This window comes from Chryseobacterium sp. CCNWLW53 (assembly GCF_037083525.1).
GTDB lineage: Bacteria > Bacteroidota > Bacteroidia > Flavobacteriales > Weeksellaceae > Chryseobacterium > Chryseobacterium lathyri.
The window spans coordinates 779,824-837,494 of record NZ_JBAOJR010000003.1 but is presented as its reverse complement, the minus strand read 5'-3'; the positions used below and the strand labels follow the sequence as shown (position 1 = coordinate 837,494).

At 36.3% G+C, this 57,671-nt stretch carries 57 protein-coding genes and 2 tRNA genes (2 of these 59 only partly in view); 27 read left to right on the top strand and 32 right to left on the bottom strand.

The annotated features are described in order from the left end of the window. The 4 genes from V6R96_RS12975 to V6R96_RS12960 all read left to right on the top strand — a co-directional run. On the top strand, window positions 1–1,368 hold the 3' portion of the coding sequence (locus V6R96_RS12975) for a PspC domain-containing protein (protein ID WP_336378715.1). The gene continues 351 nt to the left of window position 1, outside the view; the window shows 1,368 of its 1,719 coding nt (coding positions 352–1,719); its start codon lies off the left edge, out of view; the stop codon is at window positions 1,366–1,368. 310 nt (window positions 1,369–1,678) lie between these two features. Beyond that, the gene (locus tag V6R96_RS12970; protein WP_111960744.1) at window positions 1,679–2,281 is read left to right on the top strand and encodes a 1-acyl-sn-glycerol-3-phosphate acyltransferase; all 603 of its coding nucleotides are present in this window, start codon (window positions 1,679–1,681) and stop codon (window positions 2,279–2,281) included. A 101-nt stretch (window positions 2,282–2,382) separates the two neighbouring features. Further along, window positions 2,383–2,814, top strand: a complete 432-nt coding sequence (locus V6R96_RS12965; protein WP_111960742.1) for a PaaI family thioesterase — start codon at window positions 2,383–2,385, stop codon at window positions 2,812–2,814. Window positions 2,815–3,011: 197 nt separating this feature from the next. After that, window positions 3,012–3,977 (top strand): chorismate-binding protein, encoded by a 966-nt coding sequence (locus V6R96_RS12960; protein ID WP_336378716.1) that lies wholly within the window; start codon window positions 3,012–3,014, stop codon window positions 3,975–3,977. Between the two features lie 187 nt (window positions 3,978–4,164). Here V6R96_RS12960 and V6R96_RS12955 read toward each other — a convergent pair whose 3' ends face one another. The 11 genes from V6R96_RS12955 to V6R96_RS12905 all read right to left on the bottom strand — a co-directional run bounded on the left by V6R96_RS12955 (window position 4,165) and on the right by V6R96_RS12905 (window position 14,474). Next, a complete protein-coding gene (locus V6R96_RS12955; protein ID WP_111960738.1) occupies window positions 4,165–4,359 on the bottom strand; it encodes a hypothetical protein in 195 nt (64 codons plus the stop codon). A gap of 5 nt (window positions 4,360–4,364) precedes the next feature. Next, window positions 4,365–4,967, bottom strand: a complete 603-nt coding sequence (locus V6R96_RS12950; protein ID WP_111960736.1) for a MarC family protein — start codon at window positions 4,965–4,967, stop codon at window positions 4,365–4,367. Between the two features lie 44 nt (window positions 4,968–5,011). Further along, entirely contained in the window at window positions 5,012–6,751 is a 1,740-nt protein-coding gene (locus V6R96_RS12945) for a BatD family protein (RefSeq protein ID WP_336378717.1), read from the bottom strand. After that, window positions 6,751–7,500: a tetratricopeptide repeat protein gene (locus V6R96_RS12940; protein ID WP_111960732.1), complete on the bottom strand. Its 750-nt coding sequence runs from the start codon at window positions 7,498–7,500 to the stop codon at window positions 6,751–6,753. The genes V6R96_RS12945 and V6R96_RS12940 overlap by 1 nt, the downstream gene beginning before the upstream one ends. A 101-nt stretch (window positions 7,501–7,601) precedes the next feature. Continuing rightward, complete coding sequence (locus V6R96_RS12935) at window positions 7,602–8,609, bottom strand: VWA domain-containing protein (RefSeq protein ID WP_336378718.1); 1,008 nt, start codon at window positions 8,607–8,609, stop codon at window positions 7,602–7,604. Beyond that, window positions 8,609–9,601: a VWA domain-containing protein gene (locus tag V6R96_RS12930; RefSeq protein ID WP_111960728.1), complete on the bottom strand. Its 993-nt coding sequence runs from the start codon at window positions 9,599–9,601 to the stop codon at window positions 8,609–8,611. The genes V6R96_RS12935 and V6R96_RS12930 overlap by 1 nt, the downstream gene beginning before the upstream one ends. Further along, entirely contained in the window at window positions 9,594–10,490 is an 897-nt protein-coding gene (locus V6R96_RS12925) for a BatD family protein (protein ID WP_407934757.1), read from the bottom strand. Before V6R96_RS12925 ends, V6R96_RS12930 begins: the two co-directional genes overlap by 8 nt. Window positions 10,491–10,534: 44 nt before the next feature. Beyond that, window positions 10,535–11,398 carry a DUF58 domain-containing protein gene (locus V6R96_RS12920; RefSeq protein WP_336378720.1) on the bottom strand — a complete coding sequence of 288 codons (864 nt, stop codon included), beginning with the start codon at window positions 11,396–11,398 and terminating at the stop codon, window positions 10,535–10,537. 83 nt (window positions 11,399–11,481) lie between these two features. Continuing rightward, complete coding sequence (locus V6R96_RS12915; RefSeq protein WP_111960722.1) at window positions 11,482–11,940, bottom strand: GNAT family N-acetyltransferase; 459 nt, start codon at window positions 11,938–11,940, stop codon at window positions 11,482–11,484. Beyond that, on the bottom strand, window positions 11,940–12,944 hold the full coding sequence (locus V6R96_RS12910) for a MoxR family ATPase (protein WP_111960720.1): 1,005 nt from the start codon (window positions 12,942–12,944) through the stop codon (window positions 11,940–11,942). The genes V6R96_RS12915 and V6R96_RS12910 overlap by 1 nt, the downstream gene beginning before the upstream one ends. Before the next feature lie 234 nt (window positions 12,945–13,178). Then, window positions 13,179–14,474, bottom strand: coding sequence for a hypothetical protein (locus V6R96_RS12905; protein ID WP_336378721.1), 1,296 nt, complete (start codon window positions 14,472–14,474; stop codon window positions 13,179–13,181). Between the two features lie 204 nt (window positions 14,475–14,678). Here V6R96_RS12905 and V6R96_RS12900 point away from each other — a divergent pair, with 204 nt between their 5' ends. The 7 genes from V6R96_RS12900 (at window position 14,679) to V6R96_RS12870 (ending at window position 23,061) form a co-directional block, all read left to right on the top strand. Then, window positions 14,679–15,947, top strand: a complete 1,269-nt coding sequence (locus V6R96_RS12900; protein ID WP_336378722.1) for a peptide-N-glycosidase F-related protein — start codon at window positions 14,679–14,681, stop codon at window positions 15,945–15,947. Between the two features lie 251 nt (window positions 15,948–16,198). After that, the gene (locus tag V6R96_RS12895) at window positions 16,199–16,672 is read left to right on the top strand and encodes a DinB family protein (RefSeq protein WP_111960714.1); all 474 of its coding nucleotides are present in this window, start codon (window positions 16,199–16,201) and stop codon (window positions 16,670–16,672) included. A gap of 118 nt (window positions 16,673–16,790) precedes the next feature. Beyond that, window positions 16,791–17,540: a 23S rRNA (guanosine(2251)-2'-O)-methyltransferase RlmB gene (rlmB, locus tag V6R96_RS12890; protein WP_336378723.1), complete on the top strand. Its 750-nt coding sequence runs from the start codon at window positions 16,791–16,793 to the stop codon at window positions 17,538–17,540. A 97-nt stretch (window positions 17,541–17,637) separates the two neighbouring features. Further along, entirely contained in the window at window positions 17,638–18,687 is a 1,050-nt protein-coding gene (locus V6R96_RS12885; protein ID WP_111960708.1) for a DUF6263 family protein, read from the top strand. Between the two features lie 161 nt (window positions 18,688–18,848). Then, window positions 18,849–19,076 (top strand): hypothetical protein, encoded by a 228-nt coding sequence (locus tag V6R96_RS12880; protein ID WP_111960786.1) that lies wholly within the window; start codon window positions 18,849–18,851, stop codon window positions 19,074–19,076. A 30-nt stretch (window positions 19,077–19,106) separates the two neighbouring features. Next, a complete protein-coding gene (locus V6R96_RS12875) occupies window positions 19,107–21,647 on the top strand; it encodes a YfhO family protein (protein ID WP_336378724.1) in 2,541 nt (846 codons plus the stop codon). Window positions 21,648–21,765: 118 nt separating this feature from the next. After that, on the top strand, window positions 21,766–23,061 hold the full coding sequence (locus V6R96_RS12870) for a glycosyl transferase family 1 (protein WP_336378725.1): 1,296 nt from the start codon (window positions 21,766–21,768) through the stop codon (window positions 23,059–23,061). Between the two features lie 217 nt (window positions 23,062–23,278). On the opposite strand, the gene V6R96_RS12865 is transcribed toward V6R96_RS12870, so the two are convergent. Further along, window positions 23,279–23,923 carry a hypothetical protein gene (locus V6R96_RS12865; protein ID WP_336378726.1) on the bottom strand — a complete coding sequence of 215 codons (645 nt, stop codon included), beginning with the start codon at window positions 23,921–23,923 and terminating at the stop codon, window positions 23,279–23,281. 118 nt (window positions 23,924–24,041) lie between these two features. On the opposite strand from V6R96_RS12865, the gene V6R96_RS12860 reads away from it, so the two are divergent. Continuing rightward, the gene (locus tag V6R96_RS12860; RefSeq protein WP_336378727.1) at window positions 24,042–25,004 is read left to right on the top strand and encodes a YpdA family putative bacillithiol disulfide reductase; all 963 of its coding nucleotides are present in this window, start codon (window positions 24,042–24,044) and stop codon (window positions 25,002–25,004) included. Window positions 25,005–25,068: 64 nt separating this feature from the next. Here the strand turns inward: V6R96_RS12860 and V6R96_RS12855 are convergent, their stop codons facing one another. From V6R96_RS12855 to V6R96_RS12845, 3 genes are all read right to left on the bottom strand, one after another. Continuing rightward, a complete protein-coding gene (locus V6R96_RS12855; RefSeq protein WP_336378728.1) occupies window positions 25,069–27,099 on the bottom strand; it encodes a TonB-dependent receptor domain-containing protein in 2,031 nt (676 codons plus the stop codon). Window positions 27,100–27,160: 61 nt separating this feature from the next. After that, window positions 27,161–28,330 (bottom strand): MFS transporter, encoded by a 1,170-nt coding sequence (locus V6R96_RS12850; protein WP_262901818.1) that lies wholly within the window; start codon window positions 28,328–28,330, stop codon window positions 27,161–27,163. Window positions 28,331–28,876: 546 nt separating this feature from the next. Further along, complete coding sequence (locus tag V6R96_RS12845; RefSeq protein ID WP_223559895.1) at window positions 28,877–29,254, bottom strand: helix-turn-helix domain-containing protein; 378 nt, start codon at window positions 29,252–29,254, stop codon at window positions 28,877–28,879. A 135-nt stretch (window positions 29,255–29,389) separates the two neighbouring features. Here V6R96_RS12845 and V6R96_RS12840 point away from each other — a divergent pair, with 135 nt between their 5' ends. Genes V6R96_RS12840 through V6R96_RS12825 form a run of 4 tightly spaced genes read left to right on the top strand, consistent with a single transcriptional unit; the run spans window position 29,390 to window position 32,458 of the window. Then, entirely contained in the window at window positions 29,390–30,682 is a 1,293-nt protein-coding gene (locus tag V6R96_RS12840) for a hypothetical protein (RefSeq protein ID WP_336378729.1), read from the top strand. 23 nt (window positions 30,683–30,705) lie between these two features. Further along, window positions 30,706–31,263 carry a DUF6705 family protein gene (locus V6R96_RS12835; RefSeq protein ID WP_223559897.1) on the top strand — a complete coding sequence of 186 codons (558 nt, stop codon included), beginning with the start codon at window positions 30,706–30,708 and terminating at the stop codon, window positions 31,261–31,263. Window positions 31,264–31,306: 43 nt separating this feature from the next. After that, window positions 31,307–31,936 carry a hypothetical protein gene (locus V6R96_RS12830; RefSeq protein ID WP_336378730.1) on the top strand — a complete coding sequence of 210 codons (630 nt, stop codon included), beginning with the start codon at window positions 31,307–31,309 and terminating at the stop codon, window positions 31,934–31,936. A gap of 36 nt (window positions 31,937–31,972) precedes the next feature. Next, a complete protein-coding gene (locus V6R96_RS12825; protein WP_336378731.1) occupies window positions 31,973–32,458 on the top strand; it encodes a hypothetical protein in 486 nt (161 codons plus the stop codon). A 73-nt stretch (window positions 32,459–32,531) separates the two neighbouring features. On the opposite strand, the gene V6R96_RS12820 is transcribed toward V6R96_RS12825, so the two are convergent. Then, the gene (locus V6R96_RS12820; RefSeq protein WP_111960694.1) at window positions 32,532–34,205 is read right to left on the bottom strand and encodes a glutamine--tRNA ligase/YqeY domain fusion protein; all 1,674 of its coding nucleotides are present in this window, start codon (window positions 34,203–34,205) and stop codon (window positions 32,532–32,534) included. A 155-nt stretch (window positions 34,206–34,360) separates the two neighbouring features. On the opposite strand from V6R96_RS12820, the gene V6R96_RS12815 reads away from it, so the two are divergent. Further along, entirely contained in the window at window positions 34,361–35,488 is a 1,128-nt protein-coding gene (locus V6R96_RS12815; protein ID WP_336378732.1) for an alpha/beta hydrolase, read from the top strand. A 339-nt stretch (window positions 35,489–35,827) separates the two neighbouring features. Here V6R96_RS12815 and V6R96_RS12810 read toward each other — a convergent pair whose 3' ends face one another. Next, window positions 35,828–36,841: an o-succinylbenzoate synthase gene (locus tag V6R96_RS12810; RefSeq protein WP_336378733.1), complete on the bottom strand. Its 1,014-nt coding sequence runs from the start codon at window positions 36,839–36,841 to the stop codon at window positions 35,828–35,830. Then, a complete protein-coding gene (gene fbp / locus V6R96_RS12805) occupies window positions 36,841–37,857 on the bottom strand; it encodes a class 1 fructose-bisphosphatase (protein ID WP_040998657.1) in 1,017 nt (338 codons plus the stop codon). The genes V6R96_RS12810 and fbp overlap by 1 nt, the downstream gene beginning before the upstream one ends. A gap of 325 nt (window positions 37,858–38,182) precedes the next feature. On the opposite strand from fbp, the gene V6R96_RS12800 reads away from it, so the two are divergent. The 4 genes from V6R96_RS12800 to V6R96_RS20785 all read left to right on the top strand — a co-directional run bounded on the left by V6R96_RS12800 (window position 38,183) and on the right by V6R96_RS20785 (window position 41,851). After that, entirely contained in the window at window positions 38,183–39,421 is a 1,239-nt protein-coding gene (locus V6R96_RS12800; RefSeq protein WP_223559902.1) for an aspartate kinase, read from the top strand. 22 nt (window positions 39,422–39,443) lie between these two features. Beyond that, entirely contained in the window at window positions 39,444–41,285 is a 1,842-nt protein-coding gene (locus tag V6R96_RS12795) for a lysophospholipid acyltransferase family protein (RefSeq protein WP_111960686.1), read from the top strand. A gap of 107 nt (window positions 41,286–41,392) precedes the next feature. Further along, window positions 41,393–41,465: transfer RNA gene (locus V6R96_RS12790), tRNA-Phe, on the top strand. A gap of 272 nt (window positions 41,466–41,737) precedes the next feature. After that, entirely contained in the window at window positions 41,738–41,851 is a 114-nt protein-coding gene (locus V6R96_RS20785) for an Arm DNA-binding domain-containing protein (RefSeq protein ID WP_407934756.1), read from the top strand. Here the strand turns inward: V6R96_RS20785 and V6R96_RS12785 are convergent. The 10 genes from V6R96_RS12785 to V6R96_RS12740 all read right to left on the bottom strand — a co-directional run bounded on the left by V6R96_RS12785 (window position 41,825) and on the right by V6R96_RS12740 (window position 49,084). Next, the gene (locus V6R96_RS12785) at window positions 41,825–42,169 is read right to left on the bottom strand and encodes a hypothetical protein (RefSeq protein ID WP_336378734.1); all 345 of its coding nucleotides are present in this window, start codon (window positions 42,167–42,169) and stop codon (window positions 41,825–41,827) included. The genes V6R96_RS20785 and V6R96_RS12785 overlap by 27 nt on opposite strands. 316 nt (window positions 42,170–42,485) lie before the next feature. Continuing rightward, window positions 42,486–42,638: a hypothetical protein gene (locus V6R96_RS12780; protein ID WP_336378735.1), complete on the bottom strand. Its 153-nt coding sequence runs from the start codon at window positions 42,636–42,638 to the stop codon at window positions 42,486–42,488. 3 nt (window positions 42,639–42,641) lie between these two features. Next, on the bottom strand, window positions 42,642–43,193 hold the full coding sequence (locus V6R96_RS12775; protein ID WP_336378736.1) for a hypothetical protein: 552 nt from the start codon (window positions 43,191–43,193) through the stop codon (window positions 42,642–42,644). Window positions 43,194–43,207: 14 nt separating this feature from the next. Further along, window positions 43,208–43,762, bottom strand: coding sequence for a hypothetical protein (locus tag V6R96_RS12770; RefSeq protein WP_336378737.1), 555 nt, complete (start codon window positions 43,760–43,762; stop codon window positions 43,208–43,210). 292 nt (window positions 43,763–44,054) lie between these two features. Then, window positions 44,055–44,585, bottom strand: coding sequence for a hypothetical protein (locus tag V6R96_RS12765; protein WP_336378738.1), 531 nt, complete (start codon window positions 44,583–44,585; stop codon window positions 44,055–44,057). A gap of 6 nt (window positions 44,586–44,591) precedes the next feature. After that, entirely contained in the window at window positions 44,592–47,015 is a 2,424-nt protein-coding gene (locus tag V6R96_RS12760) for an RHS repeat-associated core domain-containing protein (RefSeq protein ID WP_336389753.1), read from the bottom strand. A 188-nt stretch (window positions 47,016–47,203) separates the two neighbouring features. After that, window positions 47,204–47,276, bottom strand: a tRNA-Phe gene (locus V6R96_RS12755). A 137-nt stretch (window positions 47,277–47,413) separates the two neighbouring features. Continuing rightward, the gene (locus tag V6R96_RS12750; RefSeq protein WP_111960897.1) at window positions 47,414–47,776 is read right to left on the bottom strand and encodes a helix-turn-helix domain-containing protein; all 363 of its coding nucleotides are present in this window, start codon (window positions 47,774–47,776) and stop codon (window positions 47,414–47,416) included. A gap of 197 nt (window positions 47,777–47,973) precedes the next feature. Then, window positions 47,974–48,588 (bottom strand): hypothetical protein, encoded by a 615-nt coding sequence (locus V6R96_RS12745; RefSeq protein ID WP_336378740.1) that lies wholly within the window; start codon window positions 48,586–48,588, stop codon window positions 47,974–47,976. Window positions 48,589–48,811: 223 nt separating this feature from the next. Beyond that, window positions 48,812–49,084 carry a hypothetical protein gene (locus V6R96_RS12740; RefSeq protein ID WP_111956880.1) on the bottom strand — a complete coding sequence of 91 codons (273 nt, stop codon included), beginning with the start codon at window positions 49,082–49,084 and terminating at the stop codon, window positions 48,812–48,814. 436 nt (window positions 49,085–49,520) lie between these two features. Between V6R96_RS12740 and V6R96_RS12735 the strand changes: the two genes are divergently transcribed. Genes V6R96_RS12735 through V6R96_RS12725 form a run of 3 tightly spaced genes read left to right on the top strand, consistent with a single transcriptional unit; the run spans window position 49,521 to window position 51,531 of the window. After that, window positions 49,521–50,696 carry a thioredoxin fold domain-containing protein gene (locus V6R96_RS12735; protein ID WP_111956878.1) on the top strand — a complete coding sequence of 392 codons (1,176 nt, stop codon included), beginning with the start codon at window positions 49,521–49,523 and terminating at the stop codon, window positions 50,694–50,696. After that, window positions 50,697–51,320: a DUF3575 domain-containing protein gene (locus V6R96_RS12730; RefSeq protein WP_336378741.1), complete on the top strand. Its 624-nt coding sequence runs from the start codon at window positions 50,697–50,699 to the stop codon at window positions 51,318–51,320. Between the two features lie 4 nt (window positions 51,321–51,324). Then, on the top strand, window positions 51,325–51,531 hold the full coding sequence (locus tag V6R96_RS12725) for a hypothetical protein (RefSeq protein WP_072921985.1): 207 nt from the start codon (window positions 51,325–51,327) through the stop codon (window positions 51,529–51,531). Window positions 51,532–51,637: 106 nt separating this feature from the next. On the opposite strand, the gene V6R96_RS12720 is transcribed toward V6R96_RS12725, so the two are convergent. After that, complete coding sequence (locus V6R96_RS12720) at window positions 51,638–52,834, bottom strand: DUF1343 domain-containing protein (protein ID WP_336378742.1); 1,197 nt, start codon at window positions 52,832–52,834, stop codon at window positions 51,638–51,640. A 4-nt stretch (window positions 52,835–52,838) separates the two neighbouring features. Between V6R96_RS12720 and V6R96_RS12715 the strand changes: the two genes are divergently transcribed. Continuing rightward, on the top strand, window positions 52,839–54,068 hold the full coding sequence (locus V6R96_RS12715; RefSeq protein ID WP_111956874.1) for an FtsX-like permease family protein: 1,230 nt from the start codon (window positions 52,839–52,841) through the stop codon (window positions 54,066–54,068). A gap of 221 nt (window positions 54,069–54,289) precedes the next feature. Further along, the gene (locus V6R96_RS12710) at window positions 54,290–55,273 is read left to right on the top strand and encodes a PLP-dependent cysteine synthase family protein (RefSeq protein WP_223559914.1); all 984 of its coding nucleotides are present in this window, start codon (window positions 54,290–54,292) and stop codon (window positions 55,271–55,273) included. 67 nt (window positions 55,274–55,340) lie between these two features. Here the strand turns inward: V6R96_RS12710 and V6R96_RS12705 are convergent, their stop codons facing one another. From V6R96_RS12705 to V6R96_RS12695, 3 genes are read right to left on the bottom strand one after another with little or no spacing between them, the layout of a single operon-like run. Further along, on the bottom strand, window positions 55,341–55,868 hold the full coding sequence (locus V6R96_RS12705; protein ID WP_223559915.1) for a hypothetical protein: 528 nt from the start codon (window positions 55,866–55,868) through the stop codon (window positions 55,341–55,343). 44 nt (window positions 55,869–55,912) lie between these two features. Next, window positions 55,913–56,215 (bottom strand): chaperone modulator CbpM, encoded by a 303-nt coding sequence (locus V6R96_RS12700; protein WP_111956868.1) that lies wholly within the window; start codon window positions 56,213–56,215, stop codon window positions 55,913–55,915. A 3-nt stretch (window positions 56,216–56,218) separates the two neighbouring features. Beyond that, window positions 56,219–57,133 (bottom strand): J domain-containing protein, encoded by a 915-nt coding sequence (locus tag V6R96_RS12695; RefSeq protein ID WP_336378743.1) that lies wholly within the window; start codon window positions 57,131–57,133, stop codon window positions 56,219–56,221. Window positions 57,134–57,226: 93 nt separating this feature from the next. Between V6R96_RS12695 and V6R96_RS12690 the strand changes: the two genes are divergently transcribed. Further along, window positions 57,227–57,671, top strand: the start of a protein-coding gene (locus V6R96_RS12690; protein ID WP_111956864.1) for a dicarboxylate/amino acid:cation symporter. Its footprint extends 755 nt past the window's final position; the window shows 445 of its 1,200 coding nt (coding positions 1–445); its start codon is at window positions 57,227–57,229; its stop codon lies beyond the right edge, outside the window.

Below are 57,671 nucleotides of genomic sequence, written 5' to 3'. Positions count from 1 at the left end.
AGACAAAAGATCGCTGGGGTATGTGCTGGACTTGCTCACTATGTAGGAATGGACATTACAGCAATGAGAGCTATCTGGCTGGGGATTTTTGTACTGGGGATCTTCACAGCAGCTATCTCCTCTTCGCTGATTGGACTTCTGTATGTAATTCTCTGGATCGTACTTCCAAAAGCAGAAACAGCAGCAGATTTCCTGAAAATGAAGGGAAAGCCTATGAACTTCGACAATCTTAAGAATGAGTCTAATAAATTGGTTCAGTTTGCCAATGAATCTACTCAGAGAGTCGGGGAAATGTACAACGAATCCAAACCTTACATTGACAATGCAGGCAGCGGTATCTGGAATATTCTGAAATACTTTGTAGGAGCAATCTTTGTATTGATGGCTATTGGAAGCATCATCGGTATATTTGTGATCTTTGGATTATTTGGTATGGATGCAGATTTCCCAGGAGCTAATGAGATGAGATTCTATATGGATGACAACGGTCTGGATAAAGTATTGGTCGCTATCATGATCATCGGATGTTTAATTCCTACTATCCTTTTCAGTTTGTTAAGCATCAAAATATTCTCACCGAAGACTAAACTTAGAAATATCGGATGGGTAATCGGAGGACTGTTTCTTTTACTGATAGGTCTTGGAACTTATTTCGGAGTAAGCATGGCTAAGAAAAACCTGATCTATAAAGGAAGTAAGGAAGATACCGAGAATATTGCCATCAATACTACATCGGATACCCTTTATGTAGATTTGAAACAGGTGAATATTCCTCAGAACTTCACAGCCTATGACGATGATATTTATTCTGATAAAAAAACAGTTTACAAAGAAGATTATGTATATGTAGAAGTAACAAGAAAGCCTGAGGTAAAAACACCTTACCTGATCATCAAAAAAGAAGGAAATGGCTATAATGTTCCGGTTCAGATTAATGTTCCTGTAGAAATAGTGGGTAACAAGGTAATGCTTCCTAACTACATCAAATATCCGTATGAGCACAGATTCAGACATTACAGAGTAGATTATGAGCTGGTAGTTCCTCAAAATGCAGTAGTAATTCCATTGAAAAAAGATAAAATGGATTTTGACGGAGATCTGAACGGAGACGGCCTCAATGATGACGACCAGGATCAGGACGAAAACGGTAATATCAGAATTGAAAAGAATAAGATTTCTGTAAATGGTTCTACCATAGAATATAACTCTAATGATAAAGACAGCATTATCATCAACGGGAAAAAAGTTCCGAATAACCAGGCAGACCAGGTAATTGATTCTATGAAGTCCAGCATCAAAAAGATGAACAAAAACGTGGACATCAAAATCAAAGACGGAAAAGACGAAATTTCCATACAAACTAAATAATTAACTTCAGAGAGTGCAGAAGGTGTGAATGGAAGGCAACCGTTTGAAATTCACACTCTTCTTCTCTCAGAAATCAGAAAAAATATTATTATTTAGTTCGCTATGTTAAAAAAATGTTATACATTCGTATAGTTAAAAATAATTAACCAAATCATTAAAAAACACCTTAACCATGGTACAAGTTGCACTAGAAATTGTTATGAAAATCGTAGATTTAATCAGCGGTTTGTTTTAAGAGCGATAATATTTCAATATATTTGTAAAGTATAACCAATTTGGTTATACTTTTTTGTTTTTAATCTAAAGATATATGAAAAAACTGATAGGTAAACTGATGTTAAAGATGCTGGGCTGGAAAGTCGTTCTGCAGGGCGATGTAAATAGTCTGAACCGATGTATCCTTGTGGTAGCACCCCATACCCACAACATGGAATATCTGTTAGGAAATCTTGCCTACTGGTCTTTAGAAAAACCTTTAAAAATCATTATCAAAGATGCCCACACCAAAGCATGGTACGGAAGTCTTGTAAAAGGACTTGGCGGTATTGGTATCGACAGAAGCCAGAAAAATGACCTGGTGAATTTTGTTGCCAGACAGTTCGAAAAAGAAGATTTCAGCCTTGTGATTACTCCTGAAGGAACCAGAAGCTGGGTTCCGAAGTGGAGAAAAGGTTTTTATCATATGGCATTGGCCGCAAAAGTACCGATTGTTCTGGCGGCGGGTGATTTCAAAAGAAATATCGTGTATTTAGGCTATACCATACCTTATGAAAGGATCGCTTCAGTTCCTTTTTCCGAGATCATGGAAGAAATTCAGGATTACTATGTAAAATATGATATTGTTCCTAAAATCCCTGCGAACTGGAACCCGAATATTATGGGAGCTGGCAACGAAGAAGAAGTTAGAAGTTAGAAGTTAGAAGTTAGAAGTTAGAAGTTAGAAGTTAACGAAATTACTCTTTACTCTCTTAATCATTATTTATTATTTATCAATCATCATTCATCACTTATACAATGAAAGGTCAGACTAAAGAAGAGCTCCTTACGTTCTTAAACAACTGGGGAGAAAATATAACATTAGCAAAAACACTTGAAATACAGTTCATCGATATTGACGTTGAAAATGAAACTTTAACTGCCACAATGCCGGTACAGCCAAAGGTACATCAACCTTTCGGAATCCTGCACGGAGGGGCAAGCTGCGTACTTGCTGAAACCTTAGGTTCAAGCCTGTCCAATATGTTTATCGACGGCAGCAAATATTACGGGGTGGGAACCAATATCAATTCCAATCACCTAAAAAGTAAAAAAGATGGAGTCGTAACAGCTACAGCACGTTTCATCAGAAAGGGAAAAACCATGCATGTTTCTGAAATTGAGATCAGAGATGAAAAAGGTGTACTGATCAATCATACTACGATGACGAACAATATTCTTCTGAGATAATTCAAAACATCAACAAAAAATAAAAGACTCAAAAAATTTGGGTCTTTTTTAATGCGTTTATGACAAATATTTCATAAAAACAGCTCTTTTAATTTTGACAGTTTTAAGACTAATAATACCTTTGCTGAAAGGAAAATCAACTTGGGAATTTCCTACTGTATTTCCGGGTGGTGATTTTCAAAACCTATTCATAACCCATGATTTATTTCAAACTTCCTTTCAACGAAACATTATATTCAACTGATCAGAAACAAAACGGTGAATCTGTGAGTTTTCATTCCTTTGACCTGTTGAGGCAGATCAGTTTTGAAGGCAATATTACTCATGCTTCCGAACAGTTTGATCAGTCCAACATCACCAATGAAACCCTGTTGAAAGACGAAAGCTTTTTCAATGCAGAAACCAAGGAGGAGTATATTAGCAAACTTCATCAGGTCATTAGCGTTATTAAAGATCATCAACTTCCAAAACTGGTGTATTCAAGAAGGAAGATCTTCAAAGACTTTAACGGGATAGATTTCAAAGAAAGTTTTAAAAAACTATGCACATCCTACCCAAACGCATTCAGATATATCTTCAATAATGGGCAGCATGCCTGGATGGGGGCTTTTTCAGAGACTCTGGGGAAATTTAACAAAACAACCCATGAGTTTGAAACCATGAGCCTGGCGGGAACTCTTCCTGTATCCGAAGAATGGACAGAAAAAGAAATTGAAGAGCAAAAACCTGTAACTTCCTATATTCAGGATACCCTTAAAAACTATTCCGGCAATATTGAGATATCAGAGACCTACGACCATATTTCCGGAAATATAAAACACCTAAGGACAGATTTTAAAGCTCATATTAAGCCTGAAGATCTGGACAGCCTCATCAATGAGCTCCATCCTACTCCGGCAGTCTGCGGAATTCCAAAGGATTTCTGTAAAAAAAGTATTCAGGAGCTTGAAAAATTTCCCCGCGAGCTGTATTCCGGCTTCATTAAAGTGGAAACAGAGGAGAATATCATGTATTTTGTCAACCTGCGATGTGCAAGACTTTACAAAGATTCTGTACACGTATTTGTAGGCGGCGGCATCACGGCTCAGAGCAGTCCGGAAAAAGAATGGTGGGAAACAGAACTGAAATCGGAGGCCATTTTAAAGAACCTGGTGGTTTTTTAAAATACAGATAATAGTGGACTTCTGGAACATCAGTCACCAGTAACAGACCCAAATTTTATATAATGGATTTAAAATAAAGAAGAGTATTGTAGGTAGCTGAAGACCTCGAAGTACCTCTCTCGAAACAAAACAAAAAACCTCCTTCCAACGAAAGAGGTTTTATTATATAGAATAATGTAATTCTGAATTATTTCTTAGCTCCAATCCTACTCCATGTATCCAGTACAAAAAGCAAAATCAGACCTAGAACTGCTGAAGCGATTGAAAATACAAACTTCAGGTTATCTTCCGATAAAAGATCCGTCTGCCAGTCCAATGCATAAAGATTGATGGCAATAAAAACGATAAACACAACTAGAAATACTTTATAAAACTTCTGCATGATTCTTAAAAATTAATATAGTTCAGCACCAATTGGGCAAAGTTTGCGGTAAATAATTTTATTGAAATAGCTAAAAGGATGATCCCGAAAACCTTCTGAAGAATAGACAGGGTAGCTTCCCCCATTTTGTTTTCCAGCCATTTCGCTGATTTCAGCACCAAATATACGAAAATTGTATTGAGAATGATTCCCAAAATAATATTAATATCATGAAATTCAGCTCTGAGAGATAAGGTGGTTGTTAGTGTTCCTGCTCCTGCAACCAACGGAAACGCAATGGGAACAATGGATGCAGCCTTTGCTTCGGTGGTCTTGTTGATCTCAATACCTAAAATCATTTCAAGGGCTATGATAAAAATCACAAAAGCTCCTGCAATGGCAAAGGAATTCACATCTACCCCAATCAGCTTAAGAATTTTGTTTCCTACAAAAAGAAAAACAATCATAATTGCACCGGCAGTAATGGATGCTTTTCCAGCTTCTATCTGACCAAACTTCTGCTGAAGGCTTACGACAATAGGAACAGAGCCAATAATATCGATTACGGCAAAAAGAACCATAAAGCAGGTAACGATCTCTTTAATAGAGAAATCATTAAATATTTCCATCTCTTTGTAATTAATAATTTCGCAAAAATATGAAAAAAGATTGATTATTTGCTAATTCGTGAATACAAATTAACAACTGCTTTTAGAAGCTCTTCCATACCTTCTGGTGATTTCAGAGGGGAGTATTTCTCCATTTGAATTCTTTGCAGCAAATTTCTGTATTCTTCAGCAACAGAAAGTCCTTTATGCCTTTCCAGGAATACCCTGAAATCCTGTGAAGAACTCTGAAAATACTGCTTTCTGACCTCCATATCCATTTCCTCCATAGTGTCAAAAAACTTTTCATAATCTCCGGTATCCTTAAGATTCTCAAGATAACTGAAATAATCGTTAATATCCGTTTTCAACGTTTCTCTGATCTGTTTTTCTGTTTCAGCCACAGAACCAAGAGGTTTCGGAGATGCTGTTTCTTTAACTAACGTTCGTTTTTTTTGCCATGTCTTAAATAACAGGTACATAACAAATAACCCGATAAGAATAGAAATATTGGTTAAAAGGATGTTCCAGTGGAATTTAGTCTTTTCCTTTACTTTAAATGTTGTTGTCTTCAGAACAGGAGTATCTACCGTTTCCAAAAGCGTGTTGGTATATTCATTTACCTTTTCAACTGTGGTACGTGATTCCAGGATCTGGTCATGGGAAAATGCGTTCAGGGCAAGCGTTTTGTTTCCAAGGTCCACATATTCGTGACTGGCCGGATTAAAAAATGCGAACTGCTCGGTCTGTACCGAAATGGCACCTGCTTTTTTAGGAATAATAACATAATTAGCCAGGATCTCTCCTTTCATTCCTGTAGTTCCGGGAGCCACTTTGGATGTGATTTTAGGCGTAAAGACTTCATAATCCGGAGATGATATGATTTTAGGAAGATGCATATCCGGAAGATTTCCTTCTCCTGAAACCTTAACAATAACGTTGATTGGTTTGTCGACCTCTATTTTTTCCTTTGATACATTATATACATTCACGTTGAAGTTACCCACTGCATTTTTAAAATATTCAGGTGATCCCTCCGGAAGCTTTTTTACATTAAGTTTTACTTTATTGGAAACAATTTTATTTTTATTCGAATAAGAACTTACCGATGCCGACACCGCCGGCACATCTACATACCCTGATTCATTAGGAAAAACCATAAATACTGCCACAACCTGGGAAGCCATATTTCCGGTACCTGAAGGATCTATCTCGGACTTGCTGAAGCTTATAGGATGTACATTAAGGTTATTCTGACGTGGAAGACGAACATCTTTCACCTTTCTCAAATTGTCCACGTTTTTAGAGTAAACCTTCAATACGGCTACTGTGGGCTGGTCCTGGTAAACTTCACGGTCTTCGATCTCCATATTCAGATAGACTTCGCTGGAGATATTACCGGCAAGAGACCTTCTTTCAATAATATCTTTTATATTGATATCAAAAGGTTCTGTTTTATAGATCTTATTATTAACTGTTACGAGTACGGAACCAATCTTGATTTTACCTTTCTTTTTAGGTTCAAGAGCAATTCTGGATATTTTTTGAGTAACAAGCGTATTGGTGGCAGGATCAATTAATGTATTGGTCATTGATCCGCTCCCTATAATATTGAATTTCGAAAGGTCAGGCAGCTGAAAACGAGTTTGAGGCTCAAGATCCACCCCATTAAGCTCAAGAACAATCGTAAGATTTACAATATCCTTTCCATTATATTCTAATTTATCAGGTTCCATGAACAGGTTCACCTGTCCGTAAGAAATTACGGATGCTAAAAGGAATAATATGTAAATCAGTTTCTGTTGCATCACCAATCTTTTTCGTTGCTCTGAGGCATCGAATAAGAATTCTTGTTTAAGATTCTTCTGGCGGTTTCTTTTTCTTTTTCGTTGACTTTATCTAATATAGCATTTTCAAGATTCTTAGGCATTTTTCCTTCATTATCCTGGTTCTGCTTAGGGGTATTTCCCTGCTCGCTTTCCCCTTCGTTCTGCTGGCCATTACCCTGATCCTGCTTTTGATCTTTTTGGTCACCTTTCTGATCATCATTTTTATTCTGATCATTTCCTCCTCCGCCTTTTCCTGAATTGTTCTGTTCGTTTTTCTGCTTCTGCTGTTTTTCTTTTTCTTTCAGCTTGGCAATTTCATAATTCTTTCTGGTTGCTTCATTATAAGGATTCTGCTTCAGAGCCTGCTTATAATAGTCTGCCGCTTTTTCCGGTTGGTTCATCTGCATGTAGGTATTGCCCAGATTATGAAGAGCGGCCGTTTTATCCGGCAGCGTCTGCGAAAGCTTCTGTGCTTTGTCAAATTCTGCTTTAGCCTCCTCATACTTTTTGCTTTTATACAATGCATTGCCCAGATTGTAATGAGCTGTAAAGTCTTTTTCATTTTCTTTTACAGCCTCCATATACTTGGAAGAAGCACCATCATAGTCTTTACCGTTGAATTTCTGATTACCTTCATAAACTAAAGTTCTATAGTTTTCCTGCCCAAACAGTATGTTTGAGAATGAAAAAGCAATAAGAAACGATAAAAAAATGATTTTAGTATTCATTACTTGCAAAATTATTCCTTTATATGTTAATAAACAGACTTCTATTTGTTAAAGTTCGGTTAAAGTACTTATTTAAAATCTTGATAAACAAAGTGTAAAAATTAAATATTGAAATCTTTTTTCGGATTCAAGATATAAATTAAAAAGAAAAAGAAAATAGAAACTATTAAAAAGTATTGATAATAGTGATTGGCATTCTGGGACTTTACCAAAGTCTGCGCAGATGAGGATTTTTTACTCACGGCATCAATGATCTTATCGGGAGCTTCATTGATGTTATTTCCGTCCACATAATCTCCTCCTGTAGATTCTGCCATCTTTTTAAGGGCCTGTGTCTGTCTCTTGGAGATCACTGTTCCGCCATCCATATCGGTCTTATAGCCCATCAGCTGTCCGAAGACATATTCCGGAACCGGCGCCCCTTCATCCGTCCCTATTCCTACCGATGTTATGGAGATCCCTTCTTTATTGGCCAGTCTTATCGCAGCATTATCATTGCCTTCATTATCTTCTCCGTCACTTAACAGAATGACTTTTCTTGAACCTTTGCTTACATTTTTAAACTTTTCTGCTGCAGCCTGCATTCCTTTCAGGAAATCAGTTCCCTGGATCTTCATAGAATTTGTTTCTACTGCACTTATGTAGGTTTCTGCGGTTCCATAATCAGTGGTAAGTGGCATAATAGAGACTGCTTCACCCGCAAAGATCACAATACCTATCTTATCATTCTTCATCTTCTGCATGGTACTCAGCATCAGGTTTTTCGCCTCTGTAAGACGGCTGGGATCAATATCTTCCGCATTCATAGAATTGGAGACATCCAGCATAAATATCACATTATTAAGCCGTTGATTGGTTTTTACTTCTTCGGAACCGTTCAGCAAATCTATGATCGAAAATATTAGAAAAAGCGTTCCCAAAAGATATAAAGCCGGAAAGAATTTTGTAAACCCGGATCTTTTTTCGAACAGGCTGTCATGAAAGCGGCTGTCTGCAAAGGTCTCTCTCTTCTTCTTCTTCCATCTTAAAAAACGGATCAGAAAGAAAGACAGCAGCGGCAGCAGCAACAGCAAAAGTAAATACCAGTAATTTCCTAACGACCAATTCATCAGCTTAAAAATTTATATAATACCCATCGCAGCAGTGCATCAAAAAACAGCATTCCCAATGCGATCCAAAGGAAAATTTTAAAATATTCATCATAGTTATACAGCTTGGCAACCTTGATATCAGTCTTCTCCAATTGGTTGATCTCATCGTATACTTCTTCCAGGCTGCTGTTGGAAGTGGCTCTGAAATATCTTCCTCCCGTCGTCTGTGCTACTTCTCTCAAGGTGTTTTCATCAATCGTAACTTCTGTTTCTGTAAAGATCAGGTCTCCGAAAATATCCTGTGAGGTAGGCATCAGCGCAAAACCGTTGGTTCCTATCCCAATGGCATATACTTTTATATTATTATTTTTGGCAAGTTCTGCAGCAAGCTGTGGAGGAATTGCATTCTGAATATTGCTTACTCCGTCTGTCATAAGAATAACCACCTTACTTTTAGCTTTGCTTTTGATAAGATGATTTACCGCTACAGAAAGTCCTTCTCCGATAGCTGTTCCCGGTTCAAGACCTGCAGAATTAAGGTTTTTAATTTCATCAATAACCACCTGATGATCAGAAGTTACCGGTACTTTGGTAAAAGCTTCTGCAGCATAAGCTACTACTCCTATCCTGTCATTCGGACGCTTCTGGACAAATTTTACGGCAATATCTTTTAATGCAGTAATACGGTCCGGTGTAAGGTCTTTGGCTAGCATACTCAGAGAAACGTCTATGGAAAGCATAATATCTACACCTTTGGTATCGTCTCTGTCCTGAGAGACTGTAAAAGTTCTCGGTCTGGCCATCGCAATAATCAATGCAGAAAGGATAATATATTTCGAAAACTTAAGCAGAACAAGCACAGCACGGATTCCCCCGCTGCCTTCCATATTTTGGACAGTAGGGACTTTTATCCCTTTCTTTTTCTTCCCTCCCGTATCTTTAATAAAAAGGGGAATAAACAGCAGAAAAAGCAGCAGGAACCACGGACTGTAAAATTCAAAATCAGGCATCCTTTCTTAAGTTTTCAAATTCTAAATCTTTCGATGATCTCTTCACAAAATCGCGGATATCTGCAAAATCTTTTTCCATAGTAGTCTGATCAGGGAAAGTCTTGGCAAATTTCACCAGATCTCCTCTTAAAAATACATCTTCCACTATTCTTTCATTTTCCTGTGAAATGGTATTGTTTTTCTTCATGACGTCAATAAGATCATCTGTAAGAAGAACATCCGCCGGAAGATGATATTGTTTGGCAATAAATTTTCTGGATATGTCTATCAGTTCAACATAGAATGAACGGAAATCACCTCCTTCAATATATTTTTTCTTTTTTAGGGAGTCCAGTTCCTTTAAAGTCTGGTTAGTGGCAACAGCCGGTGAACTTTTAGATTTTCTGCCCCATTTAATAAACATGATAATGGCAATAATCAGAGCAATCCCGGCTAAAGCAGCGAGAATATAAAATTTATAGAGCTCCCAGTAATCTTTTGCTTCAAGCTTTACTTCCTTATTGTTCATGATATCATTGATCTGGTCTGCCTTTTGGGCTGTATTCACCACATCAATCTCATAAGGAATGGTTTTTAGAACTTTACCTCCTACATTAAATTCCAACTCAGGAATAGTAAATTTTCCTTCTTCATACACTGAAAATTCAATTTTTCTTTCGTAGGAATTCTGGTTTTGTCCGATACTGTCTTTAATTTCTTCAAAATGGAAAGGCAAGAGTTCATTTTTAGGAGCGGAAATTACCTGCAGCTCATGAACATTGTCTATTTTAATAACCAGATGGTTAACCTCACCTAAGGCAAGGGTTTTCTTTTCCAAATTGGAAGATAATATCTGCGAAAAAGCATTTCCACAGATTAAAAAAGAAAGTATGAATAATATTTTTTTCAATTTCAAATAATAATAGTTGAGGCCGGAGCCTTTGTTATTGATATTTACTTCTTCTGGAAATAATGATAGAGCATTTTAGAATAATCGGCACCCGTGTTCATATTCATAAAACTGGCTGAGCTGTTGGCAAAATCTTCTTCCAGCGCCCGGACTTTCTGCTTCTGGGCTTCTGCAAACGTATACCTCCATCTTGCACTGGAAGTATTGGCCCAGACTTCTTTTCCTGTTTCAGCATCATACAGAAGAGCATAGCCTACATCAGGAATTTCATTATCTTTTTCGTCATAGATCCTCATGCCCAGCAGCTGGTGTTTTTTTGAAGCCACTCTAAGCATTTTGGAATCATAAGTATCTTCAAAATCTGAAAACAGAAAAACCAGAGACTTTCTTTTGAATATCCCCATCATATATTCCATAGCTTTATCAATCTTTGATACAGCCGGGACATAATCTGCTGTCAGAATATTGCTGATAATAGAAAGAATATGTTTTCTGCCTTTTTGGGGCGGAATTACTTTATATACTTTATCTGCAAACAGGATCAGCCCTACTTTGTCATTATTTCCTGCCGCTGAAAACCCGAGGCTGGCAGCAATTTCTGCTACATATTCCCTTTTCAGCTGGTTTTTGGTTCCGTAATCCATAGAGGCGGAAATATCTACCAAAATCATCATGGTCAGCTCTCTTTCCTCTTCCATTACCTTTACGAACGGTTCCCGGAAACGGGCTGTTTTATTCCAGTCGATTCTTCTGATCTCGTCTCCGAACTGATACGGACGGACTTCCGAGAAAGTCATCCCCTGTCCTTTAAAAGCACTGTGATACTGTCCCATAAGCGAAGCTTCCGTCTTCTTTCGGGTACGGATCTCTATCTGCTTTACTTTTTTTACAATATCTTTTATTTCCATACATTCGTTGCTGATTTAGGATTGCAGGGGGCTTGTGCGACACACTTCCATCTTCCATCTCCCATCTTCCTTACTTTCTAACTTTAATCCTTCAATTCAATCGAAACATTCAGCCATTCATTATCAAATTTTGGGCTGTATTTCTTATAAAAATTAATAGCGGGTTCATTCCAGTTCAATACCTGGAAAACCATTCCGCTGTATTGGTTTGCTTTTCCATATTCCAAAGTGGCATCAAACAAAAGTTTTCCGATCTGTTTTCCTCTCATTTTTTCGGTCACTACCAGATCTTCAAGATACAGCCTTCTTCCTTTCCAGGTTGAAAACCGGTCATAATATAGGGAAATTCCTACAATTTCATTGTTCAGCTCAGCAACGAAAGCTCCCCAAACCGGAGATTTTCCGAAGCCGTCCTCTGTAAATTCATCTAGTGTTATAGTCACCTCATGAAGTGCCTTTTCATATTCTGCAAGTTCCTGGATCAGCTCCAGCATGGGAGCGCAATCTTCCCGGACAGCTTTCCTGATAATCACTTCACTCATTATGGTGCCTGTATTTTTGCCAAAATCCTGTTGACAATCTCTTCTGATGAAATTTCTTCTGCTTCCGCTTCAAAGGTAAGACCAATTCTATGTCTTAGTACATCCTGAGCCAACGCTTTTACATCTTCAGGAATAACAAAAGCTCTTCCCTTTAGGAATGCGTAGGTTCTGGATGCAATGGCAAGGTTGATGGATGCTCTCGGAGAAGCTCCGAACCCGATATAGTTTTTAAGCTCAGAAAGTCCGTAATTTTCCGGATAACGTGTTGCAAAAACCATATCCAGAATATATTTTTCGATCTTTTCATCCAGATAGATCTGGTTGATCAGTTCTTTGGCATCTACGATATCCTGCAGTGATATTACAGGTTTAATAACAGGCTGATGAGAGGTAGAAACCATTCTCATAACTGTTCTTTCATCTTCAAAATTCGGGTAATCTATTTTACACTTCAGCATAAAACGGTCGCTCTGTGCTTCAGGTAAAAGATAAGTTCCTTCCTGATCTATCGGGTTTTGGGTGGCCAGCACAAGAAACGGTTTCGGAAGTTTCATGGTTTCATCACCAATCGTCACCTGTTTTTCCTGCATCACTTCCAGCAATGCAGACTGTACTTTTGCCGGCGCACGGTTGATCTCATCTGCCAGTACAAAGTTGGCAAAAACAGGACCTTTTTTTATTGAAAAATCGTTGTCTTTGATATTGAAGATCATCGTTCCCACCACATCTGCCGGAAGCAGATCGGGCGTAAACTGTATCCTGGAAAATTCACCGTGAACAGCTTCTGCCAGGGTTTTGATCGCTAAAGTTTTTGCCAGTCCCGGCACTCCTTCCAAAAGGACATGCCCGTTACCTAGAAGACCTACCAAAAGGCGGTCTATCATATATTCCTGGCCAATAATCACTTTATTGATTTCCTGTCTGAGAAGGGAAAATAAGTAATTCTTTTCTTTTACTTTTTCCGTCAACTGGCGGATATCTTCAGCTTGATATGTATCTGACATAGCTTTAATTAAAAATAGGTGGTAAATTTCTGATAAATACTGGCATTAATCAACATAATGAATGCCATATTAGAGTTAAAGTTTGTTAAATATTCCTTTATTAATAACGTATCCAAATAACAGACAGGAATTTGTGGTGCTGTTTCTTTTTAAAACAGTTTGCTTCTCTGAAACATATTTCTTTCAATGACAACTCAGGTTATCATTGAAAGCATTGCAATAAGTGTTTACAGACTAAAGTTTAGTAATGCTAATGGTAAAAACATTTTCCGGCATATCAACCGTTTCTTCATAGGCCCCGACATTGATAAAATATTCGGTTCCTGCGGTTGTTGTAAATGTATAGGTTTCTGCAGCTCCGCCTCCGCCGTTGTCCACTGCATTTACACAGGCCAGATTACCACATGCACCGCTGTAGATATCCATCTGAGGATCATAAGCACTGCCTGCAGGCATGGTTATTTTAACAGTAAACTGACCACCATCCCCGGTAAATCTGAACCAGGTCCCATCGTTCATTGCATCAGGACACGTGGTTATAAATCCGCCATTGTTAGTGGCAGATACAGCATCACTCTGAGTATAGGTGTAAGGAAAAGCAGATGCCGCCAAAGCTCCGGAACACGCATCATTAACAGGTACGGGAGGAACTGTAGTAAAAATAACATCCGCACAGCCGGAAGATGTAAGACTCCCAGTAACGGAAGTAACTTTCAGATAATAAGTAGTATTCGGATTAAGAGGAACTGAAGGAGAAAAATCTGTAGCAGTTACTACCTGCTGATTAATAACATCTGTACCTCCCGCACTTGTTCCTAATGAAATTTTATAAGAATCGGCTCCGGAAACAGGAAGCCATTTAAAATTTGGAGTTAAAGAAACAAATTGAGCATTATTGATCGGATAATTAACAAAAGGACATGCCGGTGTAGAGCCAGGTGTTAATCCTGAAATTGTCACTGCAGCTTTATAATCCGCTCTTATTCCTCCGGGTGGAGTCGCAGGGTCAACGATCATACGGTCTCCTTTATAATAAAGAGTTGAATTCTGGATATGCGGATAAACACGAAAGGCTTCATCAAAATTATTAATATCAATACTTTGAGAATTTTCCTTTGCAGCGATCACTAAATTATCACTGTTATTATAGGCAAATGGTGTTGTAAAAGTAACTTCAACCTTGTTATTAGTTTTGGTTACGGTACCTGCAAATACCTGAGTCAGCTGTGAAGCTGGAATCCAGTCTGTTCCGGATATAAAGGATGTTTTAGTGGTATGCCCGACATAAACCGTCCAATCCGAAGAATCATTAATGCTGGCCAAAGGGTCTACATAAAAGGTAAGGCCCGTAATATTTCCCGCTGCAGCTGCATTTAATTCCTGTTTGGGATAGATCTGCTGAACATATGAATATGAAAAAAAACTACTTATAGGGGCCGTTCCGACATTTGAGCTTCCAATGTTTAAATTGATTTGGGCATTAAGCATTAAAGCTATCGATAACAAAGATAAAAGTAAAATTTTTTTCATTATTGATTAATTAATATTGAACATTGCGCTAATTTAATTATAAAATTTCAATTTTTCAACAAAACATGAATTATAAATACAATATAATAATATTTTAAACGAATATTTAATATATTTGTGGTAAACACCAACAATATGTATCAAAAGCTATTTTTTACAAGCATTCTTTTTGCAGGGCTTTTTCAATCGCAAACAACAAGCAGAATGAATTTGATTTCAGATGCAGTGTATTATGACGGTTACGCAGCCACAGTATCCGATCCGGTACCTGCCGGCCTCATCAGATTATCAAATACCAGATACGCCAGAAAACTTACAGATGCTGAACTGAACTCCTTTAAGGCAAAAATTGCCATGAGAGTGACTATAGGTGCTTTGTGTGATAATTATGACCGTCTGGGAAGCGTATATTTAGCCATGATACCTAAAAACCAGCCTACCTACACTATTAACGATGCGAATGTGAAAAGAATTGAGGTTGGCAGGTACATTACCCCATTTATGAGCAAAAACCGTAGCCCTACTGAGGTTCCTTATACATATGACTTAAGTAATTTATACAGCATATTTCATGATACCACATTACGTGCTTCTTATGATATGTATATGGAACTGGACGTTTTTGGCGTTCCTTATGCAGCTCAAACACAGGTTGCAGGATGTGCCGGCAGGATCGATGTCTTTTCAGGAACGCTTACCTTCTTTTCGACAGATGCAGGAGCCACACCCACAGACTACAATGCTCTAGTTCCTGTATTAACTTATAGCAGATTAAATAATTATAACAGCACCGATGTTCCTGGTGAAACCGTTAGAATCGTCAGTTTCAATCTTCCTAATGCAGTCACCAATGCCCGCTTCTATGTGATATCCACTCCTCACGGTGCCAACAGTGGTGGTGAAGAATATGTTAGAAGGCAGAATTACACCTATATAGATGATGTACAAATGCTTACCTATACTCCCGGAGGAATTTCCTGCGAACCGTTCAGGGTTTACAATACACAAGGCAATGGAATTTATGGAGCAGTCCCAAAATCACTTACAGAATGGACTTCATGGAATAACTGGTGTCCGGGTAACTCAGTTCCTGTCAGAGGCTTTACACTGCCTACTATAACCGCTGGAAATCACACCCTTAAACATACAATTCCAACTGCTGTTTTTAATCAACAGCAGGGAGATGTCTATTTATCCGTCTACATGCAGGGGAAAAGCAATGCCGCCTTGGACGTAAAGGACATTAAGACCGTAGATGTCAGCATATACCCTAATCCTACGGCTGATTTCGTCAATATAAGATCCAAAACAGATGTAGCTTCGATAAGCCTTTTCAGTATTGACGGGAAAAAATTAGCTGAAACTCGCGGGGAAAACAGAATAGACATTTCAACGTATACTGCAGGAGTCTATTTTCTGAATATTGTTATGAAGGATGGAATAACATTCAAACATAAAATCATCAAAAAATAAAAAAAATCTAATTCGGCGTGACATTTCCGGAATTACTATCATATTAACACCATACTCAGATTGTTTGAATTTGAAAAAAGTAAAGAGCTCTTTTGAATACTTTTCAGAGGAGTTTTTTTACGATCGATAAAAAGAACACAGCAATTAACATCTTTTTTCAGCATTTAAGAACATTTAATTCAATCCCTTATCCAAAAAATTGTCACTTCCAGTTTATTAAACTATTTTTGGTGATTAAAAATTTTTGCAAAATGAATTATCATTTTCAAGCACACAGACAAGTGAGAAAGAACCTTTTAAGTATTCTGCAGAACAATTCCCATGAAGATCTTCTGCTGATTCCTGACGGTTTCAATAACAATATGTACTGGAATATTGCGCATACGGTTGCTACCCAGCAGCTCCTGCATTATTATCTTAGTGGAAATCCTTTCAGAATAGATAAATATTGGATCGAAACCTACAAAAAAGGAACTCTCCCTAACCTGAATGTACAAAAATCTGAAGTGGAAGACCTTGAGTTTTTACTCACTGAAACTTCAAAGATTTTAATGAAAGATTATGACAGCGACTTCTTTTCAGATTATACACCTTACACAACCAGTTTTGGAATGGATCTGAAAAGCATTCAGGATGCCATTATCTTCAACAATATGCATGAAAGCCTACATTACGGCTATATCATGGCACAAAAAAGAGCAATACTTGGAGAGAACGGAAGATAGTGAATTCGAATTCACTGCGTGAGTCAATGGTCAGATGTGAATTTTATACATACCAAAATTGACTTACAAAGTAAAATTCACTATTGACTATTCACCATATAATTTATAATAAATTTCAATGAAAGACGATTTTATTTTCGGGCTGCGTCCCGTAATTGAAGCTATTGAAGCGGGAAAAACGATTGACAAGATCTTTGTGCAGAATGCACTTCAAGGTCCTATTTATGCTGAGCTGAAAACGATTTTAGCCAAAAATAAAATTCGTCCCAACTATGTTCCAATTGAAAAGCTGAACCGTTTTACAAGAAAAAACCACCAGGGGGTGGTTGCTTTTATTTCAGATGTTCCGTTTCACAAAGTGGAAGATATTGTTCCACAACTGTTCGAGGAAGGAAAAACACCTTTCCTTTTAATCCTTGACAGACTTACAGATGTGAGAAACTTCGGAGCGATCTGCAGAACAGCAGAATGTGTAGGGATAGATGCCATTATTATTCCTGAAAAAGGAGGAGCACCTATCAATTCAGATGCCATTAAAACGTCTGCGGGAGCACTTTACAATATCAAGATCTGTAAGGAATCGAATCTTGCGCATGCCGTAGATTTCCTTCAGCAGAGCGGTATTTCTGTATTTGCCGCTACCGAGAAAGCTCAGAAACTGATCTATGATGTGAATTTCACAGAACCTTGCGCTATTGTAATGGGGAATGAGGAAACCGGAATTTCTAAAGAAGTCATGCATCATTCAGACGAAAAAATAAAACTTCCTATCGAAGGAAAAACACAGTCTCTGAATGTTTCTGTAGCATGTGGAGCCATTTTGTATGAAGCGGTAAGACAGAAAATCGTAGCGGCTCCAAATCTTTAATCGGTAACGAATAAGTATTTTATCGTAATGTTTTGTGGTATTGTTATTGATGCACAGAACGGAAATATCAGTAAAATTTAAACTTAAAAAAAATTAAATGAAAAACGTAGCAGCATTAATGCTTATCTCATCTATAGCTCTTGTATCTTGTAAAAAAGAAACAGCAACCATCACTAAAGTAGATCCTAAAACAGGAAAAACAGTTACGGTAGAAGTTCCTGCCGATTCTGTAGCTAAAGTGGCTGAAAATCCTGCCATTAAAGATTCTGCGGGAGTTTTCACTCAGACATTTAAACTGGAAAAAGGAAAAACCTATCCTCTTACCACCTACCAGAGAGATGTGAAAACAATGGAAGATCCTCAGGGAAAAACGATTACAGCAACCAGCGAATCTACGGATGAAATGAGCTTCACCGTTAATGACATCAAAGGGAATGTGTATGATATGACCCTTAATCTTGTAGCAAAAAGAAATTCGCAGAGTGCACAGGGTAAAACAGTAATCGTAGACACCAAACTGGCTATCCCGAAAGAAGATGACCTGAAAATGATCTGGAATATCAACAAAGCTTTGACCGGGAATAAGCTTAACATGAAGATGGATACTAAAGGAAATGTAGTTTCTATCACAGGTTTCGATGCTGTTTATACCAAAGTTGCCGCTGCTGTAGGAACCCTGATCAAAGATGCCAATCAGAAAGCAAGCGTGGTAGCCAGTCTTAAAGAAACTTTCAATGAAAAAGTCTTGAAAGACCAGCTGAATAAAAACTTAACGATTATTCCTAAAAAAGGAGTGAAAATCGGTGAAAAATGGACTACTTCTGAAAACGCAGATCCAAGCGGAAGCGTTAAAGTAACTTCAAACTATGTACTGAAAAGTGTAGGAAACGGTGCTGCAGAAATTTCTGTAACAGGAGGAATTCCTAAAAAGACAGAAAAGAAGACGCAGGGACCTATCACACACAGTCTTAGCAGTGAGCTTTCCCAGAACGGAACCATTAAGTTTGACCAAAGTACAGGATGGATTACCAACCAGAACATTGATGTAAAAACAACACAGGTTGAGACTATTTCAGACGGAAAACAGTCACAGTCTATGAAAAGTATTTCCAAATCTTCTGTAATGGTCAATCCTTCTGCAAAATAATTGAATTAAAGACGTTTTAGGGTCAGAGGGTTTGAGAGTGAAAGGGTGTTAGAGTTTGAGAGGAGGTTTTTATTATTAATAATTGCTTTCATGATTATTGTATACCCTTGAATTTTAAACTTCAGGCTTTAAACCATAAACTTGAATTTAAATTAGAAATTATGAAGTACATTCTTGAGTTAGTTCTCTCTGCCATCATTATTTTCTTTGTCTGGAATATCCTGAAAAGGCTTTTCTTCAAGACCTTTTACAGCTATAGATTTGATAACAATAAAAATAATAACAGACAGCAGGATCTACACAACTCGAATAAGAATAAACAGAACCTCAACTGGGATGCAGAAACAGTTGACTATGAAGAGGTAAAAGAAACTAAAGACAAAAGGTAAAATCCAAAGAAATAAAAGATAATAACCCGTATGGCTAAAAATAAAAACTTAATTTATATTGCAATTTCATTAGTTGTATTTATAGTTTTAGCATTTTTATACTCCACCCCTGTTTTTTCCGGAAAGCAGCTTTTTCAGCATGATATCGTACAGTACAGAGGAGGCGCGAAAGAGCTCCTGGACTACAGAGCCGATACCGGAAACGAAACCTACTGGAGCGACTCCATGTTTGGAGGGATGCCGACCTATCAGATGGGCAGCCAGTTCAAAGGTGACATCATCAAAAAGATCGACAGCAACCTGAACTTCCTGCCAAGACCGGTTAATTATCTTTTCCTGCTTTTTGCAGGGTTCTTCTTCCTTGGAATGGTAGCCGTCAGAAACTGGAAATACGCCTTATTGGGTGCCACTTTCTTCGGGTTATCTACCTATTTTTATATTATTATAGCAGCAGGACACAACGGTAAAGTAAATACCATCGAGTATTTTGCACCGCTCCTTGCCGGAATTATATTAGTTTATATTAGGAAACAGTACATCTGGGGATTCATTGCAACGACCCTTTTTATGGGACTTCAGATTGCAGCCAACCACCCACAGATGACGTATTACCTGTTTTTGGCCTTAGGATTTTTATTCCTGTCCGAACTGGTAAGAGCCATCCAGAAAAAAACTCCGATGAAGCATTTTTTGATCTCATCAGGAATCATTGCTGCTTCATGCGCAATTGGTGTCGGGATGAACTCTCAAAGAATCATGGCCAATTCCGAGTACATCAAAGAAACGGTACGTGGAAAACAGATTCTGACGAATGAAAGCCATACTTCAGGACAATCAGGACTGGATAAAACCAGCATCCTGATGTGGAGCTACGGAAAGCTGGAAACACTGAATCTTTTCATTCCAAGGCTAATGGGTGGCGGAAGCCAGGAACCGGAAGCTAAAGAAATGATGAACAGGGTTCAGGAGCTTATCCAGGAAAATGTAGGGTCACAGGCTGAAATGGACCGAATTTCAAAAGGATTCAATGGGGTAACCTATTGGGGAGACCAGCCGGGAACTTCAGGTCCTGCCTATCAGGGAGCTGTCGTATGTTTCCTTGCTTTATTAGGATTTTTCTTCGCATGGAAAAAATACCGTTACTGGATCCTCGGAGCTTCCATTTTGACCGTTTTACTCGCATGGGGAAGCAACTTTATGCCGCTGTCTGACTTCTTTATAGACTACGTTCCTTTCTACAGCAAATTCAGAGCACCCTCTTCCATATTGGTGGTTGTGGAATTATTATTCCCTTTGATTGCCATTATCGGAATCTACAGGTTCTTTACAGACGAAAAACTGACAGAGGAATACAAAAAGAAAATCCTTATATATGTAAGCGGAGGAACTTTAGGAATTTTATTGATCCTTCTTCTTTTCGGAAAATCACTGCTTGGTTTTTATACGGATGGAGAAAAAACATATTTCCCGCCTTTCCTATTGGATTACCTTGCTGATGAGAGATTTAAATTATTCAGAATCGATGCCATAAAAGCATTGATCTATGTCGCTATAACGGCAACAGTTCTTTTCATGACCATGAAGAAAAAACTAAGCCAGAATATCGCTTTGATTATTATTGGCGCAGTGAGTTTATTTGATCTCTGGACGGTAAACAAACGTTATCTGAATGATGAGAATTATGTAGATAAGGTTTTTGCTGAAAATCCATTTCAAACAGAGAGTTCAGACCTGCTGGTTGAAAAAGTTCAGGGAAATCCGAACTTAGAATCTATTCTGGCGAACGTCAACGTTAATAAAACGCTTGAAACTATTGCGGAAAGAGACAAAACACATTACAGGGTTTTCAATAATATCTTAGGAACATTCAGTGAAACCAATACGTCTTATTTCAAATCTTCAATCGGAGGATACCATGCCGTAAAACTGAGAAGATATGACGATGTAATCAACGAGTATTTCCAGATCATGGACTCTGTAAAAGTACCGAATATCCTTAATCTTCTGAACGCAAAATACTGGGTGATGGGAGGTCCGGAAAAGCCTCAGGCCATGCCGAATCCTAAGGCCAACGGAAATGCATGGTTTGTAAGCGATCTGAAATTCGTGAATACACCAGACGAAGAAATCAAATCTATTGGCGTGATCGACAGTAAGAAAACGGCTGTCATTGCATCCTCAGACAAATCTTATTTCAGCAGTAAACCTGTTCAGGCAGATTCTACGGCATTTATCAATCTAACGAAATATCAGCCGAATGAACTGGAATTTAAATCTCAGTCGAAAACCCCTCAGCTGGCTGTATTTTCTGAAATCTATTATCCTCATGGATGGAAAATGTTTGTAGATGAAAAAGAAGTTCCTTACATCAAAGCAGATTATCTTCTGCGTGCTGTACACGTTCCTGCAGGAACTCACAACATCAGAATGGTCTTTGAACCAGAAGTGATACAAAAAGGTAAATGGCTATCGCTTTTATGCTTTGGATTGTTTATCGCACTGAGTGCATTCGGGATCTTCTGGATGAATAAGAATAAGAAAAAGCTAACTTTAACTGAAGAAAAAGCCTAAACGAAGTTATACTTAATACTCTTAATTCTTAACTCAAACCTTAATGGTTAAATTTTAAAACATTAAGAATCTTTTAAGTGGTTAAGAATATTAAGACTTATATTCAAATCTTCAATTAATGGAACAAAAAAAAATACTGATCATCACCTATTACTGGCCTCCTGCGGGAGGTCCTGGTGTTCAAAGATGGCTGAAGTTTGCCAAATATCTGCCGGAATTTGGCTGGAATCCCGTGATCTACACTCCCGAAAACCCAAGTTATCCCTTACTCGATGAAAGTCTTTTAAAAGATGTTCCGCAAAACCTGGAGATTGTAAAAACCAAAATATGGGAACCTTATCAGCTGGCTGAAAAACTGAATAAAAGCAATAAAAAGTTCAAAGCCGGACAATTTGATGTTGGTAAAAACCAAAGCTGGAAATCCAGACTTTCCATTTGGGTAAGGGGAAATTTCTTCATTCCGGATGCCAGGGTATTCTGGGTAAAACCTTCCATAAAATTTTTAGAACAGTATTTAAAAGAAAATAAAATAGATGTCGTGGTCACTTCCGGGCCGCCCCACTCTCTTCATATGATTGGCCTGGGATTGAAAAAGAAATTCCCTGCTCTAAAATGGATCGCCGATTTCCGTGATCCATGGACAGAAATTTCTTATTATAAACATTTAAAACTCACCAAAAGTTCCGACAGAAAACACCGTCAGCTTGAAAGTGCCGTCTTTAAAAACGCAGATATAACATTGGCAACAAGCTATACGGATGCTGAAAATTTCAGAAAAGCAGGAGCAAATGCTGTTTGTATCACGAATGGATTTGATGAAAGCGATTCAGCTCCAATCAATGTGGTGGGTGAAAAGAAAGAAACAACCTTTACTTTAAGCTATATCGGAGTTCTTGAACAGTTGAGAAATCCTGAAAACCTCTGGAAGGTCCTTGATGAGTTAGTCAAGGAAAATAAAGAGTTTGCAGACTATTTTATTTTGAAGTTTGCAGGAAGAGTTGACGATAAAATCCTGCAATCTATAGAAAATTCGAGCCTGAAAAATCATATCCTGAACCTGGGGTATATTTCTCATGACAAAGCTGTTGAAGAGATGGCCAATTCAAATCTGTTACTGATCACCAATTTCCCGAATGAGTCTTCTCAAGGAATTATTCCAGGAAAAATCTTTGAATACCTGGCGACCGGAAAGCAGATCATTTCTTTTGGTCCGGATGAAGCAGATGTTTCAAGAATACTTGCGGAAACAGGTGCGGGAAAACATTTCGGTTACGAAAATTCTAAAGCAGTCAAAGATTTTATCATAGAGAAATATGAGCTCTGGAAAAAAGGAGATCTTCTTGAAAACACTCAGAATATTGAACAATTTTCTAGGAGAAATCTCACTAAAAAACTGGCTGAAATTTTACCTTAAATTTGGAAATTTTCTGATAGGAAAGAAACCTGTCAATTCTCAGGATCATTATACAATGCCATAAATGCTTCGAATCCGCTCAGCATAACACTTTCTAAACTTTATAGTTATTTATTAGAGATGTCATGCTGAGCGGATTCGAAGCATCATTCATTTACAAAGATTAGTAACTTCCGGCTTCTCTCTTCCAGCTTCAAGCCTTTAAGCACAGGTTAGATTAAATTGTCCATTGATCGTTGACAACGGCCACCAGATATTGCTTACCCTGAAATTCTTCAAAAACGAAGCGGATAGTTTTCCAATCCATTCCGCCATTCTTTTCAGAACCTTTTATATAGTTTTCAGTGAAGTCCTGGCCAGGATATATTTTCTTTAAATTATTAAGTGAATTTCCTCCTGCAAGAAATTGATTGAATGAATATTGTGATGCCGTGAAGTCCGTGGAGAAAACCCATTTCGCTAAGTAATCCTTGATGGTTGCTTTATACGGATCTCCTGAACCGTCCTGTGCTCCCCACGTATATAAAGTTTTTGTCGGCAGGTATTTTTCAAAATCAGCTTTGGAAAAATGCATATCCTCTTTCGGGTCTACAAATCCATACATTGAAAAACTGATTCCTTTTTCCGGATGAATAAATGATGTGAAAGTCTTATAATCTTTACTTTTTAAAGCCTGTAGGATTTCGTCATTAGCAGTCTTTACAGCTGCCACATCCGTTTTTTTCTTCTGAGCTGCCGTTTCAATATTTTTTTCCTTAGCCTGAGCCATAGAATCTATCACATTAGGAACAGGTTTTTCAGGATTTTTCTTACAGGCCACTAACAGGGTTAATGCCAATACTGGAATAATGAAGTTTTTCATCTTTTCAATTTTTTAATTCATAAAAAACACCAAAACTGATGCCAATACAATATCCCTGATAGATAAGTTCTGTTGTCAATTTTCCACTTAATATCATGGTTTTAAGTAAATTTGTTGTATGGAAATTTTAGACATCCTTATTATCGGAGGAGGGCCTATCGGTCTCAATTGTGCCCTTGAAGCCAAAAAAAATAATCTGACTTACCTAATCATAGAAAAAGGAACTATTGTCAATTCCTTATATCATTATCCTTTATATATGCGCTTCTTCTCCACGGCAGAAAAACTGGAGATAGATGGTATTCCGTTCATTTCCACAGCTCCCAAACCCGGCAGACAGGAAGCCTTAGAGTATTATCAGGGAATCGCAAGACAAAAAGAAATCAATATTAACCTCTATGAAAAAGTCCTGAAGGTTTCCAAAACCGGAGATATCTTTGATATTGAAACCTCAAAATCAGCTTATAGAGCCAAAAATGTAGTGATTTCCACAGGATTCTACGATATTCCGAATCTGATGAATATTCCGGGTGAAAGTCTTCCGAAAGTGAAGCATTATTATACGGAGCCTTATCCATATGCAAAGCAGAAAGTAGTTGTAATAGGATCAAGTAATTCTGCAGTGGATGCGGCATTGGAAACTTACCGGAAAGGAGCCGATGTAACTATGATCATCCGTCATTCCGAAATTTCTAAAAGTGTAAAATATTGGGTAAAACCCGACATTGAAAACAGAATTACAGAAGGAAGCATCAAGGCTCATTTTAACTCAGAAATAGTAGAAATTACCGAGAATTCTGTCATTTTTAAAGATGAAAACGGACAGAACTGCGAGATTGAAAATGATTTTGTCCTGGCGCTGACCGGATATCTTCCCGATTTTGAGTTTTTAAGAAATTCAGGAATAGAATTGCAGGGTGACTGTCTGAATCCGCTGTATCATCCTGAAACCATGGAGACCAATGTTCCGAATTTGTATCTGGCCGGCGTTGTATGCGGAGGAAAAGATACCCATCTCTGGTTTATTGAGAACTCACGCGTTCATGCGCAGATGATTGTTGGAAATATACTTTGTAAGTAATATTAATTGTGCTTTTTATAGATTTTGAATTCAATTTCGCGAATTCTGATGTGATTACAGTCTGCTAAAATTCAACATGGGCTCCGAAGATAAAATTCCTTTTTGCAGCAGGATTATAGAAACGGCTTCCAAAAGCATTGATATCAAAACCGGCAACATAATCTGTATTGTAAAGGTTCTGAATCTGTAGATGTAGATTCAGTTTTGCCCTATCAATCCGTATTGGAAATCCTAACCGGATATTTCCTACCAGACTTGATTTTGACCAGACAGAATTGACGTCATTCAGAGGTATTTTTGAAATATAATAATGAGAATAGTCTACAGTAAGATTTTTAAAAAAAACAAAGTTGAATAAGCTGTTTACCATTGTGTCCGGTACTCCTGTAACCTTATTTCCTGAAAAATCATTATTCAGCTGTTTGTAATTTCTGAATTTAAAATCATAGAAGCTTCCGGAAAACCGAAACTTAAAGCTGTTGAATATTTCATTTTTAAGATGAAAACTTTTAGACTCTAAAAGAACTTCTACCCCTTTCTGCGTGATACTCCCCTGATTGGCAAAATATTCCTGCCCGCTTTCATTTTGTCTTCGTACAATGGCATCTTGCATCCTGAAATCAAAATAGCTTCCTTCAATAAAAATAATATTTCCAAACTGCTTTCTTATACCAACCTCTTTATTCCAGCCGGATTCAGGAACAAGATTAAAATTAAACTCCTGGTTGGAAGACCGGATTTCTTCACTTGTAGGAGCTGAATTTCCTTTTCCTATTTTTCCTCTTATCGAAAAACCTTTTCCCAACAGATAAGTAATTCCCAGGTTCGGAAGCCACTGTTCTTTAAATTTCACACGACCTATATTTGAAACCGGATACATCCTCTCCCATTCGTAGGAATTTGAATTTAAGCTTATCGAAATATCGGTAAAAAGCTTTTCATTAAAATTCAGTTTTTGTGACAGAAAATAAAAGCCGGAATTATTTTTCAACTGATCAAAATTCTGAGGATTACCTGGTATTCCTTTATTATTGCTGTAATTTTTAACCAGAATATTTTGATTTCCGCCCTCAAACCCTAACCTCAACGCCAGGGATATATTGTTCCAGTTTTTCTCATAATTTAAATGGGTCCTCAAGGCAAAATTCCTTTCAAATCTGTTTTCAAAATTTGTGATGAAAGGATTTTTAAAATCCACATAGGAACCCTGTACTAAAATAAAGTGTGAAAAATTTGGGTTAATGGCAGTCTCATGTGAAATTCCTGCCAAAACCATTTTATTACGGATTCCTGCATTCTGTTCCTTTGCGCTTAAAAGCCCGCCGGCAGCTGGCCTTGCATGTTTCCTGCCAGATTCCATTTGTTGCAGGATAAGTCCGCCCGGGGTTTCATAATCCAGATCAGCAAGCAATAATACAGTATTCAGCGAGGTCCTGGGAGCATATTTAAAATGATCTTTAAGATAGATCTGCTGCCTCTTTACAGTCGATTGCTCACGGTAAGAGTCTGTCTGGTAATAATCCTGAAAAATTTCAAAGAAATGTTTTCCTTTCTGACGGGCAACATTAAAATTCTGTTCAAAAGTTCCGTAACTTCCTATAGAAATGCCGGCAGATAAATGATCTGATTTCCTGGTTTGCAAAAGCACCGTTCCACCGGTTACAGCACCGTAATCTCCACTTTCCGGACCTTTATAGATCTCCATCCTGTTAATAAGCTTCGGGGATATGATATTAAAATAAGTATTCCCGGAAGCATCAGATAAAATGAAAGCGTCCAGATAGACTTTGATATTCCTTACTCCAAAAGGAGATCTCAGGGTGCTTCCACGGATTGATATCCTGTAGCTGGCTGGTGAGCGCTCTTCCATTCTGGCTCCCGCAATTTGATTGACTGCTTCCAGAAGTCTTTCCGGAGGATTCTGCTCCAGAAGATTTTCAGAAACAACGGCAACAGATTTCGTAGAAGTCATAAAGAGAACCGGTTTCTTATAAGCATCAATTTTCACCTCGGATATCAGAACGGCAGTATCCTTTTTCTGCGAAAAGAAAAACGACACAGTGAGAATAAAAAAGAATGCTAATAATCTCGTCATCAGCACAAAGCTAGCAAAGTTTTTATTGTAATTTTATGTGTAATGTAAAATCCAATGATATTTAGCTTTTAATCTCTCTTTTCTTAAGCATCCAGGGAATCACAAAATAAAACCCGGCAGCAATACCCACAGTCAATACTCCGGTTCCTATCCACAAGGTATTGAAGCCCAGTTTATCTGCAGTCATGGTCCCCACGTAAGGAGTAATGATAAAGGCTAAGGCCACCGATATTCCGTTCATTCCCATATAAGCCCCTTTGTTGTTTTCGCCGGACCGCAGTGCGGTTATGGTAGATATAAACGGAAGCGTCCAAATCTCGCCAATACACAGCAAGGTCATGGAAACAACAAGGGTAAGAATGGAATGGTCAAAGGCTAACATTGCATAAGAAACCCCACATAATACAGTTCCTATGAACAAAGTAAAGGCAAGGTTGAAATATTTTTCTGCGATCTGTACAAAGCCCATCTCCAGGAGTACAATCAGGAAACCGCTATAGCCTAGAATATAACCGATACTCTGCTGGCTTAAATGCGCGGTATCCTTATAAAAAATAGTCAGTGTACTGAATAACTGAAAAAAACAAATGGCGAACAGCATACAGAAGAAACTGTAAAGCAGAAATTTTCCGTCGCGGTATGGAGAATTTTCTTTTTTAACGGCGATGGCTTCTTTTACTTTTTTCGGTTTCAATGAGGCCAGCTTATTACGTTTTCCGAAGAACCGGATATACATCAAACCGGCCAGCAGTGCGGCCAGGGCATTACTGAAAAATAAAAATTCATAAGATATGGCAGATAGTATTCCACCTAATGCGGGCCCTATAGAAAACCCGAGGTTAACAGCCATCCGATTCAGTGAGAAAGCTCTCGTGATATTTTGAGGTTTAGCATATTTAGTAATAGCTACCGAGTTGGCAGGACGGAAAGTCTCGCTTACGATACTCTGGATCAGAATAATGGCAGCCAAGCCGACTTCCGTTTTAAACAGCGGAATCAGGCAGAATAACGGGACACTCAAAAGAAGGCTCAGACTCTGGACACGGTATTCTCCGATTTTATCGGTAATTAATCCTCCCAGCCATGAGCCCAATACGGAACCCAATCCGAAGAAGCTCAAAATAATCCCTGAATTTTCAATGCTGAAATGAAGATGCCCCGTCATATACACTCCCAAAAACGGAAGCACCATAGAACCTGCACGATTGATGAGCATGACCAGCGCCAGCATCCAGCTTTCTTCTGAGAGTCCTTTAAAAGAACCCGTATATATGCTAATTAATTTCACAATATTATTATTTTATGGGGAGAAATTCGAGTGAGATGCAAAAATAGGCAAATTGGCCAAGAATGCCTTTTAAAAGGCACTTTTTTTATCAATCATATTGATAGAGGCAAGAAAATACACTGACAGGAATTAATAGAAATGATCTTTAAGGTTCTGTTTGATTTAACCAATTAAAAACAAAAAAGCAGGATTAGAGAATCCCACTCCTATCATTACAGAATGATACTGCAAAGTTTTTAATGGTTTGTCTAGGTTCCAAATCCTTAGGTTTCGGTTGCATAACAGCGACGCACAGGCTTCAGACTCTTCCGGAAACTCCGGAACCCCAAAGGAAGATTCTAGTACGTAAAATATAAGCGTACAAATAAGCCCGGAACCTAGGTTCTGGGCCTTATATGTGGTATTATTTTGCTTCATTCGGGAGGTCTTCACCCGTTTGGTCAGATTTTCCGGAAACCTGCTTCAGCTTGTTTTGCTGTATAGATGCTTTTATTTTTTAAGTAGGCTTTCTATTAGCTTGCTTTGTAATTCTATCAGTTTTGTAATTTGTTCCTGATTCTTTAGTATACTCTCAGTAATTTCAGGGGATTGTATATTAAATATAGGATTATATTGATTTACAGCTGCAACAGCATGATCACTAAATTCGTTATTTGACATAATATTGTTGGAAGAATCATTTAAAAGATCATTAATATCTACTTCTAATTCTTTTGCCATCTTACTTAATAATAGAGAATTAGGAATATTTTTGTCAGACTCTATATTAGAAATAGTAGTCTGTGTGGTATCCAAGCGTATTGCCAGATCCTCCTGAGACCAGTTTTTAGCTTCTCTATACTGCCTAACTTTAGTACCTATACTCATATTATAAGAATTTTTATCAAAAATATAAAAATTCTTATAATGTTGAGAGATAATTTATTTTAGTTTTGCTAAAGATCACTTCGCGGTGACAAGAAAATTATTATATATTTAATAACTTAAAAACACAACCAATCTATGAGAAAAAATTTATTTCTCCGGCTGTTTCTATTGATAGCCCTCAGCATTTCGCTGTACTCCTGTATTCATGATGACATGTCTTCAGCAGCTGACCCTGTTTCTAAAGAGTACGAAAACAAATCTCTGTGGAGAGAAGACGAAAAATACATCCACAATGTCAAAAAAGTTTTTGATCAGTATGCCGACAAAAGCTATTTCTCCGGCAAATACGGAAATGTACTTTGGGACTACGCTCTCACTATGGGGACATTTGATGAAAGTTTCCTGGAAGTTCCTATTTCCAGAAACGGAAAGGTAAATTCCGTTCTTACTGCGGAGCGCAGAGGAAACAGGGTATTTTTTAAAATAAGAAATGAAAAAAGTTCTAATGACTTTTTTGATGTATTGGTTTTTAAAGACCGAAGCCAGCTTAAAGGAAACATCATAAGCGGAAACGGAGATGGTATTTCATCAAAAACGACTTGCTACACCGTAACAGTTACCTGGACATGGACCAGTGAAACTACAGGAGAAGTAATAGATTCTTATGTATTTACTAAAACCAGGTGTACATCTACCGGTCCTGTTTTGACTGAGCCTACAACGCCTGGTGACTGTTTAGAGGAAGACTGTACAGGTGGAGGTACAGGAGGTGGTGGATATCCCTATACAGAAACCCAGACGGATCCGTGTGAAAAAATGAAAGAGCAGAATTCTAATCAAGTTTTTAAAGATAAAGTAGCAGAAATGGATAAAAAAGACGTATTTGATAAAGATGAAGAAACCGGGTTTGCTGCTGCATACGGAACCCATCCCTTTGAGCCACTAGCAAATACGGCAAATGATAACCTGAAATTTCCTCCGGGAAATAAATATTTTGGCTATATTCATACCCATCTTGATAGTAAGGAAGGAGTAATTAAAATATTCTCGCCTGCCGATGTTTTTACATTTCTTACAGGATGTGTACGAAATGCTGAGACCAATGGAACAATGGCAGATGCTTATGGTATGGTTATTACATCACAAGGAAATTATATTTTAAAATATTCCGGAGATGGTAATTATGGAATTGGTACTAATACAAAGGATAATTGGCAATCTTGGTATGAAGACGAGTATGTTAAAATAATGAATGAAGATGGAACCTTTTCTCAAAACAAGGTAGAAAAGCTATTTACTAGGTTTTTGGTTGAGAAAGTTAAGATTGATGGCTTAGAGCTATATAAAAGTGATAAAACTACAGGCAATACAGAGAGATTAGAATATAATGCAACTAATATGGCTGTACAAACAACAACCTGCCCTTAATAACAATTTAATTTTTAAGAATTATGAAAAATCTATTTTTATTTATACTTTTTTGTGTGTCAATTTCTTGCAATGCACAAACATATCCCTTAAGAACCTACACTGAAGTACCAGCGAATGCATATATACAGGATATAAACAATGAATTGATTCCATATGAAGGAACCTGGAAAGGAACCTGGAATGGAAAAACTGTTTTTATTTACTTAAAAAAGATAAAAAAATATTTTACACATTTAGAAAATAAACCTTATTATAATGATATTTTAATAGGTAAATATAAAATTCTAGATGCAAATGGAACTATCCTTTTTGATAGTTCTAATCTTGCTGATGAAAACGTTAAAATTAAAGGAGCTAGATTTCTTTCAATTCCAAATACTAGATATATTCTAAATTACATTGATACTAATTTATGTAATACTTCGGGTAATATATCTATTAGTTTTACAGATAATACAAAAACACAGCTTAATTGGAAACTTAACTTTAGGAGCAATATGATTACAACAGATTGCCAGTATTATAATACGGGAATTCCTGAAATACTTCCTAAAGAGATTGTTTTAACAAAACAGTAAGCAAGGCCTCTGAAGAGAGGCTTTTATTTTAAATTACAGAATAATGAAAAAAGTATTTTTAGTTATGTTTTTTTACTGTATAAACATATATGTTTTTTCACAGACAAAAGAAGATAGCTTAATTGTTTTTGTTGGAGAAAAAATATCCGTCCAAAGTTATTCACCCTTAAAAATAGATAACGATTCTGTGAAAATAGTTTATCTGAACTATGCTATAAAGGCTAGGTATCGCATATTTCAAAAATTGAATGGTAATTATGAAAATAATATTATCGATTTCATTTCTTTTGATCACAATGGTGATTTTTATTTTACCAAACCAAAATATGTTTTACTTTTTGTGAGAAAAGGAAAAGACGGAAATTTCTATCATTTAAAACACCAATATCATCCTGTTGCAAAAACTACAGATGGTAAATGGGCCTGTAGAGGAAATGATATCAGGTTGAATAAAGATATAATAAATAAAGTCACGTTTGAATCTATGACATTTGAAAATAGCTTTTCATACTTAATAAATAATAAAAAAAGACTTAGAAAAAGATTTCCGAAATCGTTATATAAAAAAGAGAATAACAGAATGGTTCCGATTATGGGAGTACGTGTAGATCAAATATTTGATGCTTCAAAATACTTACTAAATAGAGAATGGGGATATAATTTCAAATTATAATATATCATTAAAAATTGACATTAACAAAGTAGTAAAATGTATAGAAAAATTGCATTCTTCATCTGTTTCATTTATAGTACTTATTGCTTCTCTCAAAATCGGTTTGAAGAAATTGAACTCAGCCATTCAAATGCTATGGTAGTTGGAAGTGCTATAAAAATTATCATTAAACCTACTAAGGTTGGAAAACACAAAATGAGAATAATCGTAGAAAGTAAAAATAATTACTTCACTAAAAAACTTTCAAAGAAAGAATATGCAGCTATAGATAATGCTGTTTTGAAAATTAATCCGAAAAATTTATATAATATTTCCAATAATGGCAAAGATACTATACAAACTAATTGTTTAGATGGTTTTAATACATCTATTACAGTCTTTAAAAATAGTAAAAAGGGCTCTTATTCCCTTGATTGTCTATCAAAAATGGATAAATATAATAATCGTCGAAAGGATTTTTGGTACGCAGCGAAGCTAATTTCTAAAGTTGGTGGAGTAGAAATAAAAGAACTGGAAGACTGAAATTCCAGAGAATGTTTAAAACAAAAAAGCAGGACTTGTTGAAGGTCCTGCTTTTATATTAATCCTTGTAAGATTATTCCGGTTTGAATGAATCCTTCAATGTTACCGTACGGTTAAATACTAAATTAGAATCCGTAGAATCACGGTCTTTTGTAAAATACCCGATTCTCTGGAACTGAAGTGGCTCTCCCACAGCAACATCTTTTAAACTTGGCTCAGCAAATCCTTTAATGGTTGTTACCGATTCAGGGTTGATGAAGTTCAGGAAATCTACATCCTTCTCTGCATCAGGTTGCTCTACGGTAAATAGTTTTTCGTAAATTCTTACATCTACCGGGATTGCATGAGTAGCAGATACCCAGTGAAGTGTCCCTTTTACTTTTCTCAAGCTTTCTTCGGTACCGCTTCCGGATTTGCTCTTTTCATCATAGCTTGCATAGATCGTAGTGATCTCTCCGTTTTCATCCTTCTCAACTCTTTCCGCTTTGATGATATAGGCTGATTTCAGACGAACTTCCCCGCCCAATTTTAGTCTGAAAAACTTATTATTAGCCTCTTCTTTAAAATCTTCTCTTTCGATATATAATTCTCTGGAGAAAGGAACTTCTCTTGTCCCTGCATTTTCCTGTTCAGGATTATTTTCAGTTTCAAGCCATTCTTCCTTACCTTCAGGATAATTTTCAATAACTAGCTTAACCGGATCTACAACTGCCATCACACGTTTTGCCACCTTATTCAGGTCTTCACGTACACAGAAATCAAGCAACTGAATTTCGATCAGGTTTTCTCTTTTGGCCACCCCTACTTTTTCAATGAAATTTTTGATTGATGCCGGCGTGAAACCTTTTCTTCTCATTCCGGAAATAGTAGGCATTCTCGGATCATCCCAACCTGTCACTGCTTTTTCAGCAACCAGCCTTTGAAGCTTTCTTTTGGAAGTGATCATATAAGAGACATTCATTCTTGCGAATTCTCTTTGCTTAGGTGCTATTTTAGATTCATCGTATACCTGCTCAAGATACCAGTTATAAAGCGGTCTGTGATTTTCAAACTCTAATGAACACAATGAGTGTGAAACCTGTTCCAGATAATCAGATTCTCCGTGTGCCCAGTCGTACATCGGATAGATTTTCCATGCTGTACCTGTTCTGTGGTGAGGTCTTTTCAGGATTCTGTACATCACAGGATCACGTAAGTTCATGTTTGGGGACACCATATCGATCTGCGCACGAAGAGACATAGAACCTTCCTCAAATTCTCCGTTCTTCATTCTTTCGAACAGGTCAAGAGATTCTTCTACCGGACGGTTTCTGTACGGCGACTCTATTCCCGGCTCTGCAGGATTCTTTCTCTGCTCCGTGATCACTTCAGAGGGCTGCTCATCTACATAAGCTTTTCCGTCTTTAATCATCTGTACGGCCCATTCGTAAAGCTGCTGGAAGTAGTCGGATGCATACAGTTCTTTATCCCATTTGTAACCTAACCATTCCACATCTTTTTTGATAGAATCCACGAATTCCTGCTCTTCTTTCTCAGGGTTCGTATCGTCGAAACGAAGGTTTACGGGAGCATTGTATTTTTCGCCCAGTCCAAAGTTGATGCAGATGGCTTTTGTATGGCCAATATGCAGGTATCCATTAGGTTCAGGCGGAAAACGGAAACGGATCTGTTCTTTTTTCAGACCGTTTGCCATATCATCTTCAATAATTTGCTCAATAAAATTGAGTGATTTTTTTTCTTCTTCCATTTAAATTAGCTTTTATTGTATGCAAAAAAAGTTTGACAAAGTTACGGAAAATTTAGGGCTTATGGAAATGATAATCTAAATGCTGAAAGACTAATAAATTCATTATTTATAGCTAACTTAGATAGAAATAAGACCAATTACAAAATTTACCCACTATGGCTGTTTATATCCTAAGCAATCGTAAGATCGTCCGTCACAAAGGCGAAAAAGCAGATTCATTTTCCAATGATGAATATTCTATTCCCAATTTCAGGATCGCAAAATGTGATTTTGACACCTACAAAGAGCCTACTGCACCCAAAAAGAAGAAAGATTATACCAACCGTAACATCTTAAATTACAAATTGTTTTCTGAGCCCGAAAAGCAGGGCTATGAAGAAGTCCTGGAAGTTTTACGGAATGAAAAAGGCATTAAAAGTTCCTCACAGACAGCCAATAATCTAGGCGGAACCCAAAGAATGTTCTATGAATTATATAAGAATATGTCTTCTACAAAAGAAAGAAGCGATGTACTGATTTTTATTCATGGGTATGCATACGATTTTGATGATGAATTAAAGGCAATTATCGATCTTAAAAAGCTGTTTATCGATAATCCGGCATCCCCTGTAGAGCATATTCTTTTTGTGAGCTGGCCTGCTTCAAGCAGTATTATTCCTCTGACTTATTTTGATGACAAGGCATCAAGTATTAATTCAGGATCATCGCTGATGCGGTTGTTTTATTTTTACACCCAATTTTTAAAAGATATTTTTTCAACCCGCGACCTGGCTCCGTGTAATCAAAGAATTCACCTGATGGCCCATTCTCTTGGAAACAGGGTGCTTCAAAGTATGCTTTACAGCCTTAAAAAAGAAAATATCCTCCGCGTTATCGATCAGGTTTTGCTTTTAAATGCTGATGTATCCTATAAAGTCTTCGAAGACTCTGAAGATTCATATAATAAGCTTCCGCTGCTGGCCAACCGTATTTCTATTTATCTCAACAGAAAAGACACGGTCTTGGGGATTTCACAATTTACTAAAAATATTCTGACCCCCAGATTAGGCAAGAATGGCCCCAGCGATATTGAAAAACTGAAAGATATCGTTTCTATCATCGACTGTACTTTTGTAGAGGATGATATCCTGAAAAGTTTTAAATATGAAATAGGAAACCATTGGGGATATCTTTCCAGTTCAATGGTTCAAAAAGATATTTTTCAGAATTTATATGGAATTGACAGAAATTTAATCACAGGGCGATCAAAAAATAACGAAAATATTTTCACAATTATTCCTTAATGATTAATTAAAAAAATCCCATAAAATGAACTATATGTTAAACTTCGTTCCAATACCGACATTGGCATAAAGATTGTAAATTTCATTACAAAGAGAAATAAAAATATTTTATCATGAAAAGAATTAAAAACAAGTTTTCTTATATAGTAAGATATATAAAGGAAGCAATTTTTGTAAAAGACGTGATTTAATAAGAGTACTGATCATAAAATAAAGTTTATCGACCCTAACATTACTTTTGCCTCATTTTCACGTCTGTATCTTCTTTAATTATTGAAGAGATTTTACTATCCGTAATATATACTATTTACGGAAAATTTGCATTTGCATGAATTTAGTTTAATTTCTTGGCGTTTTAAACCACAATAGTTCATTGTTCAGATCTAAACTAGATTCAAAATTATTTACAAATAGAGATCCGGTGCCCAAACCTTGCGGCATCGGATTTTTTTTCGTGAATGTATACTGGGCAATAGCATTCAGTCCTATATTACTTTCAAGAGCAGACGTGATCCACCAGCCGATATTCTGCTCTTCTGCAAGAGAGATCCATTCATCTGAGCCTGAAAAACCTCCGACCAGAGCAGGTTTTAAAATAATATACTGAGGCTTAATGCTTTCTAAAAGCTTTTTCTTTTCGGCAGGATCAGTAATCCCAATCAGTTCTTCATCCAAAGCAATCGGCGTAGGGGCTCCGACACACAATGAGGCCATATCACTCCAGTTTCCAGCCTTGATTGGCTGCTCAATAGAATGAATATGAAGATCTGAAAGCTGCTGTAAAACAGTCTTTGCTTCTTCCCTACTAAATCCGCCATTAGCATCTACCCGAAGCTCCAACGCATCTTTTGAGAATTTTCCTCTTAACTTCTGAAGGATTTTGTGCTCAGACTCCCAGTCAACACCAATCTTCAATTTGATACAATGAAATCCTTTTTCAAGCTTTTCCCGGATTTGTTCCTCCATATACAGAATATCTCCCATCCAGATCAATCCATTGATCACGATAGCAGATTTCCCTTCGGTAAATTCACTTGGAAAATACAGATTCTCTCCGTATTTCAGATTCAAAACTGCCTGCTCATATCCGAACCATATAGACGGAAACTCTTTCAGTTGTTCTTTTAAATATAGGTAACCACGATCAATATTTTCACAAAGCCATTGGAGTTTTTCTTCATAATCCGGTCTGTCATCAAAACTCAATCCCCGAAATATTGCACACTCCCCTGTTCCCTTTTTTCCGTTGTCTCCAACCTCGAGAATAAAGGTTTCTTTTTCATACAAAACGCCGCGAGACGTTCCGCTCGGGCGTTTAAATTCCAATAAATATCTGAAATATTTTGCTTTCATTATTTTACACTGTCAATCCGCATGAATTCCTCTGCTTTTTCCACCATCTGAATACTTCCGCAGAAAAACGGAATTCTCTGATGCAGCTCTGTAGGTTCTACCTCCAGAATTCTTCTGAATCCGTCAGTAGCTTTTCCTCCAGCCTGTTCAGCAAGGAATGCCATAGGATTACATTCGTACAGCAATCTTAATTTTCCGTTCGGAGCCTGGGAATAGGAAGGATAAATATAAATTCCTCCTTTCAGCATATTTCTGTGGAAATCTGCTACCAAAGAACCGATATATCTTGAAGTATAAGGACGGTCTCCTTCTTCCATCTGACAATATTTAAGATAGTTTTTCACACCTTGAGGGAATTTGATATAGTTACCTTCGTTGATGGAATAAATCTTTCCATTGGTAGGAAATGTCATATTAGGATGAGAAAGATAATAGGTTCCCAATGAAGGATCCAGAGTAAATCCGTTTACACCATTTCCGGTCGTATAAACGATCATGGTAGAAGAACCGTAGATTACATATCCTGCTGCAATCTGGTTGATTCCTTTCTGAAGAAAATCTTCCAGCTGGACCGGAGTTCCGGGTTCTGTTACTCTTCTGTAAATAGAGAAAATAGTTCCGACAGAAACATTCACATCAATATTGGATGATCCGTCCAAAGGATCAATCAGCACGACATATTTACTCAGGTGGCCGTTTTCACCACACTTAATGTCAATAAAATCATCATTTTCCTCCGAAGCAATACCACAAACAACCTCTCTCTGAGACAAAGCCGTAATAAAAATTTCATTGGCAATCACATCAAGTTTCTGTTGTTCTTCGCCCTGAATATTCTGGTTACCGGCAGCTCCTGTTATATCTACGATTCCGGCTTTGTTTACTTCTCTGTTTACCACTTTTGAAGCCAATCTTATGGCGCTCAGTAGACGGGAAAATTCACCTGTAGAATATTGAAAATCGTCCTGTTTATCTATAAGAAATTCTCCTAAAGTCTGTAATGGTTGATTTGACATATTTTTCTTTTTACGTTTTCCCCAAATTTCGGAAAATTTATCGGAGAAAGAAAGCTTTTATTAGAAAAGACCTTAACAGTTGTTTTTCAACACCATACAGAACCAACAATGGTATAGACCTAAAATTATCATTGCGTAATTAATCCCCATTTGATGACAATAAATCAACAAAATTCTGATAATATTCATCAAGTCTCAATTTTAATTAAATCTTAATTCTATCCAGCCGCCAGAAACTTTCATATCTCGTTGTAAATTTATAATTTTGACCTCCGTAAAAAACTCATGTAATTTTTAATCTAACAATTTTATTTTTAACAAATTAATGAAAATTTTCAAGTTTGGTGGAGCATCTGTAAAAGATGCCGAGAGTGTAAAAAATGTATCCATGGTTTTACAAAGTCAGGGATTTGCCAAATGTCTGCTGGTTATTTCAGCAATGGGCAAAACGACAAATGAATTGGAAAAGGTTGTAGAACTTTATTTCAAGAAGGATAACTATCAAACTGAGATTGAAAAGATAAAACAAAAACACATCGAGATTGCGGAAGGTCTGTTTCCTGAAAACCATGTAGTTTTTGCTGAGATCAATATATTTTTTGATGATATTGATTCTTTCTTAAGACGAAACAAATCGCCTAATTACAGCTTTGTCTATGACCAGGTCGTAAGCTGCGGGGAAATGATCTCTACAAAAATTCTGAGTGAATACCTGAATGAAATTCAGTTTACGAATCAATGGCTGGATGCCAGAGATTATATTAAAACAGACAGTTCCTACAGGGAAGGTATGGTAGACTGGGCAAAAACAGAAGAATTTATTTCAACTTTAAATACGGATATCTGCTATGTAACGCAGGGATTCATTGGTTCTGACGACAATAATTTTACGGTAACTTTAGGAAGGGAGGGCTCTGACTACTCTGCTGCTATTTTTGCGTATTGCCTGAATGCTGATGCCATGACGATCTGGAAAGATGTTCCGGGAGTAATGACTGGGGATCCAAGGAAATTCAGCGATGTTTCTCTTCTTTCCAATATTTCTTATGAGGAGGCCATTGAAATGGCTTATTACGGAGCAAGTGTCATTCACCCGAAAACACTGCAGCCTCTGCAGCAAAAAAACATTCCTTTTTATGTAAAATCTTTCGTAGATCCTACCAAAGGAGGAACTAAAGTTGGAGCTTCGGATAAAAACCAACATGAAGAATCTTATATCTTAAAAGAGAATCAGATTCTGTTAAAGATCTCAACAAGAGATTTCTCATTCATTGCGGAAGACCATATGAGTCTTATTTTCGGATATCTCTCTAAATATAAAATCAAGGTATCTCTTATGCAGAATTCTGCTATTTCATTGGCTTTGTGCCTGGAAGACAAATTCAATCAGGTGGATGAGCTTAATGAAGAACTTCAAAAAATATTTAAAACCAAAGCGGTTAAAAATGTATCTTTATTCACAGTAAGAAATGCGAAGATGGATCATATTGACAAATTTTACCAGGAAAAAAATGTATTATTGGAACAGATTTCCAAAAATACGGTTCAAATGGTAACACAATAATTTTAACTGCGACTAAACACATATGAGTTTAATTTCGAAAAACGATCTTATCACAGCTTCCGGCTTAAGCAAAATTGGGTTCCTGAAAAACCCGGTCGCATCGGCCGTGATGAGTATTGCCAAAATAAATGAAGTTAATAGATTATACGACAAATTAAAAGATAAGGAAGGCAAAGATTTTTTCGACTCATTTGTAAGAGAAAGGAACTTAAGCTATGTGGCTTTTGAAGAAGATCTGGCAAAAGTTCCGAAAACCGGACCGTTTATTCTGGTCTCAAACCATCCTCTGGGTGCTATTGACGGAATTTTAATGTGTAAAATCCTTTCAGAAGTGCGTCCGGATTTCAAAGTAATGGGGAATTTCCTTCTGGAAAAAATTAAACCCATGGAACCGTATGTGATTTCTGTAAATCCTTTTGAAAACAGAAAGGAAGCTTACAGCAGCACTTCGGGAATGCGTGAAACCCTGAAACATCTTCAGAATGGAGGCTGCGTGGGGATCTTTCCGGCAGGAGAAGTATCTAATAAGAACAATCCTTATGGAGAAATTCTTGACAGAGACTGGGAAAAGCCTGCCCTTAAGCTGATCAGAATGGCTAAAGTACCGGTAGTTCCCTTGTATTTCCACGCTAAAAACAGCCGCCTTTTTTATCAGGTTGCAAAGCTTCATCCAAGTTTACAAACGCTGATGCTTCCTGCGGAAATGATGAATGACAGGGAAAAACCGATCAGAATCAGGATAGGAAAGCCCATCACTGTAAAGGCAATGGATGAAATGGAAACCATTGAAGAGCTAGGTGAATTCCTGAAGCGTAAGGTATATATGATGAAATCTTACTACGAAAAGAGAAAATCATTGGCCCAAAGCATCAATCTTAAAAACCTAACGTTAAAATTCCCGCTGTTAAGGGAAGAGAATATTGTCCAGAATATCATTGATGAAACTCCTAAGGAAGATATCCTGAAAGACATCAACCGCCTGAAAGGGACAGAAAAAATGCTGTTCAGTAACGGAAATTACGAGATCTATTTCACGACTTACGAGGAAATTCCTTCTGTGATGAGGGAGATCGGCCGTCAGAGAGAACTTACTTTCCGTGCTGTGGGCGAAGGGAGCAATTTACCGTTTGACCTTGACGAATATGATAAACACTATCATCATCTTTTCCTTTGGGACAGCAGTGCGGAGAAGCTTGCAGGAGCCTACAGAATGGCTTTGGGGAAAGAGGTTATGAAGAAATATGGTATCAAAGGATTCTATACAAGCTCTTTATTTGAGTTTGAGCAGGATATCCATCCATTCTTCAAAAAAGTGATCGAAATGGGCCGTGCTTACATCTGTGAAGAATATCAGCAAAAGCCGCTTCCGCTTTTCCTTTTGTGGAGAGGAATCGTTCATGTATGTTTAAGAAATTCCGACCATAAGTTTTTGATGGGCGGTGTAAGTATTTCCAATAAGTTTTCTGAGTTTTCAAAATCTCTGATGATTGAATTCATGCGCTCAAACTACTTTGATTCAGCAGTTGCACAATATATCACCCCGAGAAATGAATACAAGGTAAAGCTTCGCGACCGGGATAAAAATATTTTCTTTGAGGAAATGGAATCTGATTTGAATAAGCTTGACAAGATTATTGATGACCTTGAACCTGAGCTAAGGTTACCTGTTCTGATCAAAAAATATATTAAACAGAATGCGAAAGTGATTGCTTTTAACGTGGATCCAAACTTTAACGATGCCATTGACGGATTGATGTATATCCGAATCAGTGATCTTCCGGAAAGTACGATAAAGCCTGTATTGGAGGAGATGAGTGACCACATCAGAAAGGAACAGGAAAATAATTCAGCTGAAAATCAGTAGGTTTTATTTTTATTTTAAAAAAGTACGGTTAATACTTGCTTCATATAGGAAAACTTACTACTTTTGCATCACTTTAAAACAACGAAGTAAGTCAACAAAAATATAATGGTTTCTTAGCTCAGTTGGTAGAGCAATGGATTGAAAATCCATGTGTCCCTGGTTCGATTCCTGGAGAAACCACAGAAATTAAATAATTTCTAACAAAACCCCTCAAATTGTACAATTTGAGGGGTTATTTTTTTGTATGATATATCAAAATAAGACAAATTCTCTCAAATTGAAGGTGACCTTTTCGGTCATCTTAGCATATTGATTTTTCAGGTAACTGAATTTCTCGGAAACCTCCACTATCAAAGTAGATCTATTCAAAATTTGAATATTTGACTAGCAATTCATCGAAAGGTAATTTAACCTTTAAAATCAATAATCATGAACACTAAAATTCAATATTATTGTATGCTAAAAAATCTAACGCAAAAAGCAATTGGTGTGTACCGGTTTATTTAAGAATTACAGTTAATGGAAAACGAGCTGAATTCTCAACAGGTAAAACTGTAGATCTCTAAATGGAGTTCGGAAATGAGCCGCTTAAAAGGCAATTCTGAAGAGGCACGCACGGTAAACAAGTTATTTGAAGTTTTGCTGTCAAAGATCCTGGAAATCGAAAGAAACATGGTTTTATCAGGCGAATCCTTTGACGCAGGTGATGTTAAAAATCTTTTGACAGGAAAACAAGAGGCTGAACGCTTTAAATGCTTTTGATATTCTTCGGGAATAATTTGAACTTCATATTCTTTGGCTTCTCCTTTCTTGAGACAGGTCATTTTTCCAAAACATTCTTTTACATCTCCGCACAAAGCCATCAAAACTATATCGAGTATCAATATAATCTTTTTTCAGCACTATAAACCTCTATATCTGTAGGCCTTGCAAAATTTGGATTAAAAAAAGAGGAATTTTTATTTTTTTTCACCTATATTTTAATACTAAAAATTATTTTGCCATTTTCTGAAAGATAGTTATTGGAAAAAGATAATTTACATGATTGATGGGCTGATAAAAAACTTATGAATAATATGAAAATTAATTTATACATAACATTATTTAAAGAAATACGATTTTACAAAATCATTATATTGTGATTGATATGCTTTAATAAGAGTTGGATGTAAATCAATATAATTGAAAAATTGTTTAGCATTATTCTAATAGCCTTCCACTCCCAAAATAGGGGCTTTTCGGGTGACTATTATTGAATAAAGTACAGACATCATACCTCTTGTCATGATGTGTATTCCTGCTTGCAATGCTGCTTTCCCCAAAAGCCGGAAGAGCATAAAATAAATACCACATTGTTTAATTAGAAAATTCTTTTGGAAATACTGGAATTTTTACACTTATACTGTCTTCTAATACTTTATAACCTTTTGACTCTAATTCCCTAATATATTCTTCACATCCAAAATATGTTGCAGTATTCTTATTATGAGCAGATTTAATAATTTCGAAGTATTTTTTTCCTTTAGAATAATGGTATAAGGCAGTATTACTATAATTAGTATTAAATGTTTCTATTTTTTTTGATTCATAAGGTAGAAGAATAATCAAATCATTTTTACACCATTTGTCACTTGGCCTCTCATAATAACCTTTTAATCCTAATATATATGGATTCAATAAATTATTGTCTTCATAGAGAGTTGCAGTACCCCTAAATCCAAAAGGGTCAATTATATAAGTATTCTCTGTATTATTTTTTATTATATAAATAGGCTTATCTTTAGAATTATTATTAGATTCATATAATATATCAATATTTTCAGATTTATTTAATTTTATAATTGTTCTATTTTCATTAATCGAAATACAATTCCATAATAAAATTGGTAAAAAAAGTAATATTTTCATGATTTTTATAAGTTTTAATGAAAAGAAATTAATGATAAAATGTTAGCTACTCCGGGTAAATACTCTTTTATTTTAGGAGAGAAAAATCCTGTCCACTTTGCTTCTTCTGCATAAGCTTTAAATTCGTTAAAAGGATTCATAAAATTACTTAAATATCCTAATTTAAAATCAATAGAGTGTGTCTGTTCGTGAATAAATGTTTTTGCTAGTTGATATACTGATTCTTGTAATAAAGCAGGTGCCAATATAACCTTCCCAGTTATGGGATTTATAACTCCCCAAGCAAGATTTCTATCACCATTCAAATCAGTATATGTTAATAATTGAGACGTTTTATCTATTTCGTATTTTAAATATCCTTCAGACCATTCTGCCAGAGTTTGTTCAGTTGCAAATTCTGTCCATTGTGCACTTCCACTCCAATATAAATCTTTGAAAATATGCTTTAATAAAACTAAATCATTAGTCTTTGCATTTTTTCCTTGTGCATCATAACTTATACCATTTGCATTCAGATATTTTTCTAATTTATTTCTATTATCAAATTCTGTGGCAACAAAATGTGTCACATGATTTAACCCGGCAGTAATTAAACCTTATCTGAAACCTTGCCAGAAATTACCTCCTGCAATAGTAGAAGAAATCCCTCCGGATAATCCACCCGATACCACCATTACAGCTTTTATTAAATCACTTTTTCCAAAACTATTCATAGAAATATAATTGCGGTTAGCATCCTGGGCTGCACCAGATCCTGAAAAGTTAGTTCCTAACGTCTGTTTTCATTGGATATGATTTGTAACGATGTCTATAAAATATCATCCCTCTATTAAATAATGTATTACATCTTTAAAATATTAGCTAAGGTTTCACAGGTATTGTAACTATAATACTATCTTCTAGGACTTTATAACCTTTAGACTCTAATTCTTTGATGTAATCATCACACCCTAAAGCAAGTACATTATTTCTATTATGAAGAGATTTTGTAATTTCTTCATATTTATTAGATTTAGAATATTTATATATGGCCTTATTATTTGTATTCAAAGCTATGGAATGGTGTAATATCTGAAATGGCTTTAAAATAATTAATATGTCGCGACATAATCTATCATTCCTAGAGGCATACCCATTTCTAATGTACATATTAGGCTGCAAAAGATTTCCATTTTCTAACATATAAGATTCACCATAAAAAGCATAAGGATCAATAATATAGGTGTTATTTGTATTATTTTTTATTATTTCCTCTATAATTTCTCCAGTCTTTTGAGTAGAAATATATTTTTTTGGAAAAATAATATCCACCTCTTTACCTTTATTCAATTTAATTTGATTAGAACAAAAACTGAATAAAAAGCAGAATGATAATAAAATAATTTTTCTCATAATATATTATTTAAAGGTTGGTAATTTTAAAATGTATGAAATTACATTATTCAAATGAATAAAGCCTTGCTTTTCCATAGTTCCTGTCCATTTTTCAGCAGCTCTATAAGCAGATAATTCATTTAATTCCCGATCAATATAACTATTACTTTGGAAAAGACCTAATTGAAAATTGGTAAAATGATCTTGCTCATGTATAACTACTGATGCAGCCCAAAAATTATCTTCTATTCCATTTAATAGACGTGGCGCTAATATTATTTTCCCATTAACAGGATTTGTTATCCCCCATGCTGGTGATCCAGAAGGCGCACCATTTATTAATAAATCAATTAGCTGATTGCTATCAACAATAGCTGTTAAATATCCTTTAGACCAATCAGCTAAAGTTGTTGGATTTGCAATCTCAACCCATTGTCCAGGTTTTGTAAATAGTGCTATTATTGCTTTTAAGCTATTAGTAGTAGCAGGATCATATGGATTTATACTATTTTTAACTAAATATCCAGCTAATATGTTTTTTGACATTATGTTAGTTACTATCAAATGCTCCACATGGTTTAAACCACTTGTGATTAGTCCTTGCCTAAAGCCTTGCCAGAAGTTACCTCCTGCAATAGTAGACGAAATCCCTCCAGATAATCCACCCGATACCACCATTACAGCTTTTATTAAATCACTTTTTCCAAAGCTATTCATAGAAATATAATTACGGTTAGCATCCTGCATGGCTCCCGATCTTGTAAAGTTTGTCCCTAACGCCTGTATTCCACTGGAAATAATAGATGAGACAGCACCAGATAAGAATCCAGATCCAAAATTCCCATCTTCTAAAACAGACATCATACCTCCGGTCATACCATGCATTCCAGCCTGTAGTGCTGCTTTTCCGACAAAACTGGCTGCTGCACCGGTAGCTGCCGAACCAATTCCAAAACTTATTGCTCCCATTACCGCGCCAGTTACCGCTGATTTGCCCAGACCATACCAAATAGGAACCCCTGCAATGGCATTCATGATTACCTTTGTAGTAACAGCAATGGCCACACCAACAACTATAGCTATCACAAGAGGCGAATTACCATCTATATCTACATATAACAATGGATTGTTATAAGCATACCCAAACCTGTCATAACTCTGTGTATTAGTAGGATCAGGAATCAGGTTATCCGGGCTTAAAAACTTCCTCATTACTGGATCATACAGACGGGCATTCATATTAATTAGCCCTACCTTCCATAAGTGTTCATGTCCTGTATATCCCCTGTCTAAAAACATAGCCCCTGAAGCCAGCTGCTGAGCATCTGTTATCAATTGCCCGGAAGCATTTGTTAGAGCTTTTAAGTTTCCCCACGCATCAAAGAAACGTTTTTCCACTACCGACCCATCTGTTTTGGTAACAGCTAGAATACTTCCTAAGTTATCCCTGTGAAGATAATAATTATTTTTTTCTGTAAGTGATCCAAAATCCAGAATTTCTTTTTTAATATAGTTGGCTGAATATGGGTCTCCCGTAATATAGGTGATGATCTCTACAGTTTCTCCAAATTTGCTCATTTTTTTGGTAATCTCCACTGCAAAATCAGAAGAATATAATTTTGTTTTCCCTGTGACATAAGATGTCATAGAATACCGTGTCTTCAGTATATTATAGGCAAAACGCAGGTCTTCTTTCCCTGTCAATACAATCGTATTCGGGCTTTTGAAGGCATTATAAGTAATTGCAGCAAAACCTCTTTGGGTATTTACATTCTGCCCGTTGGTATTAAAATCAATCCCCTGAAGTTTATAATTAGTTTCATTATAATTATACTTACCAAGTTCTGTATTAGAAGTGATTCTTCCTCTTTTATCGTAAGTATACTCGTTAGTCAAAACCCCATTAACTGCTTCACTCAACAGTCGGTTTAGCTTATCATAGGTAAAGTCTTCTTTTTTGCCAAAAGTATTATTTCTGCGCCAGTTTAAAACACCTTTATTGACATCATAATTATAGTCTACATCAAGAGCAACTGTTCCGTTATTGGTATTCTGATGCTTGATGTTAAAAAGAGAAAAATCATTCGGATTATACTGATTGGTTATGGTATACCCGTTCCCATATTCCATCTGAGTGGTCTGGCCTTTTGAGTTGGCATCGGAAAGATGCCAAACCATAGCTCCGGTCTCGTTATCATTCTGCCGAATAAGGATTCCGTTACTGTCATATACATTTTTAAGAGAAGAATTTGAAGTATATCCCGCCGATTGGGTTTGTTCAGCTTTTCTTAATTTGCAGTTTACAGGAGCTGACTCATTTTCAGAAATTGAGATTTTAGATCTTTTTAAACCTTTACCCAAAGATGAGCAAATAATGATCGCACAGAGTTGGTAATCCTTTCTTCTCATATTACGGGATGGCAATCTGGGACTGATGAATAAAATCAAAGCCAACTTTTTAGGTGACTTTTTGTAATTTTACAATGCTAACTACATTTTTTGAGTGAAGATAATTATGAAACAGAAATGTTATGCTCACCTTCAATTTGAGAATCTCTCTTATTGATATCTGGGCAAAAAAATACCCCTCAATTGTGCAATTTGAGGGGTTTTGTTAGAAATTGTTTAATTTCCAGTGGTTTCTCCAGGAATCGAACCAGGGACACATGGATTTTCAATCCATTGCTCTACCAACTGAGCTAAGAAACCAATTGTTTCGTTGTTTAACGTGGGTGCAAAAATAGAACTTTTTGCAATATCGTGCAAGTTTTTTATAATTAATTTCAAAAGTATGGGTAAAGATATCTTTTGTGATTTGTATTTGCTTAAAAATCAATACAGTCATTTTATAATCCTTTCTTTATTTTCTTGTGATCTTCGCCCCATATTTCCAATTGATCCAAAACAGGGATCAACTGTCGCCCGATTTCCGTTAATTCATATTCTACTCTTGGAGGAACTTCAGCATAGACCTTTTTTAGAACCAGCCTTTCTTCTTCCATTTTTTTAAGCTGCATGGTCAGCATTCTTTCACTGATATTTGGGATGCTGTTCTTGAGTTCAGAAAATCTCAGTTTTCCTGTTTTAAGGCAGTAGCAGATTGAAAGAATCCATCGGCCACTGATCAGGTTTACGGCATATATCTCAGAACAGCTAAGCTCCAGACCTTTTTTATTTTCTTGATTGGTTGATGATTCTTTAATGCTCATACTTACTTTTTTGTTTGTTCCGCACAATTCATTGAGTATTTGGAGACCCGATATTCATCATATAAATTTACAAAAATAAAAAGATTGACAGTTGAGCCAAAACTTAAAATTCGTTCATCCAAAACACATTACATAATACAATGGATTTCAATAGAATTGATAAAGACCTGAAGAAAAGTATAGATAGTTTTCCGTTTTCATTGGAAATCAATCAAGCTGAATTTCTTAATAACCCGGAAATCATTCAGAAAGAGAAAAAAATATGGGCAAAGAATAATCCTTTTAAGGGGCCTGATAAAATTAATGTGAAAGATATCTGGAATATACCGCTTATTATAAAAAATATCTATTGCCTTCTCATCAATATTCCTTGAAAAATTAGGAGTATCTACAGGTGTCCAGATATTCAATGGTCCACTTTTAATTTGTAAATGATCTTTCGAAATAAATAAATACTGCTCTTTAAATTTCACTTTGATTTCACATCCAGAAATGCAATTCATTATATCTGCACCAGAAACATAATCTATTATATAATCGTTCTCAAAAGAAGAATTATTTAACATTAATTTTCCATATTTCACTTCATCATTAACGGCATAATTCCAAAATATTTCTCTTACATCTCTAAAAAGTAAATATGAAAAATCTAGCTTATCATATCTTTTAATTATGCTTTGAGTGAAGTTAATATTGAAAATTTCAAGGTTTACATAAGGAATAATTATCCATTTATTATAGACAAAAATATCTTTATTATACGCTTCAGATGTATTTACTTCAAAAACATCGTCTTCTATACTAATAATCATTATTCTTTTTTAAAACTATTTCATTAATGTTGTTTTTTCACCAATAGGAGTTCCGTCTGTTTTATAATAATATCATCGTACCAATCGACTATATATAATTTAATAATTATCATTTTTAAATTGTTTTTATTAACAAATGCTCCTCCTGTCATAAACAGTCGAAGATAAAAACCCCGCCTTGATTATTCCTTAAGCATACAATACAATTTTAGTTGGATTAATCCTATCCAATTTCAATTACTTGCCCTTGTTTAAGTTTCATTATTTCAAATAATAAATCTTCATCAATATAATTCATATCAAAAGTAAGAGCTAAATATGATTGATTCTCTATAACAGTTTCATTAACTATATTTATAGGTATCATTAAATCTTTTAATACTATTGTATTTATTTTGTAATTCTCTAGTTCAGAGTCAGATTTAACATTTCCTGTAACAATTAATTTATTTCTAGTTTGTAATCTAAAAACACTTTTTATTAAGAAAGAATCCATTTTATTGTAATTTTTTAGCATCTTATCAAAATTTTCTTTTATTTCATTGTATCTGGCTCCATAATAGTAAAGATCTGTTTCGCTGTCTAATTCCTTCGCATTAAACTTATATGGATCGACATAGGCTGTTGGTTCCTAATTTATTTAACTAATTATTAAAAATAATTTAATCTCAAAAATTAAGACGACAGATAATAATCATTGGAGATTCCTGATCATATTCCATAACTATTTACCCAAGAAAATTACAAATCTTAGTTTAGTAAAGAAACTTTAATAACAAGTTTATAATTTTGAAAGTAATTACAGGTTAAACCAATCATTTTATTTAAGGCCCCTAACAGTCTTAAAGTTCGTTAATATAGAGCATACTAAGTCAAATTCATCCTCTATTTTTTGGAAAATAACTATCTTCGCCTACAAATCTAATTTGAAAATGAAGAAGATCATCTCCGGGGTATTTGTTTTCTGCTCTGTTGTTATACTGGCTCAGGAAGCCATACAGTTCCAGGAACTACCTTTCAAAGACATTATAGCAAAGGCAAAAAAGGAAAAGAAACTTGTTTTCATCGATGCTTATGCTTCCTGGTGTGGACCGTGCAAGATGATGGAGAAAAATGTATTTACCCAGAAGCCTGTAGGAGATTATTTCAATACCAACTTCGTCAATGCCAGATTCGATATGGAAAAAGGTGAAGGAAGGGAAATTGCCGCCAAATATGGTGTACGCTCCTATCCCACTTATCTTTTCCTGAATGGTGAAGGCGAGCTGGTTTCTCAGAATTCCGGTTATATGGAGCAAAGCATGTTTGTGGCCATGGCTCAGGATATTAATTCTGCAGGTAATAAAAAAGGTTCTTTAAAAGAACGTTTTGCCAATGGAGAGAAAGACCCGGAATTCCTGATCAACATTATGAAACTGAACTCCTCCTCAGATTACGATTTTGCTAAAAAAGCTTCCGAACGGTATTTTGAAAACAAAAAGAAAACAGAAGAAATATCTAAAGAGGAAATAGGTTTCCTGTTATTTTTTGTAAAGTCGACGGAAGACAGTAACTATAGCACGTTTACATCAAGAAAGGCTGAAATTATTAAATATCTGCCGGAAGAAACTTACAATGAATTTGACAATCAGCTGAAGCTTTCAAAAATTGTAGAACAATCTATTGATGATAAAAATAAAAGGATCAACGACGAGTATTTCATGAAAACGGCTGAACCGTTAGTAGGAAAACAGCTCGCACAATCCAAACTGAACCAGACGAAACTCAGCTATTATGAGCAGAATGCCAATTTCCCTGAATTCGAAAAAGCAGCTTTGGAATATTATAAAAACTCCGATGCATTTGAGCCTAATGAACTGCTGAGAGCAGCGTGGGTATTTAGTGATCACATCAAAAATCCAGCATCACTAAAGAAAGCCTCGGAATGGGCAGAAAAATCTGTAATGCGTGGCGAAACATCGGAAAACACTTACATTCTTGCCAAGCTTTATTTTCTTACAGGGAATAAAGAAATGGCCAAAAGCTACGCAGAAATGTCTAAACATATGGCCGTTCAGACCAATAAAGACTCCAAACTCGCAGAAGAATTATTGAAACAAATAAAATAAATGCTAAAACACAAATTTCTTACCGCATCTATCACACTTCTGTCTGCTGCAATGTTGACAGCCCAGGAACAAGAACAGGAAAAAAGTCTATATATCAAAGGAAATGCACTTCTGGCTCCAATTGGACTCATCAATATTGGTCTGGAAAAGCAACTGACTTCAAAGATTACAATGCAGGGCGACGTTCTGGTATCTCCCTGGAAGTCTTTTGCAGGACATGAATTTCAGTATTATTCTGTTTCTCTGGAAGGAAGATATTATTTCAATGAAGCATTCAGCCATTGGTATGTAGGAGCTAATATTGCAACCTCAGCATTTGTACTTCAAAAATGGAACTATTGGAAAGATACACCATATATAAATGATAAAAATGAAGTATTCACATCATCAAACTTATATCAAAAAGGCGTATCATTTATATTAGGAGTAACAGGCGGATATCAGTTTAAAGTATCTGACCGCTGGAATATTGATGTATATGCAACGATAGGTACATCACAGGACTTCTATAAAGGGTATGACCGTACCACCGGACAGCGGTATGAATCAGCCAAAAAATTTAATAAAAGCGGAGAAATCCTTCCCTACAGAGGAGGTGTCATGATTTCTTATAAACTAAAATAACAGCATGAAACTGTTCGGAAAAAATCATATTATTATTTCAGTGATCACTTTTGTGATCCTTTTTTTAATGAATTATATCGGAAATGACCTGCCCGACAAGCTGGAAAGAGCATTGATGACAGCTTTTGCCGGAGTTATAGGATTATCTCTTGGGCTTTTCATCCTAAATAAAGGTAAGAACGATAAAAACCCTCCACAGAATTTTGATTGATATCAAAGTGAATGGTCAATTGTGAATTTGGCTTTATCCGTGAATTTTATGATCTATAGGTTCACAATTGACAAGGCAAAGCTAAATTCACAATTGACTTTTAAACTCAGTCTTTATAAACAATATACTTACGGCGGATCTTTTCGAATTTCTCCAGATCATTTTTCCATGAAGCTTTGATTTCCTGAATTGATTTTCCGGCTATGATCTGTTTTCTGAATTCATCTGTTCCGGCCAGCTTATCGAAGAACAAATTCTCCAGGAAGAAGTTCTGCTTTGGATTCTTATAGCCTTTATAAGATTTAATCAGCCATTCAAGATTCAGTTCTCTAAGATCTTTCGGATAGGCTGAAAGATCTTCACCGTAACACAATTTTCCGTTTAGAAAAGGATCTTTTGCTCCAAAATTAGGTTTTGGTGTAAACTGATAAGGAAATCCCTGCGTCCATGGAGAACCATAGACCTGGAATGGCAGATCAGTACCTCTTCCCACAGAAACCTGAGTTCCCTCAAAAAAACATAAGCTCGGATATAGATTGATAGATTTATCATTAGGCAGATTTGGGGAAGGCTTATCTAAAATCGGGTAACGTTGATTTTTATGGTAATTTTTCATAGGGATCAGGGTATATTTTGCCTGAACTCTATTTTTCAGCCACTTTTCGCCATTCACCATTTTCCCGTACTCTCCTATCGTTAATCCATAGACTACAGGAACTTCATGCATTCCTACAAAACTTGACCATTTTTTTTTCAAAACAGGTCCGTCTGTATAACCATCATGTGGGTTCGGACGGTCCAGCACCATTATTTCTACATTATTTTCGGCTCCAGCTTCCATCAGATAGGCTAAAGTTGAAATATAGGTATAGAACCTGACACCAACGTCCTGGATATCAAAAACAACAATATCAATTCCTTTTAACTGCTCCGGTTTTGGCTTTTTGTTGTTTCCATATAAAGAAATAATCGGAATTCCTGTTTTGGTATCCACTCCGTTCTTTACTTTTTCGCCTGCATCTGCATCTCCTCTGAAACCATGTTCAGGAGCGAAAATCGCCTTAATCTTGATATTATTTTTTACCAGAAAATCTACGACATGGTTTTTATCACTCATCAGTCCGGTCTGGTTGGTGACCACTCCGATGGTTTTATTTTTCAGCAGAGGAAGATAAAGCTCAGATTGATCTGCACCGGTTTTGAAATCCGGCTGATCTTGAACCTGAGAATAATATTGGTTGAATACACCTAAAAAAATTAGGCAAATAAGAAGTAAATTTTTAATTTTGAAATCTAAATTCATAAGCTTGAAATTTCCTTTATATTTCTCTAGAAAAATAGCGTTTTCCAAAGATAACAAAAATAACCTTTCAAGAGTTATCATCTTCATCGGCAGGCTTTCTGTAGCTTTGGGGATCATTGTTTCTTTGATTACCGTATCTACGGGCTTCGGCTCAAAGAAAGCCATCAAAGAGAGGCTGGCAGATTTCAGCGGACACATTACAGTACGGTCTACAAGATCTAATTCTTCTTACAATACCTCTGTTCTTGACAATCAGGGACTGAACATTCAGAAAATTAAAAATCTTCCGGATGTAGAAAGTGTTCAGAAGTATGCAACAGTAACGGGAATTATGCGTAATGAGCATAATTTTTCAGGCATTATATTTAAAGGAATTGGAAAGGATTTTGACAGTCTGAGGTTCAAAAAATTCTTGGTTGCCGGTACTACTCCTAAAGTAACAGAGAATGGCTTTAACAATGATGTAACTATTTCACAGAAGATTGCTAATGATCTTCACCTGAAAGTAAATGACAGTATTGTTACCGTATTTTCAAAAGCAGATCAAAAGCCGATCTACCGTAAATTCAGGGTGATAGGAATTTATAAAACTGATATTAAAATGATTGACGAGCAATTCGTCATCGGGGGAATCAATCATGTAAGAAAAATTCAGGAAATGAAGCCTGATGAAATAGGTGGTCTTGATATATTCTTTAAAAATGTAAATGACATCGACAAAGATTTTCCGGAAATTGAAAAACTGATCGGCTATAAAAACTATGCTGAAAAAGCAACGGAAAAATTTCCGCAGATCAATGACTGGATCAGTATTTTCGACACCAATATTGCCCTGATTATCATCATTATGCTGATTGTGGTTGTTATTAACATCATTATGGTTCTTTTAATTCTGATCATTGAAAGAACTAATTCTATCGGCCTTCTAAAAACGCTGGGGGCAAGCAATTCACAGATAAGAGCTACGTTCATCAATTATACACTGATCATCATGATCCCGGGGCTTCTGTATGGTAATGCCATAGGTCTGGGTTTGATTCTGATTCAGAAATTCTTCGGCATCATTAAACTTAATCCTGAGAACTATTATGTAAGTACGGTTCCGGTAGATCTTAATCCTGTTGCCATTATATCTATTTCACTAGGAATTTTGCTTATTTCCGGACTGGCTTTGATCGTTCCGAGTTACCTGATCAGCAAGATATCTCCGGTGAAGGCGATTAAGTATAATTAAAAGTGAAATGTGAAGGAGTCCATTGTCAATGACAAAACAGTGATCAATTCTATTTTATTTAAAAAATTCATCATTTGCGATTCACCATTCACTTTATACAATTATTACAATTAACCCATTTCAATGACCTTAGTAAAAATTCATTATTAACAATTCACCATTCACATAAATCACACAGCTAATTTTTAAAGCCTTATCTTTGTACCGCTTATAAAACATTTATGAAATACGCAAAAAATATTCTTGAAACGATAGGAAACACCCCTCTTGTGAAACTTAATAAAGTATTGGGAGAAGATTTTCCTGCTCTGGTTTTAGCAAAAGTAGAGACATTCAATCCTGGGAATTCTGTAAAGGACAGAATGGCCCTTAAAATGATAGAAGATGCCGAAAAAGACGGCAGATTAAAACCTGGAGGAACCATTATTGAAGGAACTTCCGGAAATACGGGAATGGGGCTGGCTCTTGCTGCCATCATCAAAGGCTACAAATGTATTTTTGTAACCAATTCCAAACAGTCAAAAGAGAAATGTGATATCCTTCGTGCTGTAGGAGCAGAAGTTATCGTATGTCCTACTGATGTGAAACCTACTGATCCGCGTTCTTATTATTCAGTTTCCAAAAGACTGGCTAAGGAAACAGAAAACGGATGGTATGTGAACCAATACGACAACTTATCGAACAGAGCGGCTCATTATGAATCTACAGCTCCGGAAATCTGGGAACAGACAGATGGAAAGCTTACGCATTTTGTAGCGGGTGCCGGAACAGGAGGTACTGTTACGGGCTGCGGAACATTCTTCAAGGAGAGAAATCCCAATATCAAAGTAATTGGTGTTGATACGTATGGTTCTATTCTGAAGGAATTTCATGAGACCGGTGAGCTTCATTACGATCATGCTTATACGTACATTACGGAAGGAATTGGGGAAGATATTATTCCTGAGAATTATGACATGTCTGTTATTGATCATTTTGAAAAAGTAACGGATAAAGACGGTGCTATCTACGCCAGAAAACTGGCTAAGGAAGAAGGGATTTTCTGCGGATATTCTGCAGGAAGTGCAATTGCTTCTCTGATCCAGATGAAAGATCAGTTCACGAAAGATGATGTGATTGTAGTTCTTCTTCACGACCACGGTTCAAGATATGTAGGAAAAGTCTACAATGACGAGTGGATGAAGGAAATGGGTTGGTTGGATTAATCAAAAACGAAGAAGGTAAATTTATCTTTATATAAATAAAAAATCAGAGCGTTTTGCTCTGATTTTTTTATTGTTTGATGTTTTTCTTTATGGTCTGTTTTAAGCTACTGTAATCTCCTTTACTCATTGATTTTTCGGGAAACATATAATTGTATTTTCCTTCCAATGCAATAAATGAATTATTTATATCATATACTTTGAAATCTTCCCACTTGCTTAGCTCTTCCTGATGATTAAGATTAACGTTAAAAATATCATCATTAAAACGGATCTCATAGATTTCAGAATCTTCCAGAGATTTCAGATAACGGTTAACCTCTTTTTTCCACCGGGAAACCTTGTTGATGCTTAAAGAAAGATAAACCGTACAAAGCAGGAACAAAAAGCTCACGAAATATAGAATCCCAAACTTTTCTTTGCTTAAATCATCTTTAAAACAAAACAGAATCAACAGAATTAATCCTACAACTGCCGTAGTAACGGTTTTTCCTTTGGTAGTCTGTGAAAAAAACAAACTTCCTTGGTTACCGCTGAAATAAATTTCCTCGAAATCCTTTCTGTTTATATTTAATTTAATGATTTTCTCTCCATTCATTTCTCAGAAATATTTAATTTGTTTTTAAAGATTACAAAACTAAATCAAATATCTTCATATTGGTCACTTATTGCAGAAAGTTTATTCAGTAAATCACGATTTTTTCTCTTCAAATCTTCCATTTTCCGAAGCATATCATGAATAACTTCCAGACCGGGAAGATTAATTTCCAGATCATAATGCCAGTTGGTAAACCTTTCAAAAACAGGCAGGTCTTCATACAGTAAATACCGGACATCATTCTCTGTTTCTACATGCAGTAAACCCTCGTCTACCAATTCATCAAAAAAAGTGATCTCTATATTGTATATTTTTACGAGTTCTTCCCGTGATATTCTTTCATTCATGGCTTAGGAATTTTTAAGTTGTTCAAAAAGTTCTTTCTGCTTGTCTGTCAGATGGGTCGGCAGCTTCACCTCATACGTCACAAAAAGATCTCCGGCCTGCCCTTCTTTCTTATACACCGGAAAACCTTTTCCCTTCAGCCTTACCGTTGTTCCGTTCTGTGTTTCCGGCTTCACTTTAAGGTTAACGCTTCCGTCCAGTGTAGTCACTTTTACGTCGCCTCCTAAAACAGCGGTATACAGATCTATTGAAGCCTTGGTTTTCAGATCATCTCCTATTCTTTCAAAATTAGGATCTACGGGGATATTGAAAGTAATATACAGGTCTCCGTTTGGACCACCATTAAAACCCGGGTTTCCGTGCCCTTTCAGTTTGATCTGCTGTCCGTCATATACCCCCGCCGGAATCGTAATTCTTACTTTTTTACCGTTGATATCAAAAGTCTGCGGATGAGTCTGGGCAGCATCTTTTAAACTTAAATTTAATTCAGCATGAACATCCTGTCCCTTGAATTTTCCTGAAGAACTTCCCCTTGAGCTTCTTCCAAAACCACCACCGGCACCGCCAAACATACTTTGGAAAAAATCTGAAAAATCTTCTCCCTCACCGAAATCAGCACCGGAAAATCCACCGCCGCCATAGTTCTGCTGCTGATACTGTCGTTGCTGTTGCTGAGCTTTTTCATACTCTTCACCGTGTTTCCAGTTTTCCCCATACTTATCATATTTTGTACGGTTTTCAGGATTACTGAGAACTTCATTGGCTTCATTCAGTTCTTTGAATTTCTTTTCAGCTTCTTTGTCACCCGGATTGAGATCAGGATGAAGCTTTCTCGCCAGTTTACGGTAAGCTTTTTTAATGTCATCCTGTGTTGCGCTTTTATCTACGCCTAAAATTTTATAGTAATCTATATAAGCCATAGAAACGATATTTACTCAAATTTATGAAATTTGAGTCTGAAAATTATATAAGAGAGTGTTAAAAATAAACCTATCTTTGATAAAAAGCATTGAATGAAAGAGGTACTGAACAACTACTCAGGAATTATACTTTTACTCTTAGGAATTGTTGCAGGAAGCATTATAGGTATTACTGCTCCCAATATTGTGGAATATGTTAAACCTTTGGGAGATATCTTTCTGAACCTCCTTTTTGTGAGTGTAGTACCGTTGGTATTCTTCGCTGTTTCCAATTCTATTGCGTCGCTGGAACAGCAGTCTAAATTTGGAAGAATTATTTTAGTAATGTCCTTTACTTTTCTGTTTTTTATTTTGACAGCAGCCATTTTTACGATCTGTGTCGTTTATGTATTTCCAGTTTCCGGGATTTCCGGCAGTTCTGAAATCATTTCTGAAACGGTTAGTGAAGACAGTTGGGGAAACAGGATCGTAAGCTTTTTTACTGTTGGAGAATTTACCCAGCTTTTTTCAAGACAAAATATGCTGGCTCTTCTTATTT

Excerpts from the sequence above, each read along its gene's own strand:
- V6R96_RS12725 (WP_072921985.1), top strand. The coding sequence starts at position 51,325 with ATGAAACTGTTCGGAAAAAATCATATTATTATTTCAGTGATCACTTTT.
- V6R96_RS12905 (WP_336378721.1), bottom strand. The coding sequence starts at position 14,474 with ATGAAAAAAATTTTACTTTTATCTTTGTTATCGATAGCTTTAATGCTT.
- V6R96_RS12825 (WP_336378731.1), top strand. The coding sequence starts at position 31,973 with ATGTATAGAAAAATTGCATTCTTCATCTGTTTCATTTATAGTACTTAT.
- fbp (WP_040998657.1), bottom strand. The coding sequence starts at position 37,857 with ATGTCAAATCAACCATTACAGACTTTAGGAGAATTTCTTATAGATAAA.
- V6R96_RS12850 (WP_262901818.1), bottom strand. The coding sequence starts at position 28,330 with ATGCTGGCGCTGGTCATGCTCATCAATCGTGCAGGTTCTATGGTGCTT.
- V6R96_RS12960 (WP_336378716.1), top strand. The coding sequence starts at position 3,012 with ATGATTTATTTCAAACTTCCTTTCAACGAAACATTATATTCAACTGAT.
- V6R96_RS12860 (WP_336378727.1), top strand. The coding sequence starts at position 24,042 with ATGGAAATTTTAGACATCCTTATTATCGGAGGAGGGCCTATCGGTCTC.
- V6R96_RS12700 (WP_111956868.1), bottom strand. The coding sequence starts at position 56,215 with ATGAATGAAAGAATATCACGGGAAGAACTCGTAAAAATATACAATATA.
- V6R96_RS12920 (WP_336378720.1), bottom strand. The coding sequence starts at position 11,398 with ATGGAAATAAAAGATATTGTAAAAAAAGTAAAGCAGATAGAGATCCGT.
- V6R96_RS12965 (WP_111960742.1), top strand. The coding sequence starts at position 2,383 with ATGAAAGGTCAGACTAAAGAAGAGCTCCTTACGTTCTTAAACAACTGG.
- V6R96_RS12830 (WP_336378730.1), top strand. The coding sequence starts at position 31,307 with ATGAAAAAAGTATTTTTAGTTATGTTTTTTTACTGTATAAACATATAT.
- V6R96_RS12930 (WP_111960728.1), bottom strand. The coding sequence starts at position 9,601 with ATGCCTGATTTTGAATTTTACAGTCCGTGGTTCCTGCTGCTTTTTCTG.
- rlmB (WP_336378723.1), top strand. The coding sequence starts at position 16,791 with ATGAAAGACGATTTTATTTTCGGGCTGCGTCCCGTAATTGAAGCTATT.
- V6R96_RS12880 (WP_111960786.1), top strand. The coding sequence starts at position 18,849 with ATGAAGTACATTCTTGAGTTAGTTCTCTCTGCCATCATTATTTTCTTT.
- V6R96_RS12750 (WP_111960897.1), bottom strand. The coding sequence starts at position 47,776 with ATGAGCATTAAAGAATCATCAACCAATCAAGAAAATAAAAAAGGTCTG.
- V6R96_RS12840 (WP_336378729.1), top strand. The coding sequence starts at position 29,390 with ATGAGAAAAAATTTATTTCTCCGGCTGTTTCTATTGATAGCCCTCAGC.
- V6R96_RS12855 (WP_336378728.1), bottom strand. The coding sequence starts at position 27,099 with ATGACGAGATTATTAGCATTCTTTTTTATTCTCACTGTGTCGTTTTTC.
- V6R96_RS12940 (WP_111960732.1), bottom strand. The coding sequence starts at position 7,500 with ATGAATACTAAAATCATTTTTTTATCGTTTCTTATTGCTTTTTCATTC.
- V6R96_RS12740 (WP_111956880.1), bottom strand. The coding sequence starts at position 49,084 with ATGGATTCTTTCTTAATAAAAAGTGTTTTTAGATTACAAACTAGAAAT.
- V6R96_RS12695 (WP_336378743.1), bottom strand. The coding sequence starts at position 57,133 with ATGGCTTATATAGATTACTATAAAATTTTAGGCGTAGATAAAAGCGCA.
- V6R96_RS12800 (WP_223559902.1), top strand. The coding sequence starts at position 38,183 with ATGAAAATTTTCAAGTTTGGTGGAGCATCTGTAAAAGATGCCGAGAGT.
- V6R96_RS12885 (WP_111960708.1), top strand. The coding sequence starts at position 17,638 with ATGAAAAACGTAGCAGCATTAATGCTTATCTCATCTATAGCTCTTGTA.
- V6R96_RS12810 (WP_336378733.1), bottom strand. The coding sequence starts at position 36,841 with ATGAAAGCAAAATATTTCAGATATTTATTGGAATTTAAACGCCCGAGC.
- V6R96_RS12730 (WP_336378741.1), top strand. The coding sequence starts at position 50,697 with ATGCTAAAACACAAATTTCTTACCGCATCTATCACACTTCTGTCTGCT.
- V6R96_RS12865 (WP_336378726.1), bottom strand. The coding sequence starts at position 23,923 with ATGAAAAACTTCATTATTCCAGTATTGGCATTAACCCTGTTAGTGGCC.
- V6R96_RS12875 (WP_336378724.1), top strand. The coding sequence starts at position 19,107 with ATGGCTAAAAATAAAAACTTAATTTATATTGCAATTTCATTAGTTGTA.
- V6R96_RS12915 (WP_111960722.1), bottom strand. The coding sequence starts at position 11,940 with ATGAGTGAAGTGATTATCAGGAAAGCTGTCCGGGAAGATTGCGCTCCC.
- V6R96_RS12900 (WP_336378722.1), top strand. The coding sequence starts at position 14,679 with ATGAATTTGATTTCAGATGCAGTGTATTATGACGGTTACGCAGCCACA.
- V6R96_RS12705 (WP_223559915.1), bottom strand. The coding sequence starts at position 55,868 with ATGAATGGAGAGAAAATCATTAAATTAAATATAAACAGAAAGGATTTC.
- V6R96_RS12745 (WP_336378740.1), bottom strand. The coding sequence starts at position 48,588 with ATGATTATTAGTATAGAAGACGATGTTTTTGAAGTAAATACATCTGAA.
- V6R96_RS12710 (WP_223559914.1), top strand. The coding sequence starts at position 54,290 with ATGAAATACGCAAAAAATATTCTTGAAACGATAGGAAACACCCCTCTT.
- V6R96_RS12720 (WP_336378742.1), bottom strand. The coding sequence starts at position 52,834 with ATGAATTTAGATTTCAAAATTAAAAATTTACTTCTTATTTGCCTAATT.
- V6R96_RS12935 (WP_336378718.1), bottom strand. The coding sequence starts at position 8,609 with ATGAATTGGTCGTTAGGAAATTACTGGTATTTACTTTTGCTGTTGCTG.
- V6R96_RS12820 (WP_111960694.1), bottom strand. The coding sequence starts at position 34,205 with ATGGAAGAAGAAAAAAAATCACTCAATTTTATTGAGCAAATTATTGAA.
- V6R96_RS12835 (WP_223559897.1), top strand. The coding sequence starts at position 30,706 with ATGAAAAATCTATTTTTATTTATACTTTTTTGTGTGTCAATTTCTTGC.
- V6R96_RS12845 (WP_223559895.1), bottom strand. The coding sequence starts at position 29,254 with ATGAGTATAGGTACTAAAGTTAGGCAGTATAGAGAAGCTAAAAACTGG.
- V6R96_RS12910 (WP_111960720.1), bottom strand. The coding sequence starts at position 12,944 with ATGTCAGATACATATCAAGCTGAAGATATCCGCCAGTTGACGGAAAAA.
- V6R96_RS12815 (WP_336378732.1), top strand. The coding sequence starts at position 34,361 with ATGGCTGTTTATATCCTAAGCAATCGTAAGATCGTCCGTCACAAAGGC.
- V6R96_RS12945 (WP_336378717.1), bottom strand. The coding sequence starts at position 6,751 with ATGCAACAGAAACTGATTTACATATTATTCCTTTTAGCATCCGTAATT.
- V6R96_RS12795 (WP_111960686.1), top strand. The coding sequence starts at position 39,444 with ATGAGTTTAATTTCGAAAAACGATCTTATCACAGCTTCCGGCTTAAGC.
- V6R96_RS12950 (WP_111960736.1), bottom strand. The coding sequence starts at position 4,967 with ATGGAAATATTTAATGATTTCTCTATTAAAGAGATCGTTACCTGCTTT.
- V6R96_RS12895 (WP_111960714.1), top strand. The coding sequence starts at position 16,199 with ATGAATTATCATTTTCAAGCACACAGACAAGTGAGAAAGAACCTTTTA.
- V6R96_RS12870 (WP_336378725.1), top strand. The coding sequence starts at position 21,766 with ATGGAACAAAAAAAAATACTGATCATCACCTATTACTGGCCTCCTGCG.
- V6R96_RS12780 (WP_336378735.1), bottom strand. The coding sequence starts at position 42,638 with ATGTGGTATTTATTTTATGCTCTTCCGGCTTTTGGGGAAAGCAGCATT.
- V6R96_RS12970 (WP_111960744.1), top strand. The coding sequence starts at position 1,679 with ATGAAAAAACTGATAGGTAAACTGATGTTAAAGATGCTGGGCTGGAAA.
- V6R96_RS12735 (WP_111956878.1), top strand. The coding sequence starts at position 49,521 with ATGAAGAAGATCATCTCCGGGGTATTTGTTTTCTGCTCTGTTGTTATA.
- V6R96_RS12765 (WP_336378738.1), bottom strand. The coding sequence starts at position 44,585 with ATGAGAAAAATTATTTTATTATCATTCTGCTTTTTATTCAGTTTTTGT.
- V6R96_RS12775 (WP_336378736.1), bottom strand. The coding sequence starts at position 43,193 with ATGAAAATATTACTTTTTTTACCAATTTTATTATGGAATTGTATTTCG.
- V6R96_RS12955 (WP_111960738.1), bottom strand. The coding sequence starts at position 4,359 with ATGCAGAAGTTTTATAAAGTATTTCTAGTTGTGTTTATCGTTTTTATT.